This window comes from Kitasatospora sp. NPDC001261 (assembly GCF_042896795.1).
In the GTDB taxonomy this organism is placed as follows: Bacteria; Actinomycetota; Actinomycetes; order Streptomycetales; family Streptomycetaceae; genus Kitasatospora.
The window spans coordinates 81,250-138,485 of the sequence record NZ_JBIAXP010000024.1 but is presented as its reverse complement, the minus strand read 5'-3'; the positions used below and the strand labels follow the sequence as shown (position 1 = coordinate 138,485).

The 57,236-nt window shown below is 73.6% G+C and carries 50 protein-coding genes and 1 CRISPR repeat array (1 of these 51 running past the window's edge); of the genes, 26 read left to right on the top strand and 24 right to left on the bottom strand.

Annotation, left to right across the window (positions count from 1 at the left end):
* Positions 1–49 precede the first annotated feature (49 nt).
* The 7 genes from ACFY4B_RS29600 to ACFY4B_RS29570 all read right to left on the bottom strand — a co-directional run bounded on the left by ACFY4B_RS29600 (position 50) and on the right by ACFY4B_RS29570 (position 8,267).
* Entirely contained in the window at positions 50–829 is a 780-nt protein-coding gene (locus ACFY4B_RS29600; protein WP_387973019.1) for a hypothetical protein, read from the bottom strand.
* A gap of 30 nt (positions 830–859) precedes the next feature.
* Positions 860–2,059: a cytochrome P450 gene (locus tag ACFY4B_RS29595; protein ID WP_387973016.1), complete on the bottom strand. Its 1,200-nt coding sequence runs from the start codon at positions 2,057–2,059 to the stop codon at positions 860–862.
* 73 nt (positions 2,060–2,132) lie between these two features.
* On the bottom strand, positions 2,133–4,019 hold the full coding sequence (locus ACFY4B_RS29590; protein ID WP_387973014.1) for an amino acid adenylation domain-containing protein: 1,887 nt from the start codon (positions 4,017–4,019) through the stop codon (positions 2,133–2,135).
* Between the two features lie 4 nt (positions 4,020–4,023).
* Complete coding sequence (locus ACFY4B_RS29585; RefSeq protein ID WP_387973011.1) at positions 4,024–5,124, bottom strand: Gfo/Idh/MocA family protein; 1,101 nt, start codon at positions 5,122–5,124, stop codon at positions 4,024–4,026.
* 10 nt (positions 5,125–5,134) lie between these two features.
* Positions 5,135–5,980, bottom strand: a complete 846-nt coding sequence (locus tag ACFY4B_RS29580; RefSeq protein WP_387973008.1) for a hypothetical protein — start codon at positions 5,978–5,980, stop codon at positions 5,135–5,137.
* On the bottom strand, positions 5,977–7,104 hold the full coding sequence (locus ACFY4B_RS29575) for a hypothetical protein (protein ID WP_387973005.1): 1,128 nt from the start codon (positions 7,102–7,104) through the stop codon (positions 5,977–5,979). Before ACFY4B_RS29575 ends, ACFY4B_RS29580 begins: the two co-directional genes overlap by 4 nt.
* Positions 7,101–8,267, bottom strand: coding sequence for a type III PLP-dependent enzyme (locus ACFY4B_RS29570; protein WP_387973002.1), 1,167 nt, complete (start codon positions 8,265–8,267; stop codon positions 7,101–7,103). Before ACFY4B_RS29570 ends, ACFY4B_RS29575 begins: the two co-directional genes overlap by 4 nt.
* Before the next feature lie 513 nt (positions 8,268–8,780).
* Here ACFY4B_RS29570 and ACFY4B_RS29565 point away from each other — a divergent pair.
* The 9 genes from ACFY4B_RS29565 to ACFY4B_RS29525 all read left to right on the top strand — a co-directional run bounded on the left by ACFY4B_RS29565 (position 8,781) and on the right by ACFY4B_RS29525 (position 15,157).
* On the top strand, positions 8,781–9,086 hold the full coding sequence (locus tag ACFY4B_RS29565; protein WP_375877040.1) for a hypothetical protein: 306 nt from the start codon (positions 8,781–8,783) through the stop codon (positions 9,084–9,086).
* A gap of 9 nt (positions 9,087–9,095) precedes the next feature.
* Positions 9,096–9,605 carry a thiamine pyrophosphate-binding protein gene (locus ACFY4B_RS29560; protein ID WP_380739518.1) on the top strand — a complete coding sequence of 170 codons (510 nt, stop codon included), beginning with the start codon at positions 9,096–9,098 and terminating at the stop codon, positions 9,603–9,605.
* A gap of 86 nt (positions 9,606–9,691) precedes the next feature.
* Complete coding sequence (locus tag ACFY4B_RS29555) at positions 9,692–10,186, top strand: thiamine pyrophosphate-dependent enzyme (RefSeq protein WP_387972999.1); 495 nt, start codon at positions 9,692–9,694, stop codon at positions 10,184–10,186.
* A gap of 29 nt (positions 10,187–10,215) precedes the next feature.
* On the top strand, positions 10,216–11,298 hold the full coding sequence (locus tag ACFY4B_RS29550) for a phosphoribosyltransferase (protein ID WP_387972996.1): 1,083 nt from the start codon (positions 10,216–10,218) through the stop codon (positions 11,296–11,298).
* A gap of 104 nt (positions 11,299–11,402) precedes the next feature.
* Entirely contained in the window at positions 11,403–11,936 is a 534-nt protein-coding gene (gene folE / locus ACFY4B_RS29545) for a GTP cyclohydrolase I (RefSeq protein ID WP_049650735.1), read from the top strand.
* A 104-nt stretch (positions 11,937–12,040) separates the two neighbouring features.
* Positions 12,041–13,345: an MFS transporter gene (locus ACFY4B_RS29540; RefSeq protein WP_387972993.1), complete on the top strand. Its 1,305-nt coding sequence runs from the start codon at positions 12,041–12,043 to the stop codon at positions 13,343–13,345.
* Positions 13,342–14,010 (top strand): HAD family hydrolase, encoded by a 669-nt coding sequence (locus ACFY4B_RS29535; RefSeq protein ID WP_387972990.1) that lies wholly within the window; start codon positions 13,342–13,344, stop codon positions 14,008–14,010. Before ACFY4B_RS29540 ends, ACFY4B_RS29535 begins: the two co-directional genes overlap by 4 nt.
* A 70-nt stretch (positions 14,011–14,080) precedes the next feature.
* On the top strand, positions 14,081–14,686 hold the full coding sequence (locus ACFY4B_RS29530) for an NUDIX hydrolase (protein ID WP_387972987.1): 606 nt from the start codon (positions 14,081–14,083) through the stop codon (positions 14,684–14,686).
* Positions 14,687–14,755: 69 nt separating this feature from the next.
* A complete protein-coding gene (locus ACFY4B_RS29525; protein ID WP_387972984.1) occupies positions 14,756–15,157 on the top strand; it encodes an NUDIX domain-containing protein in 402 nt (133 codons plus the stop codon).
* A gap of 1 nt (position 15,158) precedes the next feature.
* Here ACFY4B_RS29525 and ACFY4B_RS29520 read toward each other — a convergent pair whose 3' ends face one another.
* Complete coding sequence (locus ACFY4B_RS29520) at positions 15,159–16,523, bottom strand: wax ester/triacylglycerol synthase family O-acyltransferase (RefSeq protein ID WP_387972981.1); 1,365 nt, start codon at positions 16,521–16,523, stop codon at positions 15,159–15,161.
* 279 nt (positions 16,524–16,802) lie between these two features.
* Between ACFY4B_RS29520 and ACFY4B_RS29515 the strand changes: the two genes are divergently transcribed.
* From ACFY4B_RS29515 to cas2, 14 genes are all read left to right on the top strand, one after another.
* The gene (locus ACFY4B_RS29515) at positions 16,803–17,786 is read left to right on the top strand and encodes an alpha/beta hydrolase (RefSeq protein WP_387972979.1); all 984 of its coding nucleotides are present in this window, start codon (positions 16,803–16,805) and stop codon (positions 17,784–17,786) included.
* A gap of 13 nt (positions 17,787–17,799) precedes the next feature.
* Entirely contained in the window at positions 17,800–19,344 is a 1,545-nt protein-coding gene (locus ACFY4B_RS29510) for a peptidoglycan DD-metalloendopeptidase family protein (protein WP_387972976.1), read from the top strand.
* Positions 19,341–20,816 carry a hypothetical protein gene (locus ACFY4B_RS29505; RefSeq protein WP_387972973.1) on the top strand — a complete coding sequence of 492 codons (1,476 nt, stop codon included), beginning with the start codon at positions 19,341–19,343 and terminating at the stop codon, positions 20,814–20,816. Before ACFY4B_RS29510 ends, ACFY4B_RS29505 begins: the two co-directional genes overlap by 4 nt.
* A gap of 93 nt (positions 20,817–20,909) precedes the next feature.
* The gene (locus ACFY4B_RS29500) at positions 20,910–22,994 is read left to right on the top strand and encodes a glycosyl hydrolase family 32 (RefSeq protein ID WP_387972970.1); all 2,085 of its coding nucleotides are present in this window, start codon (positions 20,910–20,912) and stop codon (positions 22,992–22,994) included.
* Positions 22,995–23,136: 142 nt separating this feature from the next.
* Entirely contained in the window at positions 23,137–23,898 is a 762-nt protein-coding gene (locus ACFY4B_RS29495) for a serine/threonine protein kinase (protein WP_181970501.1), read from the top strand.
* A gap of 12 nt (positions 23,899–23,910) precedes the next feature.
* Complete coding sequence (locus tag ACFY4B_RS29490; RefSeq protein ID WP_387972967.1) at positions 23,911–25,344, top strand: serine/threonine-protein kinase; 1,434 nt, start codon at positions 23,911–23,913, stop codon at positions 25,342–25,344.
* A gap of 3,472 nt (positions 25,345–28,816) precedes the next feature.
* Positions 28,817–29,581 carry a CRISPR-associated endoribonuclease Cas6 gene (gene cas6 / locus ACFY4B_RS29485; RefSeq protein WP_387972964.1) on the top strand — a complete coding sequence of 255 codons (765 nt, stop codon included), beginning with the start codon at positions 28,817–28,819 and terminating at the stop codon, positions 29,579–29,581.
* Positions 29,582–29,631: 50 nt separating this feature from the next.
* Entirely contained in the window at positions 29,632–30,990 is a 1,359-nt protein-coding gene (locus tag ACFY4B_RS29480) for a hypothetical protein (protein ID WP_387972961.1), read from the top strand.
* Positions 30,991–32,052: a type I-B CRISPR-associated protein Cas7/Cst2/DevR gene (cas7i, locus tag ACFY4B_RS29475; protein WP_387972958.1), complete on the top strand. Its 1,062-nt coding sequence runs from the start codon at positions 30,991–30,993 to the stop codon at positions 32,050–32,052.
* Positions 32,049–32,756: a CRISPR-associated protein Cas5 gene (gene cas5 / locus ACFY4B_RS29470; protein ID WP_375877056.1), complete on the top strand. Its 708-nt coding sequence runs from the start codon at positions 32,049–32,051 to the stop codon at positions 32,754–32,756. Before cas7i ends, cas5 begins: the two co-directional genes overlap by 4 nt.
* On the top strand, positions 32,738–35,158 hold the full coding sequence (gene cas3, locus ACFY4B_RS29465) for a CRISPR-associated helicase Cas3' (RefSeq protein ID WP_387972955.1): 2,421 nt from the start codon (positions 32,738–32,740) through the stop codon (positions 35,156–35,158). Before cas5 ends, cas3 begins: the two co-directional genes overlap by 19 nt.
* On the top strand, positions 35,155–35,676 hold the full coding sequence (locus ACFY4B_RS29460; RefSeq protein WP_049652021.1) for a CRISPR-associated protein Cas4: 522 nt from the start codon (positions 35,155–35,157) through the stop codon (positions 35,674–35,676). The genes cas3 and ACFY4B_RS29460 overlap by 4 nt, the downstream gene beginning before the upstream one ends.
* Positions 35,676–36,656 (top strand): type I-B CRISPR-associated endonuclease Cas1b, encoded by a 981-nt coding sequence (gene cas1b / locus ACFY4B_RS29455; RefSeq protein WP_387972953.1) that lies wholly within the window; start codon positions 35,676–35,678, stop codon positions 36,654–36,656. The genes ACFY4B_RS29460 and cas1b overlap by 1 nt, the downstream gene beginning before the upstream one ends.
* A 6-nt stretch (positions 36,657–36,662) precedes the next feature.
* Positions 36,663–36,926, top strand: coding sequence for a CRISPR-associated endonuclease Cas2 (cas2, locus tag ACFY4B_RS29450; protein WP_049652019.1), 264 nt, complete (start codon positions 36,663–36,665; stop codon positions 36,924–36,926).
* Positions 36,927–37,015: 89 nt separating this feature from the next.
* Positions 37,016–37,366: a CRISPR direct-repeat array (repeat unit 29 nt; unit sequence GTCGTGATCAGCCCTGGAGGGCTTGCAAC).
* A gap of 87 nt (positions 37,367–37,453) precedes the next feature.
* Here cas2 and ACFY4B_RS29445 read toward each other — a convergent pair.
* From ACFY4B_RS29445 to ACFY4B_RS29435, 3 genes are all read right to left on the bottom strand, one after another.
* Positions 37,454–38,329, bottom strand: coding sequence for a class I SAM-dependent methyltransferase (locus ACFY4B_RS29445; RefSeq protein ID WP_387972950.1), 876 nt, complete (start codon positions 38,327–38,329; stop codon positions 37,454–37,456).
* Between the two features lie 111 nt (positions 38,330–38,440).
* Positions 38,441–39,307: an RNA polymerase sigma-70 factor gene (locus ACFY4B_RS29440; protein ID WP_380777706.1), complete on the bottom strand. Its 867-nt coding sequence runs from the start codon at positions 39,305–39,307 to the stop codon at positions 38,441–38,443.
* Entirely contained in the window at positions 39,304–39,906 is a 603-nt protein-coding gene (locus ACFY4B_RS29435) for a carboxymuconolactone decarboxylase family protein (protein ID WP_387972946.1), read from the bottom strand. Before ACFY4B_RS29435 ends, ACFY4B_RS29440 begins: the two co-directional genes overlap by 4 nt.
* A gap of 261 nt (positions 39,907–40,167) precedes the next feature.
* Between ACFY4B_RS29435 and ACFY4B_RS29430 the strand changes: the two genes are divergently transcribed.
* Positions 40,168–40,626 (top strand): DinB family protein, encoded by a 459-nt coding sequence (locus ACFY4B_RS29430; RefSeq protein WP_375877064.1) that lies wholly within the window; start codon positions 40,168–40,170, stop codon positions 40,624–40,626.
* Between the two features lie 21 nt (positions 40,627–40,647).
* Here ACFY4B_RS29430 and ACFY4B_RS29425 read toward each other — a convergent pair whose 3' ends face one another.
* Both ACFY4B_RS29425 and ACFY4B_RS29420 read right to left on the bottom strand, forming a co-directional pair.
* The gene (locus ACFY4B_RS29425; protein WP_049652015.1) at positions 40,648–41,151 is read right to left on the bottom strand and encodes a hypothetical protein; all 504 of its coding nucleotides are present in this window, start codon (positions 41,149–41,151) and stop codon (positions 40,648–40,650) included.
* 220 nt (positions 41,152–41,371) lie between these two features.
* Positions 41,372–43,033 (bottom strand): CehA/McbA family metallohydrolase, encoded by a 1,662-nt coding sequence (locus ACFY4B_RS29420; protein ID WP_387972943.1) that lies wholly within the window; start codon positions 43,031–43,033, stop codon positions 41,372–41,374.
* A 235-nt stretch (positions 43,034–43,268) separates the two neighbouring features.
* On the opposite strand from ACFY4B_RS29420, the gene ACFY4B_RS29415 reads away from it, so the two are divergent.
* Complete coding sequence (locus ACFY4B_RS29415) at positions 43,269–44,201, top strand: polysaccharide deacetylase family protein (protein WP_387972940.1); 933 nt, start codon at positions 43,269–43,271, stop codon at positions 44,199–44,201.
* Positions 44,202–44,254: 53 nt separating this feature from the next.
* Here the strand turns inward: ACFY4B_RS29415 and ACFY4B_RS29410 are convergent, their stop codons facing one another.
* The 10 genes from ACFY4B_RS29410 to ACFY4B_RS29365 form a co-directional block, all read right to left on the bottom strand.
* On the bottom strand, positions 44,255–44,638 hold the full coding sequence (locus ACFY4B_RS29410) for a barstar family protein (RefSeq protein WP_380777709.1): 384 nt from the start codon (positions 44,636–44,638) through the stop codon (positions 44,255–44,257).
* An 86-nt stretch (positions 44,639–44,724) separates the two neighbouring features.
* Positions 44,725–45,378: a 4'-phosphopantetheinyl transferase gene (locus tag ACFY4B_RS29405; RefSeq protein WP_380777710.1), complete on the bottom strand. Its 654-nt coding sequence runs from the start codon at positions 45,376–45,378 to the stop codon at positions 44,725–44,727.
* A gap of 173 nt (positions 45,379–45,551) precedes the next feature.
* Positions 45,552–47,969, bottom strand: coding sequence for a sulfatase-like hydrolase/transferase (locus ACFY4B_RS29400; protein WP_387972937.1), 2,418 nt, complete (start codon positions 47,967–47,969; stop codon positions 45,552–45,554).
* A gap of 50 nt (positions 47,970–48,019) precedes the next feature.
* On the bottom strand, positions 48,020–49,630 hold the full coding sequence (locus tag ACFY4B_RS29395) for an ABC transporter ATP-binding protein (protein WP_387972934.1): 1,611 nt from the start codon (positions 49,628–49,630) through the stop codon (positions 48,020–48,022).
* Entirely contained in the window at positions 49,627–50,475 is an 849-nt protein-coding gene (locus ACFY4B_RS29390; protein WP_387972932.1) for an ABC transporter permease, read from the bottom strand. The genes ACFY4B_RS29395 and ACFY4B_RS29390 overlap by 4 nt, the downstream gene beginning before the upstream one ends.
* A 4-nt stretch (positions 50,476–50,479) precedes the next feature.
* A complete protein-coding gene (locus tag ACFY4B_RS29385; RefSeq protein WP_387972929.1) occupies positions 50,480–51,424 on the bottom strand; it encodes an ABC transporter permease in 945 nt (314 codons plus the stop codon).
* 20 nt (positions 51,425–51,444) lie between these two features.
* A complete protein-coding gene (locus ACFY4B_RS29380; protein ID WP_387972926.1) occupies positions 51,445–53,031 on the bottom strand; it encodes an ABC transporter substrate-binding protein in 1,587 nt (528 codons plus the stop codon).
* A gap of 58 nt (positions 53,032–53,089) precedes the next feature.
* Positions 53,090–54,328, bottom strand: coding sequence for an ROK family protein (locus ACFY4B_RS29375; RefSeq protein ID WP_387972923.1), 1,239 nt, complete (start codon positions 54,326–54,328; stop codon positions 53,090–53,092).
* Between the two features lie 38 nt (positions 54,329–54,366).
* Positions 54,367–55,377, bottom strand: a complete 1,011-nt coding sequence (locus ACFY4B_RS29370; RefSeq protein ID WP_387972920.1) for a TauD/TfdA dioxygenase family protein — start codon at positions 55,375–55,377, stop codon at positions 54,367–54,369.
* A gap of 553 nt (positions 55,378–55,930) precedes the next feature.
* Positions 55,931–56,122 carry a hypothetical protein gene (locus ACFY4B_RS29365; RefSeq protein WP_387972917.1) on the bottom strand — a complete coding sequence of 64 codons (192 nt, stop codon included), beginning with the start codon at positions 56,120–56,122 and terminating at the stop codon, positions 55,931–55,933.
* Between the two features lie 260 nt (positions 56,123–56,382).
* On the opposite strand from ACFY4B_RS29365, the gene ACFY4B_RS29360 reads away from it, so the two are divergent.
* Positions 56,383–56,868 carry a cysteine/serine endopeptidase inhibitor gene (locus ACFY4B_RS29360; RefSeq protein ID WP_387972915.1) on the top strand — a complete coding sequence of 162 codons (486 nt, stop codon included), beginning with the start codon at positions 56,383–56,385 and terminating at the stop codon, positions 56,866–56,868.
* A gap of 116 nt (positions 56,869–56,984) precedes the next feature.
* Here the strand turns inward: ACFY4B_RS29360 and ACFY4B_RS29355 are convergent, their stop codons facing one another.
* Positions 56,985–57,236: the 3' end of a LysR family transcriptional regulator gene (locus ACFY4B_RS29355; RefSeq protein WP_234348579.1), read on the bottom strand. 657 nt of this gene lie beyond the right edge of the window; 252 of the gene's 909 nt are visible here — the last part of the coding sequence; its start codon lies beyond the right edge, outside the window — the gene reads right to left on this strand; it ends in the stop codon at positions 56,985–56,987.

Genomic DNA, 57,236 nt, shown 5'->3' with positions numbered 1-57,236 from the left:
AGGAGCGGTACGGCGGCGGCCCGGCCGCCGCCGTACCGCTCCGGCGTCTCTATGTCCCCGGGGCGACCGGGCTGATGGTGTCGCCGATGTCGCCCAGGAGGAGGGTCGCCCGGTCCTCCGGGTCCACCGAGTAGAACCTCTCGTCGAGGACGCCCGACAGGTGGCCGACGTGGAGCGTCAACGCGACCTCCCGCCGCTCCGCGTACCGGGCCAGCGCGAGCGCTCCCTCGGCGGTCGCGTGGCAGGTGAAGACGTCGACGGCGGCGCCCGGCCGGGCCGTCAGGTGCATCACCGCCATGAGGGTCACGCCGCTGGCCACGACGCCGTCGACGACCACCAGCCGGTCGCTCCGGGCGGGAAGCCGGTGGTCGACGCCGACCAGCAGGCCGCCGGCCGCGGGCATGCGCTTGGCCTGCGGCGTCCAGCCCTGGTGGCGGGGCAGCACACCGAGCAGTTCGGCCAGGATCCGCCCCTCGCGTTCCGGCGCGACGACGACCGCCCCCGGGACGGACGCGGCGTCCGCCACCCGGACGGGCAGCATGTCGTAGATGTCGAGCAGGGCGCGGAGGTAGCGGCGGCGGTGCGCTGCCTGCTGCTCGGGGAGGTTGGCGACCGCCGTCACCACCGCCATCCGCTCGACCACGCCGGGGTGCTGGTCGGAGGCGACCCGTACGCTGCCCGGCAGTTCGCCCGGGGCGTGCAGGGACTCCAGTACCTGGGGGTCGAACCGCAGCAGGTGGGTGAAGCGGGTGTCGTGGTTCCGCTCGTACGTCTCCACCGTGCGCCGGGCGTCGGGGAGGAGAGCGTCTCTTCGCACGGTACGGGGCACTGGTGACCGGCCTCCTCGGATCGGCTTCCGCTAGTGGTTGTCGAGGCTCGGGACGAACGCCACCGGGAGCGAGTCGAACCCCCAGAGGAGGTTCGAGCGCAGGCGACGGACCGGCCCGGTGACCTCCACCGTCCGGACCCGCCGGGTGAGTTCCTGGAACAGCACGGTCAGTTCGAGCCTGGCGAGCGCCGCGCCGATGCAGTAGTGGTTGCCCACGATGAAACCCAGGTGGCGGTTGGGGGAGCGCTCGATGTCGAAGCGCTCCGGGTCGGCGAAGACCTCCTCGTCGCGGTTGGCCGACGGCAGCCAGGCCACGACGTGGTCGCCGGCGCGGACGGGCCGCCCGCCGAGTTCCACGTTCTCCCTGGCCGTACGGAGGGAGTGCATGACCGGGGACGTGTAGCGGATGATCTCCTGGATCGCCGAGGGCATCAGGCCGGGGTCCGCCCGGAGCATCCGCCACTGCTCCGGGTCGCGGGCGAGGGCCAGCAGCCCGCCCACGGTGGCGTGCCGGGTCGTCTCGTTCCCGCCGGATATCAGGGCGTCGCAGTTGTAGAAGACCTCCTGGTCGGTCAGCGGCACCCCGTCGATCGCGCCGCACACCAAGGCGCTCAGGAGGTCGTCCCGCGGTTGCTTCCTCCGCTCCTCGGCCAGTTCCTGGAAGTAGCAGAGGATCTCGGTGTGGGCCTGGACCTTCCTGGCCTCCTCCGCCGCGTCGAGCGCGGTGGAGCTCCAGGCGAAGCGGGTCCGGTCGACCATGAACTCCCAGTCGGCCTCCGGGACCCCCATCAGGTCGCAGATGACCGAGACCGGCAGCGTCTGCGCGACGCGGGTGAACTCGCAGCCGCCCTCGGCCACCGCCTCCTCGATGGCGCGCGCGGCCGTCCGCCGCATGGTGGCTTCCAGCCGGTCGACCGTCCTGGGCGTGAACGCCGAGCTGACGACCTTGCGGATCCTGTCGTGCCGGGGAGGGTCGGTGACGTTGAGCATCCGGCCCGCCGCCGCGGCCAGCACCCGCGGGTCGGAGTCCAGCCGCATGCCGTTCTCGGAGCTGAACACCCGGGGGTCCGTCAGCACGTCCGTGCACAGGCGGTGCGTCATGACCGCCCAGAAGAACTCGCCGTTGGCCCGCTCGTTCCGGTACACCGGCTGCTCGGCGCGCAGCCGCGCCCACACCGGCTCCGGATCCGAGGTCTGGTAGAGCAGCGGATCCGACAGGTCGATGGTCATCCATGGCTCCGGATGTCGGTGGAGGTGGGAGGTGGAGGTGGAAGTGGGGTGTGAACGGTCGGCGGGAGCGCGGTCAGAGCAGGGCGTCCGACACGGCCGCGGCGAGCCCCTCGATGGTCGGGGACTCGAACAGCACGCGGACCGGAAGGCTGACGTTCAGCCGCGCACGGATCCGGGTGATCAGGCCGGCGGCGAGCAGGGAGTGGCCGCCGAGTTGGAAGAAGTCGGCGTCCACGCTGATGTCGCGCCGGTCGAGGAGCTCTTCCCAGATGGCCGCCAGCGTGGCCTCGACCGGAGTGCGCGGAGCGGTGTACGCGGCGCCGGTGTCGGCGGAGCCGGTGTCCGCGGGGGAGGTGAGGGCGGCGCGGTCGATCTTCCCGTGCGGTGTCAGGGGCAGCTCCGGGAGGAAGCGGACGCCGGGGGGAACCATGTACCACGGCAGTCTCCGGCGGAGGAATCCGATCAACTCCCGCTCCGTCAGGGCCATGTGCGCGTTCACGACCGCGTGAAGGCCCAGGGTCGGGTTGTCCGGGTCGCTGTCGTCCAGCACCACGGCGCACGCCCGGACGGCGGGGTGTTCGCCGGCCACCGCCTCGATCTCGCCCGGCTCGACCCGGTAGCCGCGGATCTTCACCTGGTGGTCCCGGCGGCCGACGAACTCGATGCAGCCGTCGGCGTCCGACCGTGCCAGGTCCCCGGTGCGGTAGAGGCGGCCTCCCGGCGCTCCCGGGAACGGGTCCGCCACGAAGCGCTCCGCGGTCAGGGCCGGCGCGTCGAGGTAGCCGATGGCCAGGCCCGCGCCGCCCAGGTACAGCTCGCCCACCGTGCCCGCCGGGACGGGGGCCAGGGACTCGTCGAGGATGTGGCACCGCACGTTCGCGACGGGGTGGCCGATGGGGACGGAGGAGAAGCGGTCCGGGCTCCAGTCGGCCCCCGGTTCGAAGACGGTCGAGGTGATGGTCGCCTCGGTCGGGCCGTAGACGTTGCACCAGCGGATCCGCTCGCCGACCCGTTCCCGCCAGGTCAGCAGGGCCTGGCGCGACGCCTGCTCGCCCGCCACGACCAGCAGACGGAGCGACGACTCCTCGGCCAGCCGGACCAGGCAGTCCTCCTCCCGCACCCAGCCGTGCCAGAAGGCGGTGGGGACACTGAGGAAGGTGGTCCCGGTGTCGATCACCTGCCGGGTGAGGGCGCGGTACGTCTGCCGGAGCGGGTCGCCGTCGAGGACCAGGGCGGCGCCGTGCAGGAGCGGCGGGAAGATCTCCTCGGCGGCGGCGTCGAAGCCGAGGGGCCGGCATTGCAGGACCCGGTCGCCCGGCCCGAACCGGAAGTGACGGTTCACCGCGGAGCTGTGGTTCGCGAGCGAGCGGTGACCGACCAGGACGCCTTTGGGCCTGCCGGTGGAGCCGGAGCTGTAGATGACGTAGGCGGGGTCCGCTCCGGAGCCGGCTGAAGTGGAGCCGGCCGGTGGTTCGGTGGGCAGCGTGTCGAGGTGGGTCCGGACGTCGTCGAGGTCGACGATCCGGCCCCGGTAGTCGGCGAAGAGCGGGGTGAGGTCCTTCCGCGTCAGCAGGGTGGTGGCGCCGCTGTGCTCCAGGACGTACCGCAACCGTTCGACGGGGTAGTCGGGGTCGAGCGGGACGTAGGCGGCGCCGGCCCGGAGGACGCCGAACAGCGCGCTGATCAGGTGCGGCCCCCGCTCCACGCAGATCCCGACGCGGTCCCCCGCGCCGGTCCCGCGGGCGAGCAGGAACCGGGCGAGCTGGTGGGACCTGTCGAGGAGCCGGCGGTAGGAGATCCACCGGCCCTGCCAGAGCAGGGCCGGCGCCTCCGGTGTGCGCGCCACCTGTTCGGCGAACAGCCGGTGGAGGCGCGCCCCGGCGTCGGCCCGGGTCCCGGCGTCGGCCCGTGCTCCGGCGTCGGCCCGTGCTCCGTCGAGGTCGTGCGGGGAACCGCTCACGGCGCTACGGCCGTTCCGTTGCTGCCCGGACGATGTCGATCATCAGGCGGGTGTCCAGGAGCGCCTCGTGCGCGTTGGTGAGGGGCTGCGCTCCCGGCGCGCCGACGCACTCGTGGAAGTGCGCGAGCTGGGCCTTGAACGCCTCCTCGTAGGACCCCGTGACGGTCTCCTCCACGGCCGCCCCCCTGCCGGCGCCCGGCCCCGCCGGTGCCTCGTCACGCCAGATCCGTACGGTCGACGGCGCGTTGGGCAGGAAGGGGTTGGAGATGTCCAGCATCACCGTGCGGTCCTCGCCCCAGACGGTGAGGCTCTCCTCGAACCGGCGGACCGAGGTGGACGAGCCCTGGAAGACGCACTGGAACCCGTCGGAGTACAGGAGCGAGGCGGTGAGCGTCGTGCCGTCCGGCGAGCAGTGCGCCTTGATGGAGGCCGGCGGCGCGGGGAAGGCGGCCCGGTAGACGTTCACGTCGTGGCTCCACACCCCGAACATGTCCATGTACGCCTCCAGCGCTTCGGGCGAGGCGGCGCCGAACTCCCGGGCGACCCGGCCGCGCCGCTCGTCCGGCCCCGCCGCCCCGTCGGGTTCGCCGGAGCGGGTGATCCGGGACAGCTCGGGGATGATCCAGTTCCCGTACTCGGGGCCCACCACGATGTGGATCCTCGCCATGACGGGCCGGGTGATCCGCGCGATCTCCTCCAGGCCCCGCCGGACGCCGCTGTCGTACCGCTTCATGTAGCCCACCATGACCTTGGAGCCGGTGCGGTCGGCGGCGGCGATCACCTCCTCGGTCTCCGCGATCGTGTGGCCGAGGGGCTTCTCGGTGAACACGTGCTTGCCGTGCTCCAGGGCGGTGAGCACCGGTTCCCGGTGGTCGGTGGTGAGGACGAGGACCGCGTCCAGTTCGGGTGTCTTCGCCAGCATGTCCTCGACGGCCGCGTAGGCGTTCGGGACGTGGAAGCGCTCGGCCACCGACCGGGCCAGGTCGTAGGACCGGTCGCAGAGCGCCACGATGTCGAAGCGGTCGCGCAGCGCCGCCAGATACGGGAGGTGCACCAGCTGCGCGATCATCCCGCAGCCCACGACCCCCACACGGACACGTACCATATCGGCCTCCTCAGAAACGGGCTGGTCCTGGTGCCGGCGGCTGTCGTCGGAGCACGTGCCCCAGGACGTCGACGACCCCCTCCAGGTCGGCCGCCGGCGAGACGTACCAGGCCGCGTCCCGTACGTGCCGGGGCACGGCGGGGTCCGCCACGAACGCGCACCTGACGCCCGGCACCCCGGGGACCCAGTCGGCGGGCGAGTTCCCGACGAGGAGGGTGCTCCTCGGGTCGCGCGCGGCCAGTCCGGCCAGGGCCACGCGCTTTCCGGACTCCGTGCGCGGATAGGGGTGGATCCCGGCGTACGAGCCGCCCGGACCGAGCTCGACGGAGACGGCGACGCGGCTCCCGGCGCTCCAGCCGGTCAGCCGGTGCCGTACGTCGTGGACGAAGTCCGGGGGCCCGAAGACGCTGGCGGACGCCAGGCGGTTCGCCCCGAAGGCCCAGGTGCGGCCGGTCGGCGGCCGGCCCCCGAACTCGGGGGCCACCGCGTCGCCGACCCGGGTCAGTCCGTGGGCGGCGGCCGCCTCCGCCACCTCGGCGCGCAGGCTCCGCAGCGCCGGGAACGGGGTGGTGACGCGCACGGTCCCGTCGACCGCGATCACGTTGCCGTTCTCGGCGATCACCGGGAACCCGGGCGCCGTGCCCAGGCCGATCCGGGTGCCGAACTCCCGCAGTTGCCGGAGCGGCGAGTCCGAGCAGAGGCCCACGGCGACGCCCGCGGAGGTCAGGTGCCGCACCAGTCGCCGGAAGCGCTGCAGGGCGAGGGCGTCCGGAGGGCCGCTGGGGACCGAGGGCACCAGGGTGCCGTTGACGTCGAGGAGCACCACGGCGAAGGGCTCGTGGCCGGGCCCGGTCACCGGGCGGCCGATCCGGCCGGCACGTCCGTGCCCCGATCCTCGACCTCCGCGATCAATTCGGACCAACTCTCCATCCCTGCCTGGAGTTTGCGCAGGACGGACCGGACCGGCTCGCCCGGCTCCGCCATCCCCAGCGACAACAGCGGCCGGCGCGCGTCGGGGTGCAGGTCGGCCACCCGGAGGGTGCGCCGCAGCAGCTGGTAGACGCGGGCGAAGAAGCGCGCGTTGGCCTCCAGCATGAGGACGGCGAACTCCCGGTCGGCCCCGGCGGGGCTGCCGAGCCGGGCCGAGGTCCGGACGAAGGGGAGCCAGTACGGTGTGCGGCCCCACGTTCCGTCCGGCAGCCGGACGACGAGCCCCGAGAGGCCGAGCAGGAAGTTCCGCGGGTCGAGCAGTTCCAGGGCGGGCCCGTCCGGCCCGGTGGCGGCGGTCCGGTAGTGGAGCACGGGGTCGACGGCGGCGCCCAGGATGGGGGAATGTGCCGAACCGCCCAGCCGGATACCGGGGATGACGTGCCGGACCCGCCGTCCCGCGTCCTGGAACAGGCGGATGACGGCGGCGACGGTCCCGCCGGTGGCGATGTCGTCCTCGATGAGGGTGTAGCCCCGCCCGGCCGGGTCCGGTGGCAGCGAGGCGATCTGGTCGCGGATGGGGGCGGCGCCGGGCCGCGGCACCAGCCCGACCTGCCGACGGCCGCCGAGCAGGAAGCCCCGGGACACCCGCAGCGGCCGGACCGCCCGGTCGAGGAGCGGATCGAGGCTCACCGGCGGCCCGCCGGTGACCCGGCGGCGGACCGCCAGTTCGAGCCGGTGCGCGTCGACCAGGTGGAACCGGAGGCCGCCCGGCCGTGGCACTACCGTGCGCAGCGCGTCCCTCAGGTCCCGCTGGAAGGCGCGGTAGGCCTCCGCGACGGCGGGAGCCGAGCCGCCCGGCGACACGGTGCCGCCCCCGGCCGGTGCGCGGCCCAGGGTCCGTACGCAGTAGGAGGTGTCGTCGCGCATGACGATGGTGAACGCGCCCGTGGCGGGGGCCTCGATGCGGGTCGTGACGTCGGAGCCCGGGTCGGGGATCACGAGGTGGTGGTCGGGGTGTACGAGGTGGTGGCCGGGGACGGCGCGGATCACCGCGGGCTCCGCTCGCGGCCCAGGACGTACCTGCCGCGGGCGACCTCCCGTTCCCCGTCGAGCACCACCTCCAGCGGCATGGGGTGGCAGTGGAACAGGGCCAGCCCCGCGTGCAGGCCGTAGGCGCCGACGTTCGGCACCGTCAGCAGGTCTCCGACGGCCACGTCCGGAAGGCGCGCGTCCCTGGTCCAGACGTCCAGCGGGTGGCAGAGCGGACCGGCGACGATGGTCCCGTCGGGGACGGCGGACGTGTGGGGATCGTCACCGCACTGGAACCGCGGCTCGATCCGGTCCTCCTTGCGGAGCCCCGACATCCCGCCCAGGTGGTTGACGCCGGTGTCCAGGACGACGACGCGCCGCCCCTGCGAGCGCTTGACGTCCAGCACCCTGGTCAGCAGCCGGCCGCAGCCCGCCGTCAGGTAGCGGCCCGACTCGAAGACGACCCGCCGCTCCCCGTCCGGCCAGCCGGAGAGCCCCTCCTCGAGCAGGGCGTCGAGCCGGCTCCTGAGCGCGTCGAACCGCGGCAGTTCGCCGGGGACGGCGTACGGTGCGCCGAAGCCTCCGCCGAGGTCGATCACGGGGAGCCGGCGGTCGAGCGCCGTCTCGATCCGCCGCACGACGTCGAGCCCGTAGCGGAACACCGCGAGCAGCGCGTCCACCCGGGTCAGGTTGCTGCCCATGTAGAGGTGCAGGCCGGCTAGTTCCGCGTGCTCCCGGTCCGCGAAGAGCTCGGGCCGCTCCAGCACCCAGGCCAGGTCGGCGCCGAACTGGGAGGGGCCGCCGGTCATCGCGAGACCGGCCCCGGCCGGGGGGACGGGCGGGTTGACCCGCAGCAGCGCGCGCACCCGCGTGCCCGCGGCGCGGCCCAGCCGGTCGAGCTGGTCCAGGGCGTGCGGGGAGTCGACGGAGAACTGCCGGACGCCCGCCGCGAGGGCCCCGGCCACGTCCTCGTCGCGTTTGCCGGGGCCGGTGTAGAGCGCCCCGTCGGCCGGGAAGCCGGCCTGGAGGGCGGCGCGCAGTTCGCCGGGCGAGCTGACCTCGGCGTGGCAGCCGAGCGCCGCCAGCCGGCCGAGGACGGCGGGGTGCGGGTTGGCCTTGAGGGAGTAGAGCAGGGTGGCCGGGCCGGGCAGTGAGCCCACCAGCCGGCGATGGGCGTCGCTCACGGCGGCCAGGTCGTAGAGGTAGGCCGGTGTCTCCCACCGGGTTTCCGGTAACGCCGTTCTCGTCGTCGTTTCCCCGACCTCGACGTCCATAGAACCGAGGGCTCCTCATGAGTCGTGCGGGCGCACCTTCTGACGGGCTTCAGGAGACCCCGCCGGGCCGGGGAGGACAAGGCCCCCTGGAGCCCGGTGGCTGCTTTCGGTCATGTCATGCCACTTCCGGGTGACGGGGTTCCGGTTTCCCCGGCCGGTCGGTGGACGCCGGGAGACGGCTGGTCAGGCGTCGGTCCGGCGGGTCGGCGGATCCGTCTCCCGGGGCGCCGCGCCGTGCGCGGGTTGGCCCAACTCAGGTTGGCTCATTAAGAGTTGGGGTGATAGTGGCCCGTTGCTGTCCGTTGGGCGCGCCTCTAGAGTCTCGGCATCGGCCGTGGTCTGACGACGTTCGATACCCGCAGATTCTCGGTCACGCGAAACACGCCACCAGCAGCGGCTCACGGGACAGATCGGGGTACGCACATGCAGGAGCACATCGAGCAGGTCGGTACCAAACTCGTCTACTCCGACGACCGCGTCAGGGTGTGGGTCCTGGAGCTGGACCCGGGGGAGGAGACGATCATCCACCAGCACCCCTGCGACTACGTCTACGTCGCCACCGAGAGCGGCCGGGCGGAGACCGTGCACAAGGACGGCACCGGCTACGTCGGGGAGGACAAGCTCGGCGACGCCGTCTACCACGAGGCCGGACAGCCGCACCTGCTGCGGAACATCGGGGACAGCCACTACTCGAACATCATCGTCGAGTTGCTGGCCACCACCAGGTGAGGCTGCCCCATGTCGGCTGTCGCGGCGTACGAGGCGCTCGTCGAGGCGGGTGTGGAGATCGTCTACGCGGTGCCCGACTCGCTCCTGGCACCGCTGTGCCGGGAGGCGTCGGCACGGCGTGAGATCCGGTACGTGCAGGTCAACGACGAGGCCACGGCGGTCGGCCTGGCGGCCGGCGCCCGACTGGCCGGCGCCCGTCCGCTGGTCGTGATGGAGAACTCGGGGCTGCGCCGGGCCTGCGAGACCCTGGCCCGCCTGACCATGAGCCACCGGCTGCACACCGCGCTGCTGATCTCCCGGCGCGGAGCCTTCGGCGAACCGAACTGGTGGGGAATTCCGCACGAGGAGACGATGCACCGGCACACGGCGATGCTCTCCCTGGTGACCGCGGACGTCCATTCCTGCGCGGAGTTGGCGGAATGCCTCCGCAAGGCCTATGCCACGCTCGACACCGGGCAGCGGAGCGTGGCACTCGTGGCGAACGCCGGGATGACGGCGGAACTGAGGGGTGCGCCATAGAAACCGCCGAATTCCTCGAAGCCCTGTACGCCAGGCTCCCCGCGGACTCGGTGTCGGTCGCGCCGCTCGGTCGGACGAGCGAGGTGATGTACGCGCTCCGTCCCGCCGACACCCTCTTCACCGACACCATGGGCGACGTCACCGCGATCTCCCTGGGAATGGCCATGGCGGCGGCCCCGCTGTCCGTGGTCGGCATCGACACCGACGGCGGTTTCCTGATGAACCTGTCCGTACTCACCGCACTGGGCGACCAGTTGCCGAGGCTCGGCAACTACACACTGGCCGTCATCGACAACCACCTGTACGAGTCCGGCGGCGGGCTGCCCAGTCGTGGGACGGCCATGGACTGGAGCGCGCTCTTCGGCGCCGTCGGACTCAAGTCGGTCCTCGTCGAAGCGCCGCACCAGGTGCCGGAGGTGCTGCCGCTGTCCGGCACGGTGCTGATCGCCTCCGTGCACAACCCGGCACCCGCACCGGACGCGCTGAAGACGGTCGACGGCGTCGAGTCCTCGTACCAGGTGGAGCGGGTGCTGGCCGAACGCACCGGGCGAACGCCGAGGCGGCCCGCGCTCAAACCGTGACCCTACCCGTGGAGTTGGTGGATCATCCGGTGAAGTACCTCCTGCACAGCGACGACGCGGCCTGCTACGGCCTGGACCCCGCCGGCTCCCCGACCAGGGTCCTCATCTGCTCGACCGCGGCCTCGCGCACCCTCCTCACCGACCCGGCCGTCTCGGGCCACCGGTACCGTTCGCTGCTCGGCACCGCGGTGTCGACCGCGCTCGACCTGGTGGCGGAGGCCGATCCGGCGGTGGCCGGAGCCCTGGCGACCGAGGCGACGACGGTCGTCACCATCCTGCGCGGGGGCCTCAGTTTCGGCGTCGACAGCGCGCTGTCGCACCGCTTCGGCTCCCCCGAGGCGGTGAGCTTCGTCGGCACCGACCGGGGGGCCGCCCACCCGCTCGACATCTCGTACGAGCGCTGGGAGTTCGCCGGGCGGCAGCTGCTGGTGCTCGGGGACATCATCGGCACCGGGGCGACGGTGGAGAAGGTGCTCCGGGCCGCCCGGCAGGCGGCGCACGGCCGCGGCGCGGAGATCGCCGGCTACCTGGTGCTGACCGTCGGATCCCGGCAGGGCGTGCGGCGCCTGCGGGACTACTTCGCCGAACTGGCCCACCGGGGCGAGCGGTTCAGCGCCGTCATCGTGGCCCTGGAGGCACTGTTCGAGCTGCCCGACCGCACCCGGCTCGGGCAGTCCTTCCCCCAACTGCCCTTCGACTTCCTGCGGTCCCCCCGCTGGTCGACCCCGGACTTCGAACTGCACCGGCTGGGCCGCCGGGACAGCCTCTTCGAGAAGTGCGCCGTCTACGACGGCGGCGTGCGCGCCTTCACGCCCGGCGAGCACCGGCGGTTCCGGGCGGACTGGTGGACGGAGGTGCGACGGCGGGGGAGCGCCGCCGGACTCTCGCTGGCCGACCTGGGCCGGAGCACCGCCGGACTCGACCGGTACGCCCGCCCCCTGGACGACTGGCTGGAGGGGATCGGCTGGGCGGCGCCGGAGACCGTACGGCACCTCGGCGTCGACCACGCCGAACTCCACGCGCTGGGACGCCGGGCCCACGAGTACGCGGAGACGGCCTCCCTCGACGCCTACGCCGACGCGCGCCTGGCACCCGGGGAGCCGCCGCGCTGAGCACCGCCGACGGTCTTCAACCTCCCACCCCACCAGAAGACTTCGCCGGAGCCCCGGCGAGGCCGGCGGCGGAGTCCGCCGGACGGACCGAGAACGGAGACCACATGACGATCGCCGAGTGGCTACGGGACAACGTCACCACGGACAAGCGGGCCCTGGACTGGTACACCGAACCCGAGTGCGAGCCCCGCATCGTCCGCGCGTACCGGGAGCTGCTGAGCGGCTACGAGACCGACACCTCCAAGATCCTCAAGACGACCGTCCTGGTCGAGGGCGACCACCAGGGCGTCGTCCGGGTGCACGACATCAACTACTACTCGATCTGCGCCCACCACTTCCTGCCCTTCTACGGCAAGGTCGACATCACCTACGTCCCCGGGAACCGGATCCTGGGGCTCGGCAAGTTCCCGCGCCTGGTCCAGGCCTTCAGCAAGCGGTTCCAGATCCAGGAGCACCTGGTGAAGGACATCGCCGAGGAGATCATGGCCTCCGGCGGGGCCCGCGCCGTCCGCGTGGAGTCCAGCGGCCGGCACATGTGCATGTGCAGCCGCGGCCCGTCCGACCAGACCGTCATCACCGACACGACGTACGTGACCGGTGACGTCGAACTGCTGACGGCCTACGGCCCGCAGCACTGACGCGTCGTGTGATGGGAGGGTGCCGACTCCTCCTCCCCTCTCATCACACGACCGGCCGGTGCCGGCCCGCCCGTCAGCCCGTCCACTTCCCTGGAGAGCGAACCATGCGCAAGAACGGTGTCGCGCGCCGCGAGAGCACCGGGTCACCGTGGCCGGCCATCGTGACCACCTGGCTCTCCGGGGTCTTCGCCGCCTTCGGGCTGGGCGCGCTCTCCCCGCTCGGGTCCGAGATCCGAGGGGACCTGCACCTCTCCCTCGGCCAGTTCGCCTGGGCGACCTCCAGCATCACCGCGGTGAGCGCCGTCCTCGGCGTCCCCGCCGGGTGGTGGATCAGCCGGCTCGACGCCCGGAAGGCGCTGGCCGGCGGGCTCGTCCTCACCACCCTGTCCGTGGCGGCGACGGCCTTCGCGGGCAGCTGGTCGCCGCTGCTGGCGGCGCGCACCGCGCAGGGCTTCGGCTACCTCCTGGTCTTCGTGGGCGGGCCGATCATGCTGACCCGGCTGGCCGAGGGGCGGGCGCAGGCCACGGCGCTGGCGCTGTGGGGCACCTGCGTCCCCACCGGGCTCGCCCTGGCCACCGCCCTGGGGGGAGCGGTCAGCGGCGCGATCGGCTGGCGCGGCTGGATGGGCGCGACCGCGCTCCTCCCGCTCGTGCTGGCGGTCGCGGTCGGCGCCACCCGCCCCGCCGCCGCCCGCGCGCCGACGGCGGACCCGGCCGCCGGGGACACCGGAGCGCCGCCCCCGCGGACCGGCTGGATCCCCCCGGTGCTCTTCGCGCTGAGCTTCGCCTGCGTCTGCCTGGCCGGGGTCGCGATCGTCGTGCTGCTGCCCACGTTCCTGACGGAGGAACGCGGCGCGTCCACGGCCACCGCCGGCGTCGTCGCCGCGGTGGTCTCCCTCGGCAGCGTGCTCGGCAGCGCGCTCAGCGGGCTGCTGCTGCGCCGGGGCGTCGGGCTGCTCGCGATGACTCCGGTGCTGGCCCTGCTGCCCGTCTCGGCGCTCCTGGTCTTCGCGCCGCGCCTCCCCGTGGTGGCCGTGATGGTCCTGGCCTGCGTCGGCCTGGTGGTCGACGGGGTGATGATCTCCGCGATGTTCGCGGCGGTGCCGCGGATCGCCGGCAGCCCCCGGCGCGCCGACGTCACCAACGGGCTGGTCGCCCAGCTCGGCAGCCTCGGCACGCTGGTCGGGCCGCCGGCCTTCAGCCTGGCCGTGGACGGTGCCGGATGGGCGGGCGCCGGGCTGGCCGCGCTGGTCTTCACGGTGGTCGGCGTCGCGCTGCTCCTGGCGGTCTCCCTGCCCGCGCCGCGCGGTCCCGCCCGACCCCGGTCACGCGGCGGGCAGGCGGAGGCGGCGGGGGACCGGGCGGCAGTACCGTACGGAGGACCCGGCGGAAGGGATCTCACGTCATGACGTCCGGAACGCGTGCGGGCCGCGGGCCCCGCGTCGTCCTCTTCGACCTGGACGACACCCTGGTGGTGACCGCGGAGGTCAAGTGGGCGCACCACAAGGCGGTCGCCCGGCGGTTCTACGGGATCGACCTGACGGACGCCGAGCTGGCGCTGCACTGGGGCAAGCCCTTCGACGCGATGATCCGCGCCCTCTACCGCGACAGCGACACCCTGGAGCGGATGCGCGAGGCGAACCTCTCACTGGAGGAGGAGTTCCTCAAACGGCCCCTCCCCGGTGCCGTCGAGGTCGTCCACGAGCTCTGGCGCCGGAGCGTCGGCGTCGGCGTCGTCACGTCCACCAACCGCCTCTCGGCCCTGCGGGACGTCGAACGGATCGGCGTGCGGACGGACCGGCTCGTCCTGCTCCAGGGAGCGGACGACAGCCCCCACCACAAGCCGGACCCCCGGGTGTTCGACGCCGCGCTGGCGACGCTGAGCGGAAGGGGGGTCGGCGTGGACGACGTCTGGTACGTGGGCGACGCCCTCATCGACCTCGCGGCGGCCACCGGGGCCGGGCTGCGCTTCGTCGGCGTCGCCACCGGCTTCCACACGCGCGAGGACTTCGAACGGGCCGGTGCCGAGTACGTCCTCGACGACGTACGGCAGTTGCCCGACCTGCTGCCCTGACCGGGGCGGCGCACCCCGTCCACCGGCGTCCGTGGGCGTCCGTGGGCGTCCACCGGCGCGGAAGGCCAGGATGAACATCGAGACGCTACGCCCGGCCCCGGACACCTACGCGGAGTACTGCGTGCTCTGCCGGGGCGGCCCCGTCACCTGGACCACGGCCGGGGGCAGGCGGGAGGTCCGCTGCGGCAACTGCGGTGGGCGCAGCGCCCGGGCCATCGTCATCGACCCCGGCCTCTCCTGGTGGTCCGCCGAGGACGGCGAGTACTGGCACGAGACCGCGGCGGTCTTCGTCCGCGATCCGGCGGACAGGTTCCTGCTCTTCCAACGCGTCGCGTTCCCCTACGCGTTGACGGTCCCGGCCGGCCATGTGGACCGGGACGAGGACCCGGCCGACGCCGCGGCCCGCGAACTGCGCGAGGAGGTCGGCCTGACCGCCGGCGACCGGCTCCGGTTCGTCGCCACGTTCCCGATCCCGGGCGACTCCTGCCGGCGCGGATCCGACGCGCACGTCTGGCACGTGTACCTGCTGACGGTGCCGGATGGGGGCCGCGTCACCGTCAACGAGGAGGGCGAGGCGCCCCGTTGGCTCACGCTGGACGAAGCGCTGGCGGCCGACCTGACCCACGCCGTGCGGCAGGTCGTCACCACCTGTACGGAGCAACTGCTGGACGGCTGACGGCCGGTGGGGGCGGTATCCTCGGGGACCGGTCGGAGCAACCGGTCGGAGCAACAGGAGGACTGGTCCATGGCGGCGCTCATCGACAAGGTGGCGTGGATCCACCTGGAGAACGGCCTGGTGCTGAGCACGCGTTCCCACGGCAAGGACGCCTACTACCTGCCCGGGGGGAAGCGGGAGCCGGGGGAGAGCGACCTCGACACGCTGTGCCGGGAGATCGAGGAGGAGCTGTCCGTCGCCGTCGTACGGGACTCGGCCGCCCTGCTGGGCGTCTTCGAGGCCCAGGCCCACGGGCACGGCGAGGGCGTGGTCGTCCGCATGACCTGCTACACCGCCGCGTACGAGGGGGTGCTCGCGCCGGCCAGTGAGATCGCCGAGCTGGTGTGGCTCACCCACGCCGACCGGCACCGGACGTCCCCCGTGGACCGGATCATCTTCGACCGGCTGCGGGCCGACGGGCTGCTGCGCTGACCTACGTCGTTCCCAACGCCTCCTCCAGGAGGCTGAGTTGGTCGCCCAGCGCGTCCCCCAGCCCGTCCAGCGGGGCGAGCAGGGAGCGGTCCCCCACCAGGCCCAGGTTCAACCGGCCGCCCGCCGAGCGGGCCGCGATGAACAGGCCGACCCCGTGGCAGACGCTGCCCAGCGGGTGGACCGTCTCCAACGGGCAGCCGGCGAAGTACATCCGCTGCGAGGAGCCGGGGATGTTCGACACCACGACGTTGTACGGGGGGCGGGTCGCGCCACCCAGGCCCAGCACGTTCTGCGCGACGAACGGCCAGGTGAACAGGGCCCCGTAGAGCCCGGTGGAGTCCTTCGGCAGCTCGCCCAGCTCCCGTTTGGCCAGCGCGCTGGACCGGGCCACGGCGCGCAGCCGCTCCAGCGGGTCGGCCACGTCGGTGCCGAGGCTCATGACCGTCATGGCGAAGGAGTTGGCGGTGGACGCGTCGCCCGCCTCCCTCGTCGAGACGGGGGTGCCCGCGGTCAGGGACCGCGCCGGAAGCGCCCCGGCCGCGGCCAGGCACTGCCGGAGGGCGCCCCCGCACACCGCCAGCAGGACGTCGTTGACGGTCGTGCCGGCGTCCTTCGCCACCGCCCGGAACCGGTCGAACTCGTAGCTGCGGGTGATCACTTGGCGCTGCCGCCCGACGGCGGCGTTGAGCGGGGAGCGCGGGACCAGGAACGGCACCGCGCGGGTGCGGTCGGCCCTGGCCCGCACGCCCCGCGCCATGGTCCTGGCGGCCCGGCCGAGGCCCAGCGCGGTGGCCGCGAGCCCGCGGGCCGTCGGTCCGGCTGCCCCGGTGCTGTGGTCGGCGGGGGCGGCGATGCTCCACAGCGGGCGCAGCCCCTCGTCCCGCGGATCGGTGCTCAGCATGCGCCGCAGGCGCTGTTGGACGCCGAGCCCGTCCGTGAGCGCGTGGTGCACCTTGACGTACAGGGCGAACCGGCCGTCCGCCAGGCCCTCGATCAGATGGCACTCCCACAGCGGCCGCGTGGTGTCGAGCGGCCGGGAGTGCAACCGGGAGACCAGGTCGGTCAGTTCGCGCTCGCCGCCGGGCGCGGGCAGCGCGGAGCGGCGCAGGTGGTACGACCGGTCGACGTCCTGCCCGGCGAGCTCCTCCCAGGTGCCGTCGAAGGCCCCCCAGCGTGCGTGGCGCGGCCGGAAGGTGAAGGGGGCCGCGACGGGCGCGGCGACGAGCCGCTCGAACAGGCGCTGCACGTACGGCCCGGGCTCGGCACCGGCGGGCGGCCCGAAGGTGGCCAGGAGCGCCACGTGCTGGGGAGTGGTGGCGGACTCCAAGGCGAGAAAGACCCGGTCGGGCATCCTGATCCTGGCCACAGCACCCCTCCTGTCCGCGTCCGGTCACCAGTCTGGGTCCGGCGGCACCGCCGGACAAGAGCGCACCGCCGGACAAGAGCGCACCGTCGGACAGGGACGCGCCGCCGACGACCCGACGCTCCGGGAACGCACCAGTCTCCGCGCCCGGCCCCGCCGCTGTCAGTCCGTATGGTTCCGGATTCCGCGCCCCCCGGCGGGTGGCTACCGTCCGAACCGTCCGAACGACGGACATCCGGCGGTCGCGGACCGGCCGCCGGCACGCACCCTCAGGAGGTCACGGTGACCGAGAACCACCCCACCCGCAGGAGCATCCTCAAGTCCGCCGGCGGGCTCGGCGCCGCGCTGGCGCTCGGCGGCGCGAGCGTCCTCGCGACGGCCTCGACCGCCCACGCCGCCGACGACGGCTTCGGCCTGCACATCACCGACCGCGGCGAGGCCGACGCCCGGATGTGGTACTACCGCTTCCACACCGCCGAGATCGGCTGGGACCCGGCCGTCAACGTGCTGCTCCCCGACGACTACCACACCAGCGGGCGCACCTATCCCGTCCTCTACCTCCTGCACGGCGGCCTCCAGGACTTCATCGAGTTCGACCGCCAGGGCGTCCGCGACTGGACCATCGGCAAGCCCCTGATCGTGGTGATGCCCGACGGCGGGCAGGCCGGCTGGTACTCCAACCCGGTCAGCACCAACGTCGGCCCCCGCAACTGGGAGTCCTTCCACATCAACCAGCTGATTCCGTGGGTCGACGCCAACTTCCGCACCTTCGCCGAGCCCGAGGGCCGCGCCGTCTCCGGCTTCTCCATGGGTGGCTTCGGCGCGCTGAAGTACGCCGCCAAGTACTGGGGCCACTTCGCCTCGGTCAGCGCCCACTCCGGCCCGGCCAGCCTGCGCCGCGACAACGGCGCGGTCGTCCACTGGGCCAACGTCTCCGCCGCCGTCAAGGACCTGGCCGGCGGCACCATCTACGGCGCGCCGCTGTGGGACCAGGCCAGGGTGACCGCCGACAACCCGGTCGAGCGCCTGGAGAGCTACCGCAACAAGCGGATCTTCCTGGTCGCCGGCACCAGCCCCGACCCGACCAACCCCTTCGACACCTTCAACGAGACCGCGGTGCTGGCCGGGCAGCGGGAGTTCCGCGCCCTGCTCGACGGCGCCGGCATCCCGTACGAGGCCCACGAGGAGTCGGGCGGCCACTTCATCCGGCCCGACATGATGCGGCGCGACATCGACGGCATCATCGGCCGCCTCCGCAAGGCGTGAGGGGGCCGCACCGATGATCTCCCGCACCTCGCGGCGGGCCCTGGCCGTGGTGGCCCTGCTGCTGCCGGTCGCCGTCCCGGCCGCTCCCGCTGTCGCCGTTCCCGCCGCTACCGCTGCTCCCGCTGTTGCCGCCCGGTTCGCGGCGGCCTGCCCGACCGACGGCGCCATCACCCAGCACTACACCGCGGAGCACAACGGCATCGACATCGCCAACAACCGCGGCACCCCGATCTACGCGGTCGGCGACGGCAAGGTCGTCATCTCCGGCCCGGTGTCCGACTACGGCCAGTGGATCCGCATCCTGCACCCGGACGGGACCATCACCGAGTACGGGCACATGCAGCGGCGGGACGTGTTCGAGGGCGACGACGTGAGGGCCGGCCAGCAGATCGCGCTGATGGGCAGCGAGGGCAACTCCACGGGCCCGCACCTGCACCTGCGGGTCTGGGCCGACCCGAACGCGTCCCAGCGCACCGACCCGGAGCCGTACCTCACGGAGCGCGGCGTCACCGTGCCCTGCGTCCCCGGGAGCGGTCCCCGGCCCGCGCCGCTGGTGTATCCGGCGGAGTCCGGCCGGGTGGTCTCGGCCCGGTCCGCGGACGGGCGCCTGGAGGTCTTCGCCGCCGGGGCGAGCGGTGTCTCGCACGCCTGGCAGACCGTGGTCAACGGCGCCTGGTCGGAGTGGGAGGGCCTCGGCGGCCCGGGCGGCGCCGAACTCGCCATCGGTCCGAACGCGGACGGTCGGCTGGAGGTGTTCGCCCTCAACGGCACCACCCTCCAGCACCGTTACCAGCTCCAACCGTCCGGCGCCTGGTCCGGCTGGGAGGACTTCGGCGGCGGCGGCCACGACCTCGCCGTCGGCTCCAACCAGGACGGGCGGCTCGAAGTCTTCGCCTCGGGACCGGCCGCCGTCTTCCACCGCTACCAGACCGCGCCCAACGGCGGATGGTCCGGTTGGGAGGGCACCGGCGGAGGCCCGGCCAACAGTGAGATCGAGCTCGGCAAGGCCCCCGACGGCCGCCTCGAGGTCTTCGCCCTCAACGGCGACACCTTCCAGCACCAGTGGCAGACGGACGTCAACGGCGGCTGGTCCGCCTGGGACGCGACCTTCGGCGGCGGGGGACACGACCTCACCGTCAGCCACAACCGGGACGGCCGCCTGGAGGTCTTCGCCTCGGGGCCGGTCGGCGTCTACCACAAGTACCAGACGAACCCCACCAGTTGGTCCGGCTGGGAAGCCACCGGCGGCCCCGCCGACTCCCGGCTCACCAGCGAACTGACCGCGGACGGCCGGGTCGAGGCCTTCGCCATCAACGGCACCACGGCGCAGCACATCTGGCAGACCGGCCTGAACGCCCCGTACGGCCAGTGGGAGACCTTCGGCACCGGCGGCACCGAGATCGGCGCCGCCGCCAACGCCGACGGCCGGATCGAGGTGTTCGGCGCCAACACCGACGGCGTGCACCACCGTTGGCAGACCGGCTTCTCCACCTGGTCCGAGTGGGCCTGGCTGAACACCACTCCCGGGCCCGCCGCCAGTCGAGGAGCCACCCCGTGACCGGACCGCAGCACGCCCGCCGGGCGCCCCACCGCGCCCTGCTGTCCGCGATCGCCGCCCTGGGCGTCACGGCGGGCCTGACGGTCGCCGCCCCCTTGGCTCCGGCCGCCACCGGCAGCGACCTGTGCGCCGAGGTCGCCTACCAGGCGGGCTTCCGGGGCGAGGCCCTGGTGACCGCGATCGCCGTCGGCCTCGCCGAGTCCAGCTGCAACCCGCTGGCCTCCAACCGCCAGGGCAACCAGCCGGACTACTCCATCGACCGCGGCCTGTGGGAGATCAACGACCACTGGCACAAGGAGGTCTCCGACGCCTGCGCCTACGACGCCCAGTGCAACGCCGACGCGGCCTACCGGATCTCCAACGGCGGCCTCGACTGGCACCAGTGGTCGACCTACAGCGCGCGCGCCCACGTGCGGCACCTGGAGGAGGCCCAGGCCGCCGTCGACCGGCTCGGCCACCACGAGCCCGGCCCCGCACCGCTGGAGTACCCGGCGGAGTCCGGCCGGGTGGTCTCGGCCCGGTCCGCCGACGGACGCCTCGAAGTCTTCGCGGCCGGGAAGAACGGTGTCTCGCACGCCTGGCAGACCGCGATCAACGGCGGCTGGTCGGAGTGGGAGGACCTCGGCGGCCCGGCCGGCGCCGAACTCGCCATCGGTCTGAACGCGGACGGCCGGCTGGAGGTGTTCGCCCTCAACGGCGTTACCCTCCAGCACCGTTACCAGCTCCAGTCGTCGGGCGCCTGGTCCGGTTGGGAGGACTTCGGCACCGGTGGCCACGACCTCGCCGTCGGCGCCAACCAGGACGGGCGGCTCGAAGTCTTCGCCTCGGGGCCGGTCGGCGTCTTCCACCGGTACCAGACCGCGCCCAACAGCGGCTGGTCCGGCTGGGAGGGCACCGGCGGCGGCCCCGCCGACAGCGAGATCGAACTCGGCAAGGCCCCCGACGGGCGGCTGGAGGTCTTCGCCCTCAACGGCAGCGTCTTCCAGCACCAGTGGCAGACCGCCGTCAACGGCGGCTGGTCCGCCTGGGACTCCACCTTCGGCACCGGCGGCCACGACCTCACCGTCAGCCACAACCAGGACGGCCGGCTCGAGGTCTTCGCCTCCGGCCCGGCCGGCGTCTACCACAAGTACCAGACGGACCCGACCAGTTGGTCCGGCTGGGAGGCCACCGGCGGTCCCGCCGACGCGCAGCTGACCAGCGGGCGTTCGCCGGACGGCCGGGTGGAGGTGTTCGCCATCAACGGCAGTACGGCGCAGCACATCTGGCAGACCGGCCTGAACGCCCCGTACGGCCAGTGGGACACCTTCGGCACCGGCGGCACCGAGATCGGCTCGGCGAACAACGCCGACGGCCGGATCGAGGTCTTCGGCGCCAACACCGACGGCGTCCACCACAAGTGGCAGACCGGCTTCTCCACCTGGTCCGAGTGGGCCTGGCTGAACACCACCCACGGACCCGCCGCCGGCTGACCACGCCCGGACCCGCCGCCGACTGGCCACACCCGGACCCGCCGCCGGCTGACGACGCCGGAAACCCCGCCGGAAACCCTCTGGAGCGCAGCGATGCACCCGATCAGCAGGCGCGGCCTGCTGCGGGCGGCCGGAGCGGGAGCCCTCGTGCTCCCGCTCGCGGGCCGTACCGCCCCGGCGGCCTCCGCCGCCCCGACCGGCGCCTCCGTCGGCGCCGTCTGGGTCGGCGCCGGCCCGTTCGACCACGTCTACGACCCGTCCACCGCGCGCCGCCGCTACCTCAACGACCACACCCTGGTCCAGGCCGACGGGCGCTGGCACCTGTTCAGCATCGTCGGCGACAGCGCGCCGCCCGGGCAGGCGCCCGACAGCGCGGCCGAGGTCTCGCTCGCGCACGCCTCGGCGCCCTCCCCGTCCGGCCCGTGGCGGAGCCACCCGGACGCGCTGACCGTCGACGCCTCGTACTTCGGCGAGGAGCACCTGTGGGCCCCGCACGTCGTCGAGTCGGGCGGCGTGCACTGGATGTTCTACGCGGCGGGCGGACGCGCCGGGGCGGCGGTCAACGCCGCCACCTCCACCGACCTGTCCACCTGGACGAGGCTGCCGTCCGGTCTGCTGTTCCGCGGGACCGCCGCCCGCGACCCGATGGTGCTGCGGATCGGCGCCGAGTGGGTGATGTACTACACCGAGCTGTCCGGCCCCGGCGGCCGCCACCAGGTCTGCTACCGGCGCTCCGCCGACCTGCTGACCTGGGGCGAGCCCGGCGTGGCCTTCGCCGACGCGGCCACCGCCGCGGACGGCGTCTCGGTCACCGAGTCGCCCTTCGTGGTGGCCCGGGACGGCTGGTACCACCTGTTCATCGGACCGCGCAACGGGTACGAGGGCACCGACGTCCTCGCCTCCCAGGACCCGTTCCGCTTCTCTCTCGACGGCTACGCCGGCCATGTGCCCGGCCACGCGGTGGAGGTGGTCACCGACGGGCGGCAGTGGTGGGCCAGCGCCGCCGGCTGGTTCCGGCGCGGCCTCTACCTGGCCCCGCTGGACTGGCGGTCCACCCCGCCGCCCTGGCAGAGCCCGGACAACCCCGTCGCCGCCCCGGACGTCCACGGCCGACTGACCGTGTTCGCCCTCGACGCCGCCGACCGGTCGGTGCTGCGCCGGGTCCAGACCGGCCCGGACACCGACACCTGGTCGGACTGGGAGGTGTTCGGGACACCCGCCGGCGCGGTGCCCGTCCTGGGCCGCAACGCCGACGGCCGGCTGGAGGTGTTCTCCCTCGCCCCCGACGGCGCCGCCCTGCACCACCGCGTCCAGCGGGGCGACGGCGACTGGTCGGACTGGGAGGTCTTCGGCGGCCCGGCCGGCGCCGCCCCCGCCGTCGCCCGGAACGCCGACGACCGGCTGGAGGTCTTCGCGCTCGCCCCCGGCGGCGCCCTGATCGCCCGCCGCCGCCAGTCCTCGCCCGGCTCGACCGGCTGGGACGACTGGGACCCGGGCTTCGGCGGCCCGGCGGGCGCGCCGCCGGCCGTCGCCGCCAACGCCGACGGCCGGCTGGAGGTGTTCGCGCTCGCGCCCGGCGGCGCCGCGCTGCTGCACCGCTGGCAGACCTCGCCCGGCGGCACCTGGTCCGCCTGGGAGCGCTTCGGGACGCCCGCCGGGGCCGCGCCCAGGGTGGCCCGCGACGGCACCGGGCGGCTGAACGTCACCGCGATCGCCCCGTCCGGCACGGCCGCCTTCCACCGCCGCCAGTCGGTGCCCAGCGGGGGCTGGGACGCCTGGCAGCCGCTGCTCGGCTGGTCCACCGCCGCGCCGCCGGTGATCGCCGGCTCGGACGGCCGGCTGGAGGCCTTCACCCTCTCCCCGGGCGGCGAACGCCTCGCCCACCGCTGGCAGTCGGCGCCCGCCGGAGCCTGGGCACCGACGGACGTGCTCGGCGAGGACTTCGGCGAGCCCGGCCTGGTGCTCGCGGCGCCGCCCTCGGCCGCGGCCGACTCCACCGGGCGGCTGCACGTCTTCGCGGTGGCCGAGGACGGCCGGGTCCGCACCCGCGTCCAGGACCGGCCCGGTGGCGGCTGGCGGCCGTGGGCCGCCTTCGGCGACCGGCCGGTGGCGCCGCTGCGGTCGGGGGCGCCGATGGGTGCGGTGGCACCCGTGCGTTCGGGGGCGCCGATGCGCTGACCGAACGCCTGTACCCTCCGCTCCCGCTTTGTCAAGTAGCCTGCGGCATCCGGTTTATTGTCGTACGCGAAGAGGTACCGTTCGTCCGTCCGGCAAGAGCCGGCGCGCGAAACGGGGGAGCGGTGCGCGGGACGGAGGAACGGTGAGCGGGATTGTCGTCCACCTGCCGGAGGGGAACGGCGACGACACGGTGACCTTACGGCTCGGTCCGGGAGAACGGGCCCGCTTCGGCCGGGGCTCCGCCCGCATCCCCGTGGAGCTGCGCCTCGGCGACGAGACGGTCTCCCGACTGGCCGGTGAGATCCACGCGACCGACGACCACTGGCAGTTGAGCAACCTCAGCAACACCCACGCCTACCTGGTGGAGAACCCGGAGGGCGCCGGCGAGTACCTGCGGGTGCCGCCACGGCGGATCGGCGCGCCGATCCCCTTCGAGTTCTCCCGGGTGGTGCTGCCCTCCCGGCGGGAAACCCCGCTCTCCTTCCAGGTGTTCGCGCCCGACCACGTCTACCTGGACCCGGACGCCCACGGCGGCTCCCGGGAGAGCCGCACCATGACGGCGTACTCGCTGGACGAGACCGCCACCTACTTCCTGGTCCTGGTCGCACTCTGCGAACCGTGGCTGCGCGACCGCTCCCCGGCCGCCGTCCCCACCACCCCGCAGGTGGTCGCCCGGCTGCACGGCCACCCTGCCTGCGCCCGGCTCACCGCCCGCGCCGTCAGCTCGCACCTCGACTACCTCGCCGACGAGAAGCTCCGCATCGACCTGCCCGACGGCGACCGCGCGGACCGCCGCAGCGGCAAACGCGAGGCCGTGGTGGGGCTCGCCCTGAAGTTCGGCATCGTCCGCGAGGAACACCTTGCGCTCCTGCCGGCCCCCGAACCCGCCCGCACCGGACGGTAGGGAGGGGCGGAGATGCCGCAAGACCCGGCCCTTCCCGGGGAGGCCGTCCCGAGGGAGGGCGTCCCCAGCGAGGCCGTCCCCAGCGAGGCCGTCCCCAGGGAGGCCGTCCCCGAGCAGGACTTCCCCGGGGACGGCGAGGAACTGCTGCCGGCCGGCCACCGGGTCGGCGAGTGGACCGTCACCGGGCTGCTCGGCGAGGGCGGCTGGGCGACGGTCTACGCCGCCCGCCGGGCCGACGGCGGGGCCGGCCGCGCGGACGACGCGGACGGCACGGTCGCCCTCAAGGTGCTGCCGACCGCCGGACTCGCCCCCCGCCAGGCCCGTCAGGTCGCCGAAGCCGCCCGCCGCGAAACCGAGTTGGGCCGCACCGCCCCGCACCCCCGACTGGTCCGGCTGCTCGACACCCTCGTCCTGGCCGCCCCCGACCAGCCCACCCTCGACGGCGCGATCGTCCTCGTCATGGAACGCGCCCGGTGCACCCTGCGCGACCTGCTCGCCCTCGGCGTCGACGAGGCCGAGGGCGCCCGGATCGTCACCGGCATCTGCGAAGGCCTCGCCCACCTGCACCGCTCCGGCTGGGTCCACACCGACCTCAAACCGGAGAACGTCCTCATCGGCGCCGACGGCGAGGTCCGCCTCTCCGACTTCGGCCTCGCCATCGAACTCACCGGCACCCACGGCCACTGCTCCCCGATGGGCACCCCCGACTACCTCCCGCCGGAACGCTGGACGGAACCACTCGGCGAACACGGCGTCAAAGTCCGCACCACAGCGGACATCTGGGCGCTCGGCATCGTCATCCACGAGGTCTTCGCCGCCGGCGGCCGCCCCTTCCCCGGCGTCACCCCCACCGCCCGCAGCGCCGCCGCCCAGCAGTACGCGGAAGGCCGCGCCGCCCTGCGACTGGCCGCCGCCGTCCCCCCGTTCTGGCGCGCCCTCGCCGCCGACTGCCTCGCCCCCACCCACGCCGCCCGCGCCCCGCACACGGCGGAGAGCCTGCTCGCGCGCATCCGCGCCGACCGGGGCCCGCGCCGCCCGCGCCGTCCGAGCACCGCATTGCTCGCCCTGGCCTCCTGCGCCACGGCCGCCGTCACCGCCACCGCCCTCTGGCCACACCCGGAACCGCCGCCCGGACAGCCCGCCCACGTCCGCGTCTTCAACGCCGAACGCGGCTGCCAGGACCGCACCGACCACGACCCCCAGTGCAGCCTCGGCCTCGCCGTCGACCCCCTGCGCCCCTACACCGCCGACAACGTCGGCCCCGTCCGCGTCTGGCACAACGACACCCTCGACGCCGACTGCCAACTCCCCACCGGCCTCCCCGCCATCAACGAGGAAGACCTCACCTCCACCCTCTGGTACCGCATCCGCCTCCCAGGCCACACCCCCGCCTGGCTCCCCGCCGTCCGCACCCGCGACCGCCCCGCCCTGCTCCGCTGCCCCTGACCGGACAGACCGAACGGCCCTGCGCGCCAACGGCCTTCCCGACCCCGGCCGCGTCGTCGCCACCGTCCTACGGCCGCGCCGCCGCCGACCAGGCCCGTCGCGACCGCGCCCGTCCCGTCCGCGCAGTGGGTGTGCGGACGGAACGGGCTGGACACGCCCTGGCGGCGGGCTGCCAGGTGATCAGGACGTACCCGTCACCGCCGGTGCTCACAGTGGTGCTCCCAGCGCCGCCGCCACCGGTGCCCGACTGGTCGTCCGGGCCGGGCAGCGGTGCGCCGCCGTTCTCGCCCCTGCCCCGCCGCTGCTGCCGCCGGTGCCGCCGCCACCGCCCCGGCCCGCGCCGCCGCTCTCGCCTCCGTCCCCGCCCCGGAGGATCCGGCGATCGCAGAACCGTTGTGAACGCGGACGAAGGTGTCCCCGCCATTGCGGGGCCTCGCGCCGACGGACCCCGCTGTCCCCGCGCCACCGGGTTCGGCCGGGCGCAGAGTGGCGCCCGCCGCACCGCCCCCACCACCTGCACCGCCACCGCCACTCCGACCTTCGGGGACGCCGCCCCGGCCGACGATGACCACGAGGCGCATGCCCGGGGTCACCGGCACGGCGGTGCAGGCCAGGGCCGCTCCGCCGCCCCCGCCCCCGCCACCGGCCCCTCCGGCGCCGCCGCCCGTGGCGCTACCGAGGAAGGTCCAGTTACCGCCTCCTCCTCCGCCCCCACCCCACCTCCGCCACCGGGCGCGCCCCCGCCCCCCGGGCCGAGCGCGTACAGGTTCAGCGAGGTGACGCCCTCGGGCACCTTGAAGAGGTAGATGTCGGCCTTGCCGTACGCCTGCTGGCCGTGGGGCTGGTCGGCCAGGGCGGGGAGCCCGCCGTCCTCGGGACGCGGGGTGGGCGGGAGCCGCCGCCGCGAGCTGGCAGCACAACGCCATGGGCACCCCGAGCAGCACGCCCGGCCGCCCGAGCGGAAGCACCCGGTGCGCACGGTGCGCACGGGAGCGCCGTACCGGAGGCACGACGGACGACGACGAAGCGGACCCACGGACGGGCCCGCACGATCCACGGAGTCTCATGCTCCCCTTGCGCCCGGACCTACGGGGCCGGTACCCGCCGATCGCCCCTGGCGGTGCATCAGAGGAGGCAGAGCGCGGGCGTGCGAACGAGGCCGCACGCCCGGGGTTTCCCAGGGGAGACGTGGAGCATGCCGCCCGGCACGGACGTCGTGTGCTCCGGGTCGGCCGGAGCCGCTGGCGCACACTCCCGTGTAACCCGTCGGTGGGCGGGCTGGAGGCCACTCTGTATCTTGGCAGCCCGCTACGGCGTTGCAACCGGCTCTACGGAACGCCCGGCATCCAGTTCCGGGCGCACCGGCCGATCGTGCCCGCCGTCAAGAGGCACGCCTGCCGGGACGGCGGCGCTGCCCGGGCCGGCGCTGCCGTGCACTGCTCCGGCCACCCCCCTCCGGACGCGGCTTCGGGGCACGGGCGAACCGAGCCCTCGACCGCTTCAACTCGGCCACCCGACGCGACGACCGCCGGGTACGGCGCGGGCGCCGTACGGATGGCTCCACCGTTGTACCGGGCGGCAGATCCGCCCGCCGCCTGGCGCGGCCCCTGATGAACTGAAGGGACCACTCCAACACGATGCTCAGGACTACTCCCGCGGCCTTGACCGTAGCTTCGTCCTGCCACAGTAACTCCATGAACTGCACTTCTATCCTCCAGTGATTCGACAAGCTGGAGGGGTGTAGATCACGCGGCCGGGCCGACACCCAGCTTGTGGGTGCCCACCCCGGAACGACCGGCCGCGTCGGCCCTCCCGGGAGCCCGGGGAACCAGAGGCACCCGGAGCCGGGCGACTCCACAGGCGATGGCCAGCGGCTCCGGCACACCTTCGGTCCCCGACCTCAGGACGCACGCGGCAGCTGGCGGAGGATCTATTCGGGCTTCCAGCCGCCGCCGGCGGGCGCACAGCGGGGTGAGGGGTTGCAGTCCCTGAACGCGCCGCTCGCGGTGCCAACCCGGACGCATCGCTGTGGATGGCGCTACGCGGGCAACCGCAGCGCCCGGCACGACGGCGGCCAGCAGCGCGTCGACGAGCACGAGAACGGATTCCGAGACGTTCACCTGGTCATCCCCCCACGGGACAGAGGCCTTGGCGACAAGCCGCGCGTAGTGCTGGGGTCTTCGCGCTCAAGGCAGCACCAGTATCGGTTGGTTGTTCATAGATCGGCCCGAGGCCCGCTGGCCGCTGGGCTTGGGTGCCGCATCCGACAGTTGATAAAGCCGCAGGTGAGAGGCTAAATATCGGATGATGAGTGTGGTTTGGGAGCAGTCCTGCCCGGGGCTGATGTCACCCGATCGTGGGACGCCTCTCTTGATAGGTGAGCCCCCGAGAAGCCGGTCGGTGCTTCGACTGAACGGTATGACTCGCTCTGATGAAATTAACCTGCAAACAGTTGGGGAGCGATGGCGCCCGGAGTGAACTTGCACCGCTCATGGGTAATTTCGTCGACCCTGAGCGTTGGTCACGGAGCTGTCGGGACTGGTTTGGACGAGCACGTTAGCCAGCGGCGGTGTCCGCCCGAGGACTTCACCGCCGCTGGCCTCTCGACCGAATCTATGACGCGCTCGTTGCAAGCCCTCGGGGGCTGATGAGAACGAACCTGGCCCGCGCCACGACGGCACCGAACTAGCGTCGGCCCGCCAAGGCTAGCGGTTTTTGTCGGACCTCACCAACGATCACCGCCCTCATCGGGAGAGCCCCGTGAGCCTGTTCACCTCGTTGAGAGCCCTCCGGGGCTGGTCACGACGTCGCCTACGTGGACGAGGCCACCCTGCTGCCGTTGCGGGCCCTCCAGGGCTGGTTACGACCCTTGACCAGGCCATTCAGATCCACAACCAGCCCACGTTGCGAGCCCTCCAGGGCTGGTTACGACGCGACCGGCACGGGCGGTACGGGGTGTGCCGGTACTGGTTGCAAGCCCTCCAGGGCTGATCACCACGAGCTACCACGTCAACGGCGTGGCGATCATCTACGCGTTGCAAGCCCTCCAGGGCTGGTTGCGACGGGCCCAGGCCGGGCAGCAGGCCGACCGGATCCTCACGTTGCAAGCCCTCCAGGGCTGGTTGCGACGCGGCGGACATGTCCGGCTGCTGGGCCCGCAGTTGGGGTTGCAAACCCTCCAGGGCTGGTTGCGACGAATGCTGCAACTGCACCACCACCGCACCACTGCACGTTGCAAGCCCTCCAGGGCTGGTTGCGACCCGAGGATAAAGCACCAGGTCCAGCGGTGTGCCCGATTTGCCTCCGGCGATGCCGTTGCGACGACTCGGCGGTAGTGCATCGTCGCAGGTCAGGGCGTTTTGGGGCTGGCGCCTCTGAGGGTGGACGCTGTTCCCGTCGGAGGGCTGGCGGCGGTGACGCCGGGGCCTCTAGCACATATGACTGGCTATTGCTCCAAATCGTGAGGAATGCGGTGTCGATCGTTCACGCCCGACTAGCTTGCGGCGTGTTCGGGTTGCGGCACGCGGGTCGGGAGAGTCTGGTGCGGGTGAGGGTCGATGTGACGCCGGATGCGTCGAGTGTGCGGTGGGAGGACGTGCACGGGGCGGCGCGGGGCGTGGTGTACGGGTTGCTCGGTGGGCAGGACGAGGCGCTGGCGCAGGCCTTGCACGACGGCGGGTGGCGGGGGAAGCCGCTGAAGCCGGTGGGGGTGGCCGGGCCGCTGTTTCTGGGGGCGCCGCGGAAGAGGGGCGTGTACTCGACGTCGCGGGACGGTTCGGTGTGGTTCGGGTCGCCGGTGCCGGAGATCGCTTCGGTGCTGGTGCGCGCGCTGGCCGGGGCCGATGAACTGGTGTGGGGCACAACGCGGTTGCGGGTGCGCGGGGTCGCGGTGGACATGGATGCGCTGCTGCCGCCGGGGGAGGGGTCGGTGGAGCTGGAGACGATGACGCCGGTCGTGCTCAAGCACGAGAGCTGGAACCTGCTCCCGGGCGACGAGCACTACCTGGACCGCCTCCAGCACAACCTGGCGCACAAGGCGGACGTGTTGGGCCTGCCGGCCCCGCACGGTCTGCGGGTGCTGGAAGCTGGCCCCCGGCGGCGGTTCACGGTTCGTGGGGCGCCGCGGATCGGGGCGCGGGTGCGGGTGGCGATGGAGGCTGACGGCCGGTTCGTGAACGCGATCCGTTCCTGGGGGCTGGGCCTGGACACGATCCAGGGCTTCGGGTGGGTACGGTGACGGCCCTCGTCGCGTCCGGTCATCCCTTGCAGCGGGCGGGTGCCTGGGCCGTGGCCGTCATCGCCGAGCGCGACGTCCCGGGCCGGGTGAGCGCCGCAGACCTCGACGCCATGGCGTCCACCCTGGTGGCGGACGTGCTGGCGGCCGCGACGGCACCCAAGGACAGCGGCGGCCGCTACGACTGGTGGAAGGTCCTGTTCGCGCTGTACCCGAACTCGAAGGCCACACACAGCAAGCGGCCCTCCGACCCGAACGTGCTGAGGCCGGGCATCGAGCAGCTCTTCGCCCCGGACGCGCCTGAGGCCGGGCCGCTGCGGCCGTGCACGTTCTGCGGCGCCGGTACGGTGGTGGTCTGGGCGAAGTCGAACCTCCCCCTGTTCGACACCAGCAAGGCCCTGAACACCCTGCCGCCCGGAGTCCCCGGCTGGCCGGTCTGCTGGGGGTGCCGGATCGCGATGTGGACGCTGCCCTACGGCGCCTGGGTGACGGCCGGTTCGGCCACCGTCCTGTCCTGCCAAGAGCAGGATACCGAAAGGGAGTTCGCCCGCCGTAACGTACGGCGTGCCCGTCGCGTCATGCAGGCAGGCTTCACCGGGATGCCCGCCGGGGCCAGGCCCGAGCTCGTCGTCCTCGCCGGGCTGCGGGACGCCACCGACGGCCTGTGCGCGACCACCTTGTGGAGCTTCAAGAACGACAACCAGGAGCCCTGGCTGCGCGTCACCCGCACCCGGCGCGCCGTACCGGCCTTCCTCGCCACTGTCGACGGCAACGCGTCGCTGCGCCGTGGCTGGCACCTGCTGCGTCGTGCCCTGGCCCGGCCGGACGCCGGGAAGAGCGGCGCGAGCGAGGCGGCGCGGCTGCTGTTCGAGGCGGAGGACGGCCGGAGCCGCCCGCTGCTCGGGCAGCTGCACCGCCTCCTCGCGGATCCCGACGGCGCGTGGGGCGTCGACGACCGCGAGGCCCTGGTCCGGCTCGCCTTCACCTACGCCGAGGAGGTCTTCGGAATGGAAACCGATCTTGAACCGGTGGCGACGCTGATCGCCGACTGGATCGCCCAGGACGGCTCACGCGGGCGCCTGGCCGAGTACCGCAGGGCCGCGCTCAACGACTACCAGCTCGGCGCGCTCATGGTGAAGGCCTACACGCGTCTGCAACTGGACGGGAACAAGACGCCATTGGCGGGCCCCGAGCTGTGGAAGCCGCTGATCGGGCGCCGGCCGCGCGCCTGGGAGCAGCGGATGCTCCTGTTCGCGCTGGTGTCGGTGATGCTCCAGCGCCGAGGGGTCGCGATCAGCGGCAAGGAGCCCGACCCGCAGCAGGAACGCGAGATCGAGGAGCTGGCGGAGCAACCGGCGTTCGGCGTGGACGCCGAGGACGAGTACGACGCATACGAGATGGAGCAGGCGTAGATGGCTTACCTGGCAGGGATGATGGTGCTCTCCGTGCAGGCCGGGGCACCCAACAACGGGCGGAGCGAGGAGACGGTGTCCCGCGTCAAGTTCGCGCGGGTCAGGGGCCGCAAGTACCCGTACGTGTCCGCGCAGGCGGCGCGTCGCTGGATCCGGGAGACCATGGTCGAGCGCGGCTCGGTACCGTCCCCCGTCACCCGGGTCGGCAAGGCGCAGGGTAAGGCGCAGAAGGCCAACACCCAGGCGGATCCCGTTCGTTACCCGGACGACGACCTGTTCGGCTACATGCGGGCGGGTGCGAGGAAGGACGACGCGGCGACCACCCTGCGCGACAGCCCGTTCATGCTCGGCACCCTGATGTCCGTCGAACCCGCCTACCCGACCGAGGACTTCGGCGTCATGTCCCGGGGGGTGACCGAACCCGTCCTGCACGGCCACGAGTTCTACACCGCCGACCTCGCCGCGCCCTTCCTGCTCGACCTCCCGAGGATCGGCACGTTCACCCTGCCCGGCGCGGACGGGGTGGGCCGGCCCAACTACCTCACCCAGGAGCAGGCGCTCCAGGTGGCGGAGGCCGCCGCGCTCGGCGCCACCACCGGATCGTTCCGCGACCAGCCGGCTGTCCGGCTGCCGCTGGAGGAGCGGCGCCGCCGGGCCGCGCTGCTGCCCGAGGCGATCGCGCACCTGAGCGGCGGGGCGAAGCAGGCCCTGCACTACGGCGACCGGGTGCCCGCGCTGATCGTCCTGGTCGCCTTCAAGGGCGGCATCAACCCGCTGGGCCACGTGATCGACAGCGACCCCGACACGGGGGTGCGGGTGCGCGGGGACGTCCTGGTCCAGGAGCTCGAAGCGTGGGCGGGGGAGTGGGAGGGGCCGGTACGGATCGGTTGGCGGCCCGGCTTCCGCGACCAGGCGCGCGAGGACTTCGAGAAGCAGTGCGAGCGGCAGCTGGCCGAGGGCACCATCGTCGTCGACCACCCCCGGACTGTTCTGCTCAAGCTGGCGGAGGAACTGCGCGCGGGCGAGCTGGACGGCTGGTTCGACGACCCGGAGCCGCGATGACCCCGGCGCCACCGGGCGGGCCGGTACGGGCCCTGCGTGCGACGTTCCACGCGCCCGTGGCCTCCTTCCGGGACCCGCTGTTCCCCGGTGTCACCCGCGTTCTCCCGGTGCCGCCGCCGTCCACCGTCCGCGGGCTGCTGGCGGCCGCCACCGGCGCGTACGCCGAACCCTTCGTCCTCGGCATGGCGGCCTGGTCGGAAGGCCACGGTACCGACACCGAGACCTACCATCCGATCGCCGCCGACGGCAGCAACCCGTCCGCCGGCGGCCGCATCCGGGCCGGAAAGGGCGGTACGACGGCCAAGGACCGGCCCTTCCTCGCCGACGTCCACCTGACCCTGTGGCTGCCCGAACCGGGAGCGGACGGCGACCGGTTCGCCCGGGCGCTGCGCCGGCCTCGTCACGCCCTGCGCCTGGGCCGCTCCCAGGACCTCGTCCACCTCACCGGACTGGCCCACGTCGTCCTCGAACCCGCCGAGCGGGCGGTCGTCGGCCACGCCCTCGCCCCCGCCGACGGCCACGACGTGCCCTCCGCCCACGAGCACCGCCTCGCCGACACCGTCTCCGCCGACCGCCTCACCACCCGCTGGTCGCCGTACCTGTGGTGCGACGAACCCGCCGGGGCGGCACCGGTCCGCGGCGCCTACCGAGAAGCACCCACCAGTAACGAGGATACCCAAGCCGTATGGCTGCTGACCCCCTGACCCCACCCCTGACCCCACCCTTGGCCCCACCACGAAGGCGCGCCCTCACCGACCTGCGGGCCAAGTCGCTGCCCCGGGAAGACCCCGAACGCCTCACCACCCACCTGCGGACCGTCCACGACGCGGTCGCCCAGCTGGAGGCGCGCATCGGGGCCGCCGGCGTCATCGCCACCGAACCGCAGTTCTGGGGCCTCGTACGCGTCGCGGCGCTGCTGCACGACGCGGGCAAGATCGCCGAACTGTTCCAACGGCAGGTCGAACCCGGCGGCAAACCCTGGGGCGAGCGCCACGAGGTCCTCTCGCTCGCCTACGTCGACCTGCTGGCCCCGGCAGCGGGGTGGGGCAGCGAGGAGCGCCTGCTGATCGCCACGCTCGTCGCCGGCCACCACCGGCCGCTCCACGCGGCGTCCTCCCTCGGCGGCGGCAAGCCCGCCCTGTCCCGCCTCTACAACGAACGGACCCGCTGGGACGAGGCCTTCGGCCACGTGCCCGGCCCGGACGGCCCACGGCCGCAGGTCCCGCGCGGCCTGCACCAGGAACTCCTGGCCTGGCTGGCCGGCTCCCTCGGCACCGAACCCGCACCACCGGGGCCGAACGACCCGGTGCTCGCCGACCGGGCCCGCCTGCTCCTCCAGGACGTCCTCACCGCCTGGAGGCTCCCGGTGAAGGCCCACCAGGGCCTGCTCGCCGTCCTGGCCCAGGGCGCCCTCACCCTGGCCGACCACGCCGGCTCCGCCCACGTGGACCTCCAGACCCACATGCCGCTGCCCACCGACTACCTCGCGCGGCTCCCGTACCCGCCGCACCGGCACCAGCACGACGCCGGTACGACCGTGGGCCACCTCGTCCTCATCGCCCCCACGGGCAGCGGCAAGACCGAAGCCGGACTCTCCTGGGCTGCCCGGCAGTTGGCGACGATGGCGGGCATGCCCAGGGTCGTGTGGACCCTGCCCTACCGCGCCTCCCTCAACGCCGCCCGACGTCGCTTCCAGCACACCCTCCACCCGGCCGCGGGGGAGAAGCAGCCCGACATCGGCCTCCTCCACGGCGCCCTCGCCCGTACCCTCCTCACGGAGGCGTCGGAGGACGACTGCTGTAGCGGCCCCACCAAGGACGACGCCCGCAAAGCCCGCGCCCGTGCCAACGCCATGCGTCTGTTCACCCAACGCCTGCGCGTCGCCACGCCCCACCAACTCCTCGCCGCCGCCATCGCCGGGCCCACCCATTCCTCCGTCCTCCTCGAACAGGCCAACTCCCTGTTCGTCCTGGACGAACTCCACGCCTACGACCCCGAGACCTTCGGTCGGCTCTGCGCCGCGATGCGGCTGTGGGAACAACTCGGCAGCAGGATCGCCGTGTTGTCCGCGACTCTCGCCCCGCCGCTGCTGACCATCGTCGACGAGAGCCTGCACCAGCCCGTCACCTGCCACCGGGCCGAGCCCGGGACGGCGCCGGTGCGGCACCGACTGGTCGTCGACGAGCTCGCGCTGACGGACCCGGAGAGCATCGCGCGGCTGGAAGGGTGGATCGACGAGGGGCACAGCGTGCTGGCGGTCGTCAACAGGGTTGCCGCGGGGCAGGCCCTCTTCGCCGCCCTCGCCGACCACGCCCGCGAGCAGCACCCCGACGACCCGGACGCCGCGCTGCTCCTCCACTCGCGCTTCAAGAACAAGGACCGCGACGAGATCGAACGCCGACTCCTGAAACGCCACCGCGAGCGCCGGTCCGACGACGCGCCGCGTCGAGGCGGTCTGGTCGTGGCCACGCAGACGGTGGAGGTCTCGCTGCAACTCGACTTCGACCGGGGCGCGGTGGAGAACGCCCCCATCGAGGCCGTCGCCCAGCGCGCCGGACGCGTCAACCGCCGAGGCCTCCACCCGGACGGGGCGGTCGAGTTCCGGGTCCACCGGACGGACGGCCACCGCCCGTACGACCAGGGCGCGGTGGAGGCCGCCTGGTCGGCGCTCACCACCCTGGCGCTGGAAGGCGCCACCGACCTCAGCGAACAGGACATCGACCGCCTCCTCGCCCTCGCCTACGACACCGACTGGGGCCACAAGTGGGCTGAGAGGGCTCGGGAGGCCCGCGACGGGTTCACCGCCGAGTTCCTCACCTTCGCCGACCCCTTCCACGACCGCACCGAGTACGCGAAGTCCCTCGGCGAACGCTTCGACACCGTGGAGGTGCTCCTGGAGGAGGACACCGAGGAGTACCGCCGACTCGCGGTCGGCAGGAAGGCGGACCCGCTCCTCGCCGCCGGACTGCTCATCCCGCTGGGCTACGGGCAGTTGAAGACCTACAGCCACGCGTTCGACCGGTCGCTAGGCGTCCATCTCGTCAAGGGCGAGTACGACCCCGTCCTGGGCCTCCGCCCGCCCGCCGAAACGGAGACGATCCTGTGAAACCCATCCCTGCGAGTCCACTCGGCGACGACCAGGGCCTCGGCGGCGTCCACATCAAGTACCTGCGCCACTGCCCGCGCCAACTCTGGCTCTACACGCGCGGTTACCGGCCCGAAGGCGGCAGCGACCTCGTCGCCTTCGGGGAGGTCGTGAGCGAGACCACGTTCACGCGACGGCGGGACGTCGACCTCGGCGAAGCCCGCATCGACTGGGTCACCGCCGGGGCCGTCATCCACGAGACCAAGTCCTCCCGCAGCCCCTCGCCCGCCCACGACGCCCAAGTCCGGCACTACTGCCTGCTGTTGGAGCGCCGAGGCGTCAACGTGCGCGGCGGCACCGTCCACTACCCCCTCATCCGCCGCACCACCGATGTCCCCTGGAACGAAGAGGCGCGGGAAGCGGCCGAGACCGCCGAGGACGAGGCCCGCGCCGTCATCGCCTCGGCCGAACCCCCCGACCGCCGGACCCGTGCCGCCTGCCGCGGCTGCTCCTACCTCGACTACTGCTGGGGAGACTGATGCCCGCCGTCGGCCGTACCTACTGGCTCACCGGACCCTGCCGCATCCGCCGCGAGGACGACAGCATCCGCATCGAGCGTGCCGACGGCAGCCCCGTCCGCATCCCCATCACGGACATCCGCGACCTCGTCGCCTTCGAGCACGTCGACCTCAACACCTCCGTGATGTCCCTCCTCAGCCGCCACGGCGTCACCGTCCACATCCTCGACCACTACGGCAACTACGCCGGACACTTCGCGCCCGCCGAGGCCATGTCCTCCGCCACCGTCCTCCGCCGACAGGTCGAGATCACCGGCGACCCCGCGCAACGCCTCCCGGTCGCGCGCGGACTCCTCCTCGCCACCGCCGAGAACCTCCGCTGGGCCCTCGACACCGACCTCCTCGACCCGGCACTCGAAACCCTGCGCACCGCCCTGCCCGACTGCCACGACACCGACGAACTCATGGGCCAGGAAGGCAACTTCCGCCGCACCGCCTGGGCCGTCCTCGACACCCGCCTCCCCGTCTGGCTCCGCCTCAACGGACGCACCCGCCGACCACCCACCAACGCCGGCAACGCCTTCATCGGCTACCTCAACGCCCTCACCTACGCCCGCGTCCTCACCGCCCTGCGCAGCACCCCGCTCCACCCCGCCATCGGTTTCCTGCACAGCGACACCGACCGCCGCCGCAACACCCTCGCCCTCGACCTCGCCGAACCCTTCAAACCCCTGCTCGCCGAACGGCTACTGCGGCGGGCCGCCGGCCAGAAGCACCTCAAACCCAGCGACTTCGAGACGGAAGTCGGCCGCGCCGCACTCAGTGCGGACGGCCGCAAGAAGATCGCCGCCCTGGTTCGGGAGGAACTCGCGACGACGGTGTACCACCGGACGCTGAAGCGGAAGGTCAGCTACGAGGAGCTCATCCACCTCGAAGCACTCAAGCTCGTCCGGCTGTGTCTGGAAGGCACGCCGTACAAGCCCTTCCGGCCCTGGTGGTAGCCGCCGATGTTCGTCATCCTGGTCTACGACACCGCAGCCGAACGCAACCCGAAAGTGCTGAAGACCTGCCGCAAGTACCTCCACTGGACCCAGCGCAGCGTCTTCCACGGCGAACTCACCGCCGCCCAGTACCGCGCCCTCACCCACACCCTCAACAGCGTGATCGACCCCAGCTACGACAGCATCGTCACCTACACCGCCCGCTCCCCGGACATGATCGACAGGGCAACACTCGGCGCCACCCTCGGCGGGCCGGGCGAGATCCTGTGACCAGTGCCGCTGCAGTACCGGCCGGTCGCCGCGCTTCCGTCGCCTACGGCGACGCTCGCAGGCGCTCTGAGCTTGGACTTTACTCTCGGGTCGTGATCAGCCCTGGAGGGCTTGCAACTCGGTCGGGCTGGACCTGGTGCGCGCGGTGGGCGAGTCGTGATCAGCCCTGGAGGGCTTGCAACCTGCCCCCGTGATTTACCGCAAGGCGTACGGCGAGTCGTGATCAGCCCTGGAGGGCTTGCAACCGCTGATCGAGTTGTAGGTCCTGGGGATCGGCGCCGGGGTCGTGATCAGCCCTGGAGGGCTTGCAACACCAGGCCATCCAACTCGCCAACCAGCCCACCCCGGGTCGTGATCAGCCCTGGAGGGCTTGCAACGTGACCAGCCGCTGAGGGTCGGCGAGGGCGCCGCGTCGTGATCAGCCCTGGAGGGCTTGCAACATGCCGAGGGTCTTCAAGCCCGACGGCCGCCCGCCGGGTCGTGAGCGGCCCTGGGCCCGTAACAGGTCCAGGGCCGCCCACTGCCGGTCAGATGCGGATGGCGGTGAGGACGTGGTAGTCGAGGAGGCCGTCGCGCCAGGCGGGGAGGAAGTGGCGGGTCCAGTGGGCGGCGGGGACGGCGTCGGTGAGGTAGCGGTCGAGGCCGGGCCAGACGTCGGCGCCGATGGATTCGGTGGTGATGTCGGTGAAGCCGGTGCGGGTGAGGGAGGTGGTGAAGTCGTCGAGGGGGTGGGCGATGTCGAGGCCGTCGGCGAAGCTGGCGAGGAGGATCTTGAGGCGTTCGGCGACGTCGGGGCCGGGGGCGGTGAAGAAGGTGGCGACGACGAGCCGGCCGCCGGGGCGCAGGACGCGGGCGGACTCGCGGGCGAAGCCGGTCAGTTCGCGGAAGTGCTGGGCGGCCTCGACGGAGAAGACGCCGTCCAGATAGCCGTCGGAGAAGGGGAGTTCGTCCGCCGAGCCGAGGGTGTACGCCAGCCGATCGGGGTACGTTGCCAGGGCTCTCGCGTTGACGGCGCGGGCCCGTTCGATCTGGTCGGGGTGGATGTCCACGCCCGTCACGCCCGCGAACCGGAACTCCCGCAGGGCGAGGGCGGTACCCAGCCCCCGGCCGCAGCCCACCTCCGCCAGCCGCAGCCGCTCCCGCGGCTCCGGGAACTCCCGCAGCACCCGCCGGTACATCTGTTCCTGGCTGCGCACCCGGTCCTCGGAGGTCGGGTCGGCGAGGTCGATCCCTTGCCAGTAGCCGAAGTTGATGAAGCCTCCGGCGAATGACGGGGCGGTGCTGAGGTCGTCGACGCCGTACGTCCGGCGTACGGTCGGGGGGATGCGGTTGTGGTCCATGGGCCGCTGGGTCTCCTGCTCGGTGGGCGCCCGGCCGTCGGGCGCGCCGAGGTACGTACCCAAACCTGTGGTGGTCCGAACACGGTACGTGATGGCGGAGCGTCCAGGGAGCGGTGGGGGAGCGTGGTGGTGCTCCGAGCGGGCTCGGGGCACCACCACGCGAACGGGGAGAGGCTACCGGGTGAGGTCGGCCGGTGTGTCGAGGCGGGTCAGTTTCCGCGGGTTGCGCACGATGTAGACCCGGGTGACCCGGCCGTTCTCCACCGCGAGGCTCACGACCGAGGGTTCGCCGCCGATGTCGATCCGGCCGGCCGGGGCGCCGTTGAGCCACACCGTGGTGGTGTCGAACGGGACCGGCAGCCGCCCGGTGCGCGCTAGCAGCGCCGCGACGGCCTCGGCCCCGTGCACGGGGGCCGGTACGGCGGCCGCGATCCCGCCGCCGTCGGCGATCAGGACGACGTCCGGTGCCAGCACCTCCATCAGGTCCTGCAGCCGCCCGGTGCGCAGGGTCGCCAGGAACCGTTCCACCACCCGTTGTTGCTCGGAGCGGCTGACCCGTACCCGGGGCCGGCGGGCCGCCACGTGCGCGCGGGCGCGCCGGGCGATCTGCCGGACGGTGGGCGGGGTCTTGCCGAGGGCCTCGGCGATCTCCTCGTAGGGCAGCTCGAAGACCTCACGCAGCACGAACACGGCCCGCTCGGTCGGCCCGAGCGTCTCCAGCACGGTCAGCATCGCGAACGAGACGCTCTCCGCGAGTTCGACGTCCTCGGCGACGTCGGGGCTGGTGAGCAGCGGCTCCGGCAGCCACTCGCCGACGTACTGCTCGCGTCGACGGGTGAGCGTCCGTAGCCGGTTGAGGCCCTGGCGGGTGACGATCCGGATGAGGTACGAGCGCGGGTCGTGCACCTGGGCGCGGTCGACCCCGGCCCACCGCAGCCAGGACTCCTGCAGCACGTCCTCGGCGTCGGCGGCGGAGCCGAGCAGCTCGTAGGCGACGGTGAAGAGCAGGCTGCGGTGGGCGACGAAGGGGTCCTCGGTCATGCCGGCTCCACTCCGGCCGGCATGGAGGTGTCGGTGTCGGCGGCGGTGACGGTGGGCCGGGCCAGCGGGATCCCGCAGGAGTCGGAGAAGCCCTGCGACCGGACGCCGTTCGCGGTGTTGTTCCTGGTGGCCATGTTGACGAAGGCGACGTAGGCGGTGAGTTCGACCATGGCCGCCGGGCCGAGCTCGCCCAGCAGGTGCTCGTACTGCTCGTCGGTGACGGCCGGCGGGGTCACGGTCATGGCCTCGGCGTACGCCATCACCTCGCGCTCCAGCGCCGTGAACACCTCCGCCGCCCGCCAGTTCGGCACCTGGCTCGCCTTGGCCGGGTCCAGGCCCTGGTTCCGGGCCTGGAAGTAGCCGACGTCCAGGCACCAGCCGCAGCCGACCTGGGCGGCCACCGCCATGTGCGCGAAGGACTTGAGGCCCTCGTCGAGCGCGTCCCACTCGGCGATCCCGCGGGAGAAGTCCAGGTTCGCGGTGGCGACGGCGGGGTTGTGCCAGACGGCCTCGACGGGTTCGAGGGCGGTCCCGAACGTCCTGATCATGTTCTCGCTCAGCTCGGCGGGCAGCTGGGCCTTCGGCAGTCGCAGTGCCATGGTGTCCTCCGGGTTCGGTGGTTCGGTGGTTCGGCGGGTTGCCGGACATGAAGACACCGGAGGGTGCCCGGATGTGACAGCGGATGGCGAAGCCGGGCGAGCGGCCGGCCAGCCAGGTGGGCGGCCGGGAGAAAAGGCGTTTCGGACCGGCCGGGCGGTTCGCTACAGTCCGCCGGGAGTCCGACCACCGCGAGGAGACCGACCACCGTGACCGTCCCCGACGACCGCCCCGCCCCGCCGCTGACCGGGGGCGAGCGCGAGATGCTGCGCGGCTTCCTCGACTTCCACCGGGCGACCCTGGCCCTGAAGTGCGAGGGCCTGACCGACGAGCAGCTGCGGCTGCGCTCCAGCCCGCCGTCCACGCTCAGCCTGCTCGGGCTGGTCCGGCACATGGCGGAGGTCGAGCGGGTCTGGTTCCGCCGGGTGATCGACGGTGAGGAGCTGCCGCTGGTCTGGTCCGAGGACGGCGACTACCAGGCCGCCTACGACCCCGCCGGTGCCACCCGCGCCGAGGCCTTCGCCGCGTGGCAGGCCGAGGTCGAGCACTCCCGCCGGATCGAGCTGGCCGCCGACTCCCTCGACGTCACCGGCTACCAGGCCCGGTGGGACGCCGAGGTGTCGCTGCGGCTGGTGATGCTCCACCTGATCCACGAGTACGCCCGGCACAACGGGCACGCGGACTTCCTGCGGGAGGCGATCGACGGCACGGTGGGCGCCTGAGCGCCGAGGGGAGCTACCGGGCTACCAGCCGAGCAGGTGGGTGCGCCGGGTGAGGGCGGTGAGGACGGAGCCGGTGGCGGCCTCGGGGGTGAGCGCCGCGGTGTCGAGGGTGTGGGCGGTGTGGACGGTGTCCTCGGGCGCCGGGCCGGGGTGGAGGACGACGTAGTGGAGGGCGGCGCCGGTGGCGCGGCTCTCGCGGCGGAAGGTGTCGAGGGCGGCCGGGGCGGCGGGGGCCTCCACCACGACCTGGTAGCCGCGGGTGGCGTAGGCGAAGGCGGCCTGGGCGGCGGCCGCCAGGGCGGTGGCGTTCTGGCGCCCGGCCTCGGGCAGGTGGGGCGGGAGCTGGCCGCTGCGTATGACCCGCAGGAAGTCGTCCGTCCGCAGGTGGACGCTCGGGTTCAGTTCCCGGGCGAGCAGCTCCGCGACCGGGCTGTTCCCGGCCCCGGCCGGGTCGACGAGGACGAGGACGCCCCCGGCGCCCCCGCCGCCCCCGAGCTCCGGCCCACCTACGGTCGTACGGTTCACAGCTGCTGATCCCTTCGCGGGCCGGGGACGGTCGGGTAGCCGGGGCGGGGCGGTCGGAGTGCGAAGGGGCTGGTCGGCCCATATCCGGACATCCGACCGCCTCGTCCCTACGACTGATGCGTTTCGGGGATCAACCTAGTCCAAACGGGTGGTCCGAGTCGTCCCCAGCCCGCTTCCTGGGCGGGTCGGAGTGGTCGGTCGGCGGGGCCGGCCGGGGTGGTCAGCCCGCTTCGGTGCGCAGCACGATCGGGTTGGTGAGCGCCGCCATCGGGCCCCAGGGCAGGTCCGGGCCCATCGAGTTGCCCCTGCCGGGGGTGCCGTCCGCCTTCGGGTGGCGCACCTCGGCCCGGACGTAGGCGGCGAGCGAGGCGGTGGTGCGCCAGATCACGGTGCCGGAGCCGTCGGCGGGCAGCGGCTCCTGGTGCATCTGGCCCTCGTCGGTGAGCAGGCGGACCGTCCCGCCGGGCACGCCGGAGACGGTGAGCCGGACGTCCAGCGGGGCGTCGGCGGGGACGGTCAGCTCCTCGCCGATGCCCGCCCGGCGGCCGTGCCCGGTGACGGTGAGGTCCAGCGTGACGGCGGAGGACTCGGCCAGCCAGCTGCGCCCGGCGCGCAGCCCGTCGAGGATCGCGTCCCGGGTGAGGTCCTCGGCCAGGACGACGTTGTGCGGGGAGCCGATGGCCTGCGGCTCGCTGTGCGCGTCGCTGTTGCCCAGGGCGGGCAGCCAGGAGCGGCCCTCGCGCAGGGCGACGGCGAGCCGGCCGTCCCAGGTGTCCACCGCCGACTCGTCGTCGTACGTCCAGGGGCCGTTCCACACCTCGACGCCGTCGGCCTGCTCGTAGCCGAACTTCCACTGGCAGGCGACGTACGGGCAGTACGGGTGCGCGGGCACCACCAGGCCGCCGGACCGGTGGACCTGGCGGACGAAGCGCGGGAACTCCTCGTCGCGGGAGCGGTAGCGCCAGTCGACGAACTGGCCGGCTTCCAGCCCGAGGGCCAGCCAGTGGCCGTTGCGGGTGGTGATCTCCTCGCCCGGCAGGATCAGCAGGTCGGGGCCGGCCAGCGGGCCCCAGGCGGCGTGCGAGGAGCTGGTGTTGTGGTCGGTGGAGACGATGAAGTCCAGGCCGGCCGCGCGGGCTCCGGCGGCCACCTCCTCGGGCTTGCGCCGCCCGTCGGAGTGGACGGTGTGCAGGTGGCAGTCGCCCCGGTACCAGGCCCGGCCGCGGCCGCGGGCCCGCTCCGCCGGGTACTGCGGGGTGAACCGCGGCCCGGGGGCGCCGAAGCGGAGGGTGACCTCGACGTGGTACTCCAGGCCCTGCGGGGCGACCTGGTAGGGGCCGAGGACCACGTGCCAGGTGCCGGGGTTGACCGGGCCGGGGAGGTAGCCGGGGGTCGCGGCGGCGCGGGAGAGGCTGAACTCGGTGCGGAAGCCGCCGGACCAGCCGCGGAAGCCGGGGCCGCCGAGGTCGGTGCCGCGCTCGTCGAAGATGCCGATGTCGCAGGAGTTGCCGGGGGTGCCGGCCGGGACGGGCGGCTTGTCGTAGCCGTAGGAGACGGCGATCTCGCGGACGCCCTCGGGGACCTCGACCGGGAGGTAGACGAAGTCGGGGGAGCCGGTGGGCAGGTGGCCGGTGAGGGTGAGGGTGCGGTCGGGGGGTGTGGCGCCTGGGGCGGCGGCGGGGCCGTCGGCGGGGGCGGCGTCCGCCCGGCCGGTGGCGGCGGCGAGGCCGAGCGCGGTGGCGGCGCCGGTGGCGAGGCCGGTGCGGAGCAGGTCGCGGCGGGCGGGCTGCGGAGTCGGCGGGTGGGTCGGCTGGTCGGCCGGTTGGTCGGCGGGTTGGTCGGCGGGTCGGTTCGGGCGCGGGGTGCTGGGCTCGGTCGGCATCGAGGTCTCCGGATCGGGGTGGGCGGGTCGCTCGCGGGCTTACCCGGGCGGGTGAACCGGGGGTGAGTCGTGGCCCACGGCGGCGGGGCGGGTCGGTGAAGAGGCGCCGGGCGGGGGCGGGGGCGAGTTGCGGGGAGTGACGAATGGTCGGTTCATTGTCATGTCATCGGTTTACATGCCATCGGGTTATATGAGGCATGGCTTGTGCGAGACATGGCGCGGATGGGAGACGGGCGTGTCGGTGAGTCGGCGGGCACTGCTCATGGGGGTGGCCGGAGGAGCGCTGGCGGGGTGCCGGAGCAGGGCGGCGGGCACCGATCCGGCCTCGCCGTCGGCGCCACCGTCCACCGAACCGTCCGCCGAACCGCTCGCGACGCCGTCCGGCGGGCCCACCGAGGCCGTCGCGCCGACACCCGCGCCGGAATCGACGCCCGCGCCGGACCCCGCGAAGCAGCCCCCGCACCCGGCGACCCGGGCCGAGGTGGTCGAGCGGTACGGCGCGCTGGCCCCGGCCGAGTGGGGGCTGGACGTGTCCGGGGTGATCACCGAGCTGCCGGAGGGCGAGAGCGCCATGGCGCTCACCTTCGACGCCTGCGGCGGCCCCGGCGGCAGCGGCTACGACGCCGACCTGATCGACGCCCTGCGGGCGCACGGGGTGCCGGCCACGCTCTTCCTGAACGCCCGCTGGATCGACGCCAACCCGGACGAGTTCGAGCAGCTCGCCGCCGACCCGCTGTTCGAGATCGGCAACCACGGCACCGTCCACCGTCCGCTCTCGGTGACCGGCCGATCCGCCTACGGCATCGCCGGCACACGCGGCGTCGGCGAGGTGTACGACGAGGTGGCGGGCAACGCCGAGAAGCTCACCGGGCTGCTCGGGCACCCGCCCCGGTTCTTCCGCTCCGGCACCGCGCACTACGACGACGTCGCCACCCGGGTGGTCGCCGACCTGGGCCAGCGGGTGGCCGGATTCACCGTCAACGGGGACGACGGGGCGACGCTCCGGTCCGCCGAGGTGCGGCGGGAGGTCGCCTCCGCCCCGCCCGGCGCGATCGTGATCGGGCACATGAACCGCCCGGGCGGCGGCACCGCCCCCGGGGTGGCGGCGGCGGTGCCGGGGCTGCTGGCGGCGGGGCGGCGCTTCGTCCGGCTCTCGGACGTGCTGTAGCGGGGCACGCCCCCGCGACGGGGCCCGGGGCGGTCAGGCGGGGTGAAGGGCGGTCAGGCCAGGCGCAGGCCGCCCGGGTGCTCCTCCTCGATGATCCGGACCAGCCAGTCGAAGACCGTCGGCCCCCTGCCGGCCCGGGCGGCGTCCAGCTGGGCGGTGATCCGCGCGCGGTTGGTCGGGTGGGCGCGCGCCAGCCGCAGCTCCAGCTGCCGGACCGTCTCCGGGTAGCCGAGGTTGCGGCGGGAGACCTCGTGGTGGCGCCACTCGATGACCCAGTCGCCGTCCTCGGGGGTGCCGTAGCCGCCGCGCAGGCAGTCGGCGAAGGCGTCGAGGTTGCGGCCGAAGTAGCCGTCCACGCCGATGGTCCGCCCGACCACGTCCCAGAAGTCCTCCAGGGTCTTGATCTCGTCGCCGTCGATCACATAGGTCACCGTCACGGGGTCGAGGATATGCCGCCCCGGTCGAGGGCCGGTCGGTGACGGTCCGGGGGCTGGCCGGTGACGGTCCGGGGCCTGGTCGCCGGTCAGGGGGCGACGGCGATCGCGGTGGCGAGCAGCCCGTCCCGGACCGCCCAGCGGCCGTCGAAGCCGTCGATCCGGCGGCCGTTGACCACCGGGCCCGGGACGAGCAGCCGGGCGGTGAAGGTGCCGTCGGGGGAGAGGTCCAGTTCGGCCTCCTCGAAGTCCAGGAAGACCTGCGTCAGCGGGAACCAGGCCTTGTACACCGACTCCTTGGCGCTGAACAGGATGCGGTCCCACGGGACGTCCGGGTGCTCGGCGGCCAGCTTGGCGAGCCGCTGCTGCTCGACCGGCAGCGCGACGGCCTCCTGGACGCCCTCCGGCAGCGGCAGCGCGGGCTCGGCGTCGATGCCGACGGAGGCGAGGGTGCCGGCCCGGGCCACGGCCGCCGCGCGGAAGCCGTCGCAGTGGGTGAGGCTGCCGACCACGCCGTCCGGCCAGCTCGGCGCGCCGCGCAGGCCCGGGACGAGCGGGCGGTACGGGACGCCGAGCCGGGCGAGGGCGGCCCGGGCGCAGTGCCGGACGGTGGTGAACTCGCGGCGCCGCTTGTCGACGGCCCGGGCGACGGCGGGTTCCTCCTCGGGCTCCAGCCGGGCCTCCGGCGGGTCCTCGTAGGCCACCTCGGTCACCACGACGTCCGGCAGCAGGTCCCCGATCATCCGTTCCCCCCTCGGTCGGCCGCGCGGCCGGGCTGCCGCGCGGGACGAGGGTAACCCGGGTGGGGGGATCTTGGCGGGTGATCGGGGATCATGGCCGACCGGCCCGGCCCGACTGGCGCGGACCGGTCGGTCCGAGTCCGGTCCGGGTCCGGTCCGGCCCGGCTTGGGCCCGGCTACTCGAAGGCGGCCGCCGCCTCGCGCAGCGCCCGGGCCACCGTCTCCGGGTCGTACGGCGCGGGCTCGCCGGGCCGGTAGGTGACGGAGTGCAGGGCGCCGGTGTAGCGGAAGGAGCGGTGCCGCTCGTACAGCGGCCAGGAGACCGGGGACTTGCGGTCGATGCCGACGCTGATGCCCTGGAACGGGGCCATGCCGATCAGCTGGTGGACCGGGCCGAGCAGGGCGGGCTCCGCCCCGGCCGCGGCGCCGTCCCCGGTGTCGCCCACCGGCAGGCCGTCCACCGGCAGGCCGTCCACGAGCAGCCGGAACTCCCATCTGAGGTCGGCGACGGCGGTGACCTCCAGGGTGATCAGCCGGGCGCCGGCCGGCAGCGGTCCTCCGTCGGCCTCCAGCAGGTCGCCGTACTGGTTGTAGGCGAGGCGCAGCCGGCCCTCCTCGACGTAGAGGCTGTAGCCGCCGCCCTGGTCGCCGTGCGAGACCAGGACGCCCTGGTCGCCCGGCCGGTAGCCGTCGAGCGCGGCCTCGACCGTGAAGGAGCGGAAGGCGATCAGCCGGGAGGAGCGGTAGCGCTCCAGTTCGGGGGTGCCGGCCAGCAGGGTGACCGGGCGGCGCAGCCGCTCGGCCTCGGGGCCGCGCAGGGCGAGGGCGCCGCTGCCGTCGGCGAGCGGGAAGACCCCGTCGCGCCAGGCGGCGGCCTCCCAGGCGGCGGACAACTCCTTGACCAGGTCTGGGTGTTCGGCGGCGCGGTCGTGGATCTCGGTGGGGTCGGTGCGCAGGTCGTACAGCGCCCACTCGCCGTCGTCGTACGGGGTGCCCGGGCGGTGCAGGGTGACCAGCTTCCAGCCGTCGCGGTAGTAGCTGCGGTTGCCGGTCATCTCGCAGTACTGCTCGTGGTGGGTACCGGGCGCGGCGCCGTCGCGCAGCACGGAGGTGAAGCCGGTGCCGTCGAGCTCCTGGACGGGGTGGCCCCGGCGCTCCGACGGCCGTTCCACGCCCGCGAGTTCGAGCAGGGTGGGCAGGATGTCGGTGACGTACTGGTACTGGGTGCGGACGCCGGTGTCGCCCTCGGCGCGGGGCAGGCCGGCCGGCCAGGAGAGCACGAAGGGGACGCGGACGCCGCCCGCGTAGGTCTGGCCCTTGTAGAGGCGGAAGGGGGTGTTGGAGGCCATGCCCCAGCCGCGCGGGTAGTGCACCAGGCTCCGCGGGCCGCCGATCAGGTCGATCTCGCGCCGGACGTCCGGGTTCCAGTCCACCGGCAGGTCCGGGTGGTGGACGAAGCGGCTGAAGTAGCTGCGGGTGCCCTCGGCGCCGCCCTCGCCGGTGCCGCCGTTGTCGCTGGTGAACACGATGATGGTGTTGTCGAGTTCGCCGAGGGCGGCCAGGGTGTCGGTGAGCCGGCCGAGGTTCTGGTCGACGTTGTCGACCATCGCCGCGTACACCTCCATGTAGCGGGCGTACAACGTCTGCTGGACGTCGGTGAGTTCGTCCCAGGGGCCGACCTCGTACCCGGCCTCGGAGTTGCGCTCGGGCAGCTCGGTGCCGGGCGGGAAGTGTCCGGCGGCCAGCTGGCGGGCGAAGCGGGTGCGGCGCAGCTCGTCCCAGCCGCCGTCGTAGCGGCCGCGGTGGCGGGCGAGGTCCTCGGATTTGGCCTGGAGCGGGCCGTGCACGGCGTTGTGGGCGAGGTAGAGGAAGAACGGCTTGTCGGCGTCGTGGGCGCGCAGCGAGGTGACCATCTTGACGGCCTGGTCGGTGATGTCGTCGGTGTAGTAGTAGCCGTCGGGGAACTCGTCGATGTCCAGCGGGCTGTTGTCGCGGACGAGTTGGTGCGGGTGGAAGAGGCTGGTCAGGCCCTCCAGGACGCCGTAGTACTGGTCGAAGCCCTTCTGGAGCGGCCAGTTGGCGCGGTCGTCGGCGGCGTTGGAGGCGGAGTCCCGGGTGAGGTGCCACTTGCCGACCGCGTAGGTGGCGTAGCCGGCGTCGTGCAGCAGTTCGGCCAGGGTGGGGATGTCCCCGGCGACCTCCATGCCGTAGCCGGGGAAGCCCGGGTCGGCGTTGGCGACGAAGGAGTAGCCGACCCGGTGCGGGTTGAGGCCGGTGAGCAGGGCCGCCCGGGCGGGGGAGCAGAGCGGCATGGTGTGGTAGTTGGCGAGCCGGACGCCGGTGGCGGCGAGGCGGTCCAGGGTGGGGGTGGGGATCTCGGCGCCGAACGGGCCGATGTCGCTGTAGCCCATGTCGTCGATCAGCACGACGACGATGTTGGGCGCGCCCTCGCGCGGGCGGACCCGCCGCGGCCAGGCGGGGACGGACTCGGCGAAGGTGCGGCCGACGGTGCCGGGGAAGCCCGCGTACGGGTCGCGGCGGTGCGGGTCGGGCTGCGGCGTCGGCCGGAGGTGCGGGTCGGGCGGGGTGCTCATACGGTGCTCCGGGGGTGGCTCGGGCGGGCGGCGGCTCAGTGGGTGGCGGCTCAGCGGCTGGCGGCCGGAGCGGGCTCCAGGCCCGGCACGGCGGCCAACAGCTCGGCGGTGTAGGGGTGTTCGGGCGCGGTGACGACCCGGTCGGCCGGGCCGGTCTCGACGATCCGGCCGCGGTGCATCACCGCGATCCGGTGGCTGACCCGGCGGACCACCGCCAGGTCGTGGGCGATGAACAGGACGGCCAGGCCGAGTTCGCGCTGGAGCCGGGCGAGCAGCTCGATCACCTGGGCCTGGACCGAGACGTCCAGCGCGGAGACCGGCTCGTCGCAGACCAGCACGCTCGGTTCGGGCGCCAGGGCCCGGGCGATGCCGATGCGTTGGCGCTGGCCGCCGGAGAAGGCGCGCGGGTGGCGGTCGGCCACGGCCGGGTCCAGCCCGACCTGCTCCAGCAGTTCGGCGACCCGGGCGGCGCGCTGCTCCCGGTCGCCGAGGCGGTGGGCGATCAGCGGCTCGGCGATGATCTGCCCGGCGGTCATCCGGGGGTTGAGCGAGGAGTACGGGTCCTGGAAGACGAGTTGGACCTCGCGGTGCGGCCCGTCGCGCCGTGCCCCGCGGCCGAGTTCCTCGCCGCGGAAGCGGATGCTGCCGCCGGACGGCGGGTGCGCCTGGACCAGCGCCCGGGCCAGGGTGGACTTGCCGGAGCCGGACTCCCCGACCAGGCCCAGGGTCTCGCCGGGGTGCAGGTCGAGGTCGACGCCGTGCAGCGCGGTGACGGCCCGCCGCCGGGAGCCGTACGTCTTGGTCAGGCCGCGGACGGTGAGCAGCGGCCGGGTGCCCGGGGTGCTGTTGGCGGCCGCCCGGGAGGGCTCCTCCAGGCGCGGAACGGCGGCCAACAGCTCGCGGGTGTACGGGTGTTCGGGCCGGGCGAGGACCTCGGCGGTGGCGCCGCGCTCGACCACCCGGCCGTGCCGCATGACCAGCAGCCGGCGGCAGGTCCGGGCGATCACCCCGAGGTCGTGGCTGATCACCACCAGGGCGGTGCCGGTCTCCCGGTTGATCCGGGTCAGCAGCCGCAGGATCTGCTGCTGGACGGTGGGGTCGAGGGCGGTGGTCGGCTCGTCGGCGACCAGCACCTCGGCGTCGTGGGCGAGTGCGAGGGCGATCATGATGCGCTGGCGCTGGCCGCCGGAGAACCGGTGCGGGTGGTCGCGCAGCCGGCCGGCGGCGTCGGGGATGCCGACCAGGTCGAGCAACTCGGCGGCCCGGGCCTGTCGTTCGGCCTTCCGCCGGGTGCCGCCGTGGGCGCGCAGTGCCTCGTCCAGCTGGCGGCCGACGGTGAGCACGGGGTTGAGCGAGGACATCGGGTCCTGGAAGACCATGGCGATCCGCCGCCCGCGCAGGGCGCGCAGCGCGGTCTCGGGGAGGGCGGCGAGGTCCTGCCCGGCGAGGTGGACCGAGCCCGCGGTGATCCGGCCGCCGGGCGGCAGCATCCGCAGCAGCGCCAGCGCGGTGGTGGACTTGCCGGAGCCGGACTCGCCGACGATGCCCAGGGTGTCGCCCGCTCCGAGGTCGAAGGAGACGCCGTCGGCGGCCGTGGTGCCCTGGGGGTCGGAATCGCCGAACCGTACGGTGAGGTCGGTGACGCGGAGCACGGTGGTCATCGGCGGATCCCCCGGTTCAGGGCCTCGGCGATCAGCGTGAAGCCGAGCACCAGCGCGGTGGTGGCGGCCAGCGGGGCGGCCGCGAAGGTCGGGTGGGTGGCCAGGTAGGCGACGGACTGGCTGAGGATGCTGCCCAGGGTGGGCTCCGGCGGGCGGACCCCGAGGCCGAGGAAGCTCATCGCGCCCTCGATGAACACGCCGAGCGAGAGCGCCACGGCGGTCTGGACGATCAGCGGGTCGACGGCGTTGGGCAGTACGTGCCGCAGCAGCACCCGGGCCCGGGAGGCGCCGCCGACCCGGGCCGCCAGGGCGTACTCGCGCTCCCGCTGGACGAGGATGCCGGCCCGCAACTGCCGTCCGTAGCCGGGGATCTCGGCCAGCGCGATGACGATCACCACCGGCCAGCGGCCCGGGCCGAGGACGGCGGTGACGGCCAGGGCGAGGATGAGCCCGGGGAAGGCGAGCAGCAGGTCGAAGGTGCGCTGGACGGCGAGGTCGGCCCACCGGGAGGTGGCCGCGAGCAGGGCGGCGGAGCAGCCGAGCAGGGCGCCGACCGGGACGGCGGTGACGATCAGCGCGAGGTCGGTGCCGATGCCGTGCAGCACCCGGCTGTACAGGTCGCGGCCGAGGTCGTCGGTGCCGAAGGGGTGCGCGGCGCCGGGGCCGGCCAGGGCGAGCGCGCTCTGGGCGTTCGGGTCGGTGCCGGTGAGCAGCGGTGCGAGCAGTCCGGCCAGGGCGACGGCGCCGACCAGGACGAGGCCGGTCAGGCCGCGCGGGCTGAGCAGGGCGGAGCGGTAACGGCCGCGCGGTGCGGCGGACTTGAGGGGAAGGGCGGCGGCGGTCATCGGGTCACTCCCAGCGGATCCGGGGGTCGAGCCAGGTGTAGGCCAGGTCGGTGAGCAGTTGGACGGCTACGTAGACCGCGACCACGAGCAGCAGCAGGTCCTGCACCAGCGGATAGTCCCGGCGCAGCACGCCCTGCTCGATCAGCTGGCCGAGGCCCGGCCAGGCGAAGATCCGTTCCACCAGGACGGCCCCGGCGACGAGGTGGCCGGTCTGGAGGCCGAGGACGGTGACGGCGGAGGGCAGCGCGTTGGGCAGGGCGTGCCGCCAGACGATCCGCCGCCGGGAGACGCCGAGCGCGGTCGCGGTGCGGACGTAGTCCTCGGCGAGGGCGCGTTCGATGCCGTCCTTGAGGTAGCGGGCCAGCACGGCGGCGCTGGGCAGGGCCAGGCAGAGAGCGGGCATCGCCAGGTACTGGACGGCCAGGTCCGGTTCGGCGAGCAGGGACTCGTGCCCGCCGGCCGGGAGCAGTTCGAAGGAGACGGCGAACAGTAGGACCAGCAGCACGCCGGTGACGAACGGCGGGACCGCCAGCACACCGGTGGTGACCGCCTGGACGGCGGCGGCGACCGGGCCGCGCCTGGTGGTGGCACCGACCACGCCCAGCGGCAGCGCGATCAGCACCACCAGCAGCAGGGCGCCGAGGGTGAGTTGGACGGTGGCGCCGAGGCCGTTGCCGATCAGGTCGGAGACCTGGCCGCCGATCGCGTAGCTCGGCCCGAGGTCGCCGCTCAGCAGGTGGCCGAGCCAACCGACGTACTGGCCGAACAGCGGCTGGTCGAGCCCGAGTCGACCGCGGATGGCGGCGACGGTGGCGGGGGAGGCGTCCGGTCCGGCGAGCGTGGTGGCCGGGTCGCCGGGGATCAGCCGGAGGATGAGGAAGACCAGGAAGGAGGCGAGGGCGAGGACGAGCAGTCCGCTGGGGAGGCGTTTCAGGAGGAAGGTGCGCATGGGGTTCCGGGCCGTCCTGCTCAGGCCGTGAGGTAGGCGTCGTCGAGGTTGAGGTAGCCGAACTTGTTGAGCGTGACGCCCCGGGCCCGGCGGCCCGCGACCTCGACCAGTCCGGCGATGGCGAGGTCGATCACGAACTCCTCGTCCAGCAGCACGTCGGTGATCTGCTGGTGGAGGGCCCTGGCCTCGGGGCTGTCGCTGTCGCTGCGGTTCCAGGCGCGCTGCACCACGTCGGTGTAGGCGGGGGAGGCGAAGCGGGAGCTGTTCCTGGCCTCGTTGAAGGGGTAGGCGCTCACCGCGAGGGTGGCGGGCTGGAGTTGGGCGAAGCCGTGGCTGAGCGTCCACAGGGCGGGCATGGACTGGGAGATCAGCTGCTTCTGCATGGTCGGCGAGTCGGCGGGCTGGAGCACCGTCTCGATGCCGACCTGCCGGAGGTCGTACTGGAGGATCTGCGCGATGGCGGTCGGCCCGGCCTCGTTGGAGTGGGCGAAGGGCAGGGTGATGTGCTCGGCGCCCGCCTCCCGGAGCAGCGCCCGGGCCCGTTCCGGGTCGTGCCGGTAGTGGGTGGCGCCGGCCTCGGTGTAGGCCGGGGAGGACTTGGGCCAGGGCACCGAGGAGACGGTGCCGTAGCCGCCGAGGGCCTGCTGGACGAGCCGGTCGCGGTCGACGGCCCAGGCGATGGCCTGGCGGACGCGCTTGTCGCGGACGTGCTCGGCGGTGACGTCCACGCCGATGTAGTGGGCGCCGGAGCCGGTGTCGTACTGCTTGATCCGGAACCGCGGGTCGTCGACCAGGGTCGCGGCGTCCTTGCCGCGGACGTTGTAGGAGAGGTGGGTCTGGCCGGTCCTGAGCGAGGACAGCAGCGACTCCGCCTGCGGGATGATCCGGATCTCCACGCCGTCGAGGTGGGGGCGGCCGGGGTTCCAGTACTGCTCGTTGCGGGCGAAGGAGAGCGAGGAGCCGGGCTTGCGCCCGGTGAGGGCGAACGGGCCGGTGCCGATCAGCCGGGTGCCGGTGACGGCGTCCTCGATGCTCTCCCGGTCCGGGACGATCATGAACTCGAAGAGGTCGAAGAGGTTGCTCACCGGGTGGGCGAGCACCAGGGTCAGCTCGAAGTCGCCGTTCTTGCGGAAGTCGGTGACGGCGGCGGCGGTGGACCTCAACTGGGCGGAGCGGGCCGGGTTCTGGAGGTTCCGGACGGCGAAGACGACGTCTTCGGCGGTGAACCGGCGGCCGCTGTGGAACAGCACGTCCTCGCGCAGCTCGAGGGTCACGTTCAGGCCGTCCGGCGAGACCTCCCAGGCGGTGGCGAGCTCGGGCTGCGGCCGGAGCCGGTCGTCGTACCGGGTGAGGGTGTTGAAGGCGAGGCGCTGGACGAGGGTGTTGGCGCTCACGGCGAAGAGCAGGCTCGGGGTGATGTCGATGCCGGTCGCGACGGTCAGCACGCCGCCCCGGCGCGGGGAGTCGGCGTCCACGGCACCGGCCGCGTTCCGGGCGTGCTCGACGGCCGAGCGGCAGCCCGCGAGCGTCAGCAGTCCGGCGCCGGCGAGGCCCGCGCGCAGCAGGGTGCGGCGGCTCGGGGCTGGGGGACGGGGGAGCGCGGTCATGGCGGTCCTTCGGGGGCGGCTGCGGGTGATCGGGGCGGTTTCGCGGGATCGGGGGCGGTTAGGGACGGTGGGCGGCGCGGGGTGCGGTGAGCGCGTGGACCGGCCGGGCGTACAGCTCGCCGAGCACCGGCGCTCCGGCGGCCACGGCGAGCACGTCCCGGCCGCGCGGCTGGGCGATCAGCAGGCCGGCGTCCCGGTGCAGGTGCGAGCGGAGCGCGAACTCGGCCCGGACGACGTCGAGATGGGCCGGGTCGAGGAGGGCGAAGGTCTCGGTCAGCACCACCAGGTCGGGGTTGACCACGTCGGCGAGCAGGGCGAGCGCGCGGCCGACGATCCTGGCCCGGTTGCGGACCAGCCGGCCGGCCGCCGGGTCGCCGCGCCGGACGGCGGCGATCAGCTGGGCCCGGTCCGGTGCGGCGGTGACCCCCTCGGCGGCGGCCGCCGCGAACAGCGCGGTGTCCGAGGCGGCCACCGAGAGACACCCGAGCCGCCCGCAGTGGCAGCGCTCCCGGCTGTCCGCGTCCGGGTCGGTGACCGTCCCGGAGACCGGGAGGTGGCCGAGGTCGCCGGTGGCCGAGGGCGGGCCCAGGTGGACGGTGCCCGCGACCGCCAGCGCCGCGTCCACCACGTGGCCGACGAACAGCTGCACCATGCTGCGGCGGGCCGCCGGGTGGCCGAAGAGGATCTCCGCCAGGGTGAGCGCCCGGGCGTGGTTGTCCACCTGGACGGGCAGTCCGGTGGCGGCCGTCAGCAGCTCGCGCAGCGGCAGGTCCCGCCACCGCAGCGGATCGTGCCGGACGACCACCCCGGCCGCCGGGTCGACGGAGCCGCCGGTGACGGCGCCGAGGCCGACCACCGTACGGTCGCCGCGCAGGGTGTCGATCAGCCGGGGCAGCCGGGCCAGCAGCGGCCGCAGCAGGTCCGGGCCGGTCCGGCCGCGGTGCGGGACCTCCTTGCGCCGCAGCACCCGGCCGCGCAGGTCGAGCAGCGCGACGGTGGTGAACGGCAGGCCGATGTGCAGCCCGGCCACGGCGAGGCGGTCCGGGTCGAGGTCGAGCGGCAGCTGGGGGCGGCCCAGGGTGCCGGTGCCGGCGGCCGCCAACTCGGGCCGCTCGTGCAGGAGTCCGAGCCGGACCAGGTCCACCGCCTGCCGGGAGACGGCCGAGGCGCTGAGCCCGGTGAGCGCGGCGACCCGGCTGCGAGCGATCGGCCCGTGGTCGAGCACCGTGCGCAGGACGGCGGAGGCGTTGGCGTCCCGGCGGTCGTCGCCGGCGCGCGGGGCGGTGGACGTGGTCATCGGCGCGGATCGTCTGCCGTGGTCCCTCGCGGCCCCGGTCAGTTGGCCGCTTCGAGCTCCTCGGCGGGCACCAGGCCCGGCACCCGCGGCGGGTCGGCGGGCTCCAGCAGCCGGCTCGGGGTGCCGTCCACGCCGATCGGCAGGTCGCCGTCCAGGGTGATCCGGCGCACCAGGCGCGGCTCGTCGCCGTAGTCGGCGACCGCGTAGTGCTGGGTGGCGCGGTTGTCCCAGATCGCCACGTCGCCGACCTGCCAGTCCCAGCGGACGGTGTTCTCCAACCGCTCCACGTAGCGCTGGAAGAGGTCGATCAGGGCCTTGCTGTCGTCGCCCGAGACGCCCTGGACGCGCTGGGCGAAGGCGCCCAGCAGCAGGGTCTTCTCACCGGTCACCGGGTGGACCCGGACCACCGGGTGCTCGGTCCTGAAGGCGGTGGAGACGAACACGTCCCGGAACAGCCTGGCGACCTCGGCGTTGTCCGCCAGCTCGGGGCGCAGGGCGAGCCGGGCCGCGTAGTCGTAGTCGTTGGTGTGGACGGCGCGCAGGCTCTCGGCGAGCGTCTTCAGCGGGGCGGGCAGGTCCCGGTAGGCGGCCGCGGTGTTGGCCCAGACGGTGCTGCCGCCGGCCGGCGGGACCTCCAGGGAGCGCAGGATCGAGGCCTTGGGGTAGGACGGGACGAAGGTGACGTCGGTGTGCCAGTTGTTGGCGCGCACGCCCTTGGTGGCGTCCAGCTCGAAGATGTAGCGGCCGTCCGCGCTGGGCACGGTGGGGTGGCCGACCGGCTGCCCGAGCAGCCGGGCGAAGGCCTCCTGCCCGGCGTCGTCCAGGTGCTGCTGGCCGCGGAAGAAGAGCACCTTGTGCTCGTACAGGGCGGCCTCCAGGGCGGCGACGGTCCTGGCGGGGAGGTCGCCGCCGAGGCGTATGTCGTGCACGAGCGCGCCGATCCGGCCGGCGACGGGGGTGAGGCGGAGCGCGGTCGGGGCGGTGGCGTCGGCGGTGGTCGATTCGGCGGGGGAGGCGGGGGAGGCGGGCGAGGCGGGGGCGGTGGTCATGGCGGGGCCCTTTCGGGACGGGTGCGGTGACGGCGGATACGGCTACGCAGCGTGACGAATGGCGGGTGCGCGGAGCGGCGTCAGGCGGCGGTGGGCGTACGGCTCCGCACGGCGGGCAGCGGGCGTACGGGGGCGTGACGGTCCGCTTCGGCGGACGTCAGCGGGCGAGGGCGCCGCGACAACAGCGGCGCGGGCAGCGGCGGGGGACGGGGCGGACGACGGTGGCCATCGGCCCTCCTTCCTGGTCGCTGCGGATGGGCTCGGGCCTCATCGTGCTGAACCGCCCGGGCCCCTGTCAATCGTCATCTTGGCTGGTGAGAAAGGGCGTTGCCGCTTCGTTGCGGCGGCTTGCGGCCGTTTGCCGGGTGTTGCGGCGGATGACGGGGGGATGGCGGGCGCGCTGCGGGCGGGGGTTCGGGCTTGTGGCCCGGGGGCGGGGTTACTAATTTTCGGAGCGGAAGTAATCCGGGCCGGCGCGGGTGGTTCCCGCCTCGGGGCCGACGCCTGCCCGGATGCCGTGCGGCTGTGACGTTCGGTGACGGCGGTGCGGTCGCTACTGTCCGAGCAGGCGGGCGAAGTCCAGTCCGAGGCTGGCGAGGACGGGCAGCGCGCCGAGGTCGGTCACGCCGGCGACCGGGATGCTGTAGCCCTGGTTCACCTCGCGTGGCGCGGCGCCGGCGGTGACGGGGGCGGTGGTCGGGAGCAGGACGCTGCCGAGGAGCAGGGCGACGAGCGAGTTGCGCATCTGAGGGGGCCTCCGGGGGCTCGGGTGACGGCCTGTCAACACCCTCCGTGGCAGGGCGGTCACGCATCTTCGCCCCTTCGGCCGCATTGGTAAAGATTCTTGCCTTGTGTTCATGCCAACATCGCGGAGGTCTGGACCACCTTGCGGTCAGGCGCATACGTTTCCTCCACAAAGGCGTTCGGTCGGTGAACTTCCGTACGAATGTGCCGACTTCTGCCTGTCATGCTCATGACCTTCACCGCAATCGAAGGGAACGAACCATGCGCGCCATCGGCAAGAACCTCAGGATCCTCGCGGGCGCCCCGCTCGCCGCGGCCGCCCTGATCGCCCTCACGGCCGGCTCCGCCAGCGCGGCGATACCGATCAACCAGCCCATGACCGGCAAGGCCACCTACTACACCGACGCCGGCTACGGCGCCTGCGGCACCCAGATCAACGCCTCCACCCAGATGCTGGTCGCCGTCTCGCACACCTGGTGGACCACCGCCAACCCGAACAACGACCCGGTCTGCAAGGGCATCTCGGTCAAGGTGACCTACCAGGGCAAGACCGTCACCGTCCCGGTGAAGGACCAGTGTCCCTCCTGCGACTCCACCCACATCGACCTCAGCCAGCCCGCCTTCGCCAAGCTGGCCCCGCTGGACAAGGGCGTCATCACCGGCCTGAGCTGGCAGTTCGTCAAGACCGGGCTCAAGGGCGAGACCGTCGAGCTCTCCGCCCCGATCACCGGCTCCACCATCGGCTGAGCCGGCCCCGACGCCGGCCCCCGACGGCCGTGCCCGCCCCCGCGGCATGACGGGGGCGGGCACGGTCTCTCCGCGTCCGGTCGTCCTCCCGCGTCCGGTCCTCCTCCCGCGTCCGGTCAGGCGCCCGCGGACCCCGCGAGCCGCGGGGCCATCGCCAGCAGCAGCTGGACGGCCGGGGGAGCCGTCCGCGGATCGTGGGCCAGCCCCAGCGTGACGGTCGGCACCGGGGCGGTCAGTCGGCGCAGGCAGACGCCGGGTATCCGGAACACCCGGGCCCGGCCCTCGGGGATGGGCGCGATGCCGTACCCCGCCGCCACCGCCAGCAGGAGCTGCTCGTCGTCCGGCTCCTCCCGCACGATCCGCGGCGA

Coding starts and splice junctions, on each gene's coding strand:
- ACFY4B_RS29595 (WP_387973016.1), bottom strand. CDS start 2,059: ATGACCATCGACCTGTCGGATCCGCTGCTCTACCAGACCTCGGATCCG.
- ACFY4B_RS29585 (WP_387973011.1), bottom strand. CDS start 5,124: ATGGTACGTGTCCGTGTGGGGGTCGTGGGCTGCGGGATGATCGCGCAG.
- ACFY4B_RS29565 (WP_375877040.1), top strand. CDS start 8,781: ATGCAGGAGCACATCGAGCAGGTCGGTACCAAACTCGTCTACTCCGAC.
- ACFY4B_RS29560 (WP_380739518.1), top strand. CDS start 9,096: ATGTCGGCTGTCGCGGCGTACGAGGCGCTCGTCGAGGCGGGTGTGGAG.
- ACFY4B_RS29555 (WP_387972999.1), top strand. CDS start 9,692: ATGTACGCGCTCCGTCCCGCCGACACCCTCTTCACCGACACCATGGGC.
- folE (WP_049650735.1), top strand. CDS start 11,403: ATGACGATCGCCGAGTGGCTACGGGACAACGTCACCACGGACAAGCGG.
- ACFY4B_RS29540 (WP_387972993.1), top strand. CDS start 12,041: ATGCGCAAGAACGGTGTCGCGCGCCGCGAGAGCACCGGGTCACCGTGG.
- ACFY4B_RS29535 (WP_387972990.1), top strand. CDS start 13,342: ATGACGTCCGGAACGCGTGCGGGCCGCGGGCCCCGCGTCGTCCTCTTC.
- ACFY4B_RS29530 (WP_387972987.1), top strand. CDS start 14,081: ATGAACATCGAGACGCTACGCCCGGCCCCGGACACCTACGCGGAGTAC.
- ACFY4B_RS29525 (WP_387972984.1), top strand. CDS start 14,756: ATGGCGGCGCTCATCGACAAGGTGGCGTGGATCCACCTGGAGAACGGC.
- ACFY4B_RS29510 (WP_387972976.1), top strand. CDS start 17,800: ATGATCTCCCGCACCTCGCGGCGGGCCCTGGCCGTGGTGGCCCTGCTG.
- ACFY4B_RS29500 (WP_387972970.1), top strand. CDS start 20,910: ATGCACCCGATCAGCAGGCGCGGCCTGCTGCGGGCGGCCGGAGCGGGA.
- ACFY4B_RS29490 (WP_387972967.1), top strand. CDS start 23,911: ATGCCGCAAGACCCGGCCCTTCCCGGGGAGGCCGTCCCGAGGGAGGGC.
- cas7i (WP_387972958.1), top strand. CDS start 30,991: ATGGCTTACCTGGCAGGGATGATGGTGCTCTCCGTGCAGGCCGGGGCA.
- cas5 (WP_375877056.1), top strand. CDS start 32,049: ATGACCCCGGCGCCACCGGGCGGGCCGGTACGGGCCCTGCGTGCGACG.
- cas3 (WP_387972955.1), top strand. CDS start 32,738: ATGGCTGCTGACCCCCTGACCCCACCCCTGACCCCACCCTTGGCCCCA.
- cas1b (WP_387972953.1), top strand. CDS start 35,676: ATGCCCGCCGTCGGCCGTACCTACTGGCTCACCGGACCCTGCCGCATC.
- cas2 (WP_049652019.1), top strand. CDS start 36,663: ATGTTCGTCATCCTGGTCTACGACACCGCAGCCGAACGCAACCCGAAA.
- ACFY4B_RS29440 (WP_380777706.1), bottom strand. CDS start 39,307: ATGACCGAGGACCCCTTCGTCGCCCACCGCAGCCTGCTCTTCACCGTC.
- ACFY4B_RS29435 (WP_387972946.1), bottom strand. CDS start 39,906: ATGGCACTGCGACTGCCGAAGGCCCAGCTGCCCGCCGAGCTGAGCGAG.
- ACFY4B_RS29430 (WP_375877064.1), top strand. CDS start 40,168: ATGCTGCGCGGCTTCCTCGACTTCCACCGGGCGACCCTGGCCCTGAAG.
- ACFY4B_RS29420 (WP_387972943.1), bottom strand. CDS start 43,033: ATGCCGACCGAGCCCAGCACCCCGCGCCCGAACCGACCCGCCGACCAA.
- ACFY4B_RS29405 (WP_380777710.1), bottom strand. CDS start 45,378: ATGATCGGGGACCTGCTGCCGGACGTCGTGGTGACCGAGGTGGCCTAC.
- ACFY4B_RS29400 (WP_387972937.1), bottom strand. CDS start 47,969: ATGAGCACCCCGCCCGACCCGCACCTCCGGCCGACGCCGCAGCCCGAC.
- ACFY4B_RS29395 (WP_387972934.1), bottom strand. CDS start 49,630: ATGACCACCGTGCTCCGCGTCACCGACCTCACCGTACGGTTCGGCGAT.
- ACFY4B_RS29390 (WP_387972932.1), bottom strand. CDS start 50,475: ATGACCGCCGCCGCCCTTCCCCTCAAGTCCGCCGCACCGCGCGGCCGT.
- ACFY4B_RS29385 (WP_387972929.1), bottom strand. CDS start 51,424: ATGCGCACCTTCCTCCTGAAACGCCTCCCCAGCGGACTGCTCGTCCTC.
- ACFY4B_RS29380 (WP_387972926.1), bottom strand. CDS start 53,031: ATGACCGCGCTCCCCCGTCCCCCAGCCCCGAGCCGCCGCACCCTGCTG.
- ACFY4B_RS29375 (WP_387972923.1), bottom strand. CDS start 54,328: ATGACCACGTCCACCGCCCCGCGCGCCGGCGACGACCGCCGGGACGCC.
- ACFY4B_RS29370 (WP_387972920.1), bottom strand. CDS start 55,377: ATGACCACCGCCCCCGCCTCGCCCGCCTCCCCCGCCTCCCCCGCCGAA.
- ACFY4B_RS29365 (WP_387972917.1), bottom strand. CDS start 56,122: ATGCGCAACTCGCTCGTCGCCCTGCTCCTCGGCAGCGTCCTGCTCCCG.
- ACFY4B_RS29360 (WP_387972915.1), top strand. CDS start 56,383: ATGCGCGCCATCGGCAAGAACCTCAGGATCCTCGCGGGCGCCCCGCTC.